Raw genomic sequence first — 56333 nt, forward strand, 5'->3', positions numbered from 1 at the left:
TCAAACCTAACGGGCCCCCGTTCCCGGCACGGAGGCGGGGACGGGGGCCGTGTGAGGCGGAAGGAACGCGGCTCAGTCGCGGGTGAGCTTGCGGTAGGTGACGCGGTGCGGGCGGGCGGCGTCCGCGCCCAGCCGCTCGATCTTGTTCTTCTCGTAGTCGGCGTAGTTGCCCTCGAACCAGAACCAGTTCGAGCCCTCTTCCCACGCCAGGATGTGGGTGGCGATGCGGTCGAGGAACCACCGGTCGTGCGAGGTGATCACGGCGCAGCCCGGGAAGTCGAGCAGCGCGTTCTCCAGGCTGGACAGCGTCTCGGTGTCGAGGTCGTTGGTGGGCTCGTCCAGGAGCAGCACGTTGCCGCCCTGCTTGAGGGTGAGCGCGAGGTTGAGCCGGTTGCGCTCGCCACCGGACAGCACGCCCGCGAGCTTCTGCTGGTCGGGGCCCTTGAAGCCGAACGCCGCGACGTACGCTCGCGAGGGCATCTCGACGTTGCCGACCTTGATGTGGTCGAGCCCGTCGGAGACGACCTGCCAGACGTTCTTGGCGGGGTCGATGCCGGCCCTGCTCTGGTCGACGTACGAGATCTTGACGGTCTCGCCGACGGTGATGGACCCGGTGTCCGGGGTCTCGGACCCGGTGATCATCCGGAAGAGCGTGGTCTTGCCGACGCCGTTCGGGCCGATGACGCCGACGATGCCGTTGCGCGGCAGGTCGAAGGACAGCTCGTCCATGAGCAGCCGGTCGCCGAAGCCCTTGCTCAGCTTCTCGGCCCGGATGACCGTCGTGCCCAGGCGCGGGCCCGGCGGGATCTGGATCTCCTCGAAGTCGAGCTTGCGATACTTGTCGGCCTCGGCGGCCATCTCCTCGTAGCGCTGGAGACGGGCGCGGCTCTTGGTCTGGCGGGCGCGCGCGTTGGAGCGCACCCACTGCAGCTCCTCCTCCAGGCGCTTCTTGCGCTTGGCGTCCTTCTGGCCCTCGACCTTCAGACGCGCGGCCTTGGCCTCAAGGTAGGTGGAGTAGTTGCCCTCGTAGGGGTAGCACCGGCCCCGGTCGAGCTCCAGGATCCAGTTGGCGACGTTGTCGAGGAAGTAGCGGTCGTGGGTGACGGCCAGGACGGTGCCGGGGTACTTTTCCAGGTGCTGCTCCAGCCACTGGACGCTCTCGGCGTCGAGGTGGTTGGTGGGCTCGTCGAGCAGCAGCAGGTCGGGCTGCTCCAGCAGCAGCTTGCACAGCGCGACCCGGCGCCGCTCACCACCGCTGAGCTTGGTCACCTCGGCGTCGGGCGGCGGGCAGCGCAACGCGTCCATGGCCTGTTCGAGCTGGCTGTCGAGGTCCCACGCGTTGCGGTGGTCGAGCGCGTCCTGCAGACGGCCCATCTCCTCCAGCAGCTCGTCGCTGTAGTCGGTGGCCATCTGCTCGGCGATCTCGTTGAACCGGTCGAGCATGGCCTTGGTCTCGGCGACGCCCTCCTCGACGTTTCCGAGCACGGTCTTCGACTCGTTGAGCGCCGGCTCCTGCATCAGGATGCCGACCGTGAAGCCGGGCATCAGCCGGGCCTCGCCGTTGGACGGCTGCTCCAGCCCCGCCATCATCTTGAGCAGCGTCGACTTGCCCGTGCCGTTCGGGCCCAGGACACCGATCTTGGCCCCCGGCAGGAACGACAGGGTGACGTCGTCGAGAACCACCTTGTCACCGTGCGCCTTGCGCACGCGCTGCAACGTATAGATGTACTCCGGCATACCTTCAAGCCTAGGGGATCGCACCGGCAGCGCCGTCCGCGCTGCGCGGAGGTGGGGCCACTGGGGCGGCAGGGAGACAGACCCTGTCCCTGCCGAGCTCCTTCGCGCGATAGAGGGCGAGATCGGCGGCGGCCAGCAGCTCGATCAGGTCCTCACCGTGGACGTTCATGATCGCCACCCCGGCGGAGACCGTGACCGTGACCGTCGCCTGCTCGGCGGGGACGACCATCCGGCCCACCCTGGTGCGCAGCCGTTCGGCCACCCGCCTCGCCTCGTGCACGTCGGCGCCGGGCAGCAGCACGACGAACTCCTCGCCGCCGAACCGCCCCACCACGTCGTACTCACGCAGCTGGGTGCGGAGGGTGGCCGCCACCTGGGCGAGGACCTGGTCGCCCACCAGGTGGCCGTAGGTGTCGTTGACCTTCTTGAAGTGGTCGATGTCCACCAGGACCAGCGCGAGGGCGTCTCCGGTCCGCTGGGCCCTGACGATCTCCGTGTCCGCCTCCCGCTGCCAGGCGGCCGCGTTGAGAAGGCCCGTCTTCGGGTCCGTACGGGCCGCGGCCTGGAGCTGGGCGTGCAGCAGGCTCCGCTGCAGCAGCACGACGGGCGGCAGCACGAGCAGCAGCAGCGCCAGGTTGAGGCCGCAGACGACGGCGACGAGCACGCCGAGGCAGAGCTCGACCGCGTCGAGCAGGACGCGCTCACGGTCCCACAGCACCTCGCCCCAGCGGCCCTCCGGGTCGGACGCGTGCGCCGCGACCGCGATCAGCGCGGTGTTGAGCACCGTGAACAGCACCGCGCAGGCCGCCGCGACCGCGATCGGCCCGCCCTTCCCCGCCGACAGGTCCGCGGCGGAGGGGACCCATCGGTGGAAGACGGCCGAGGCGGAGCCCGCCGCGATCCCGATCGCCGCCGCGCTGAACACGCGGCGATACGGCACGGTCGCCCGGACCCTGAGCTGGAGCAGGATCTGCATCGGAATGGGCGCGAGCAGGGCGTAGACCGGCGGAAGCAGGAACGCCACCGGCAACCACCAGGCGGACAGCAGGTCACGGGAGACACCCGCGGGCATGCCGAGGCGGCGGGTGGCCTCGATGCACACCGCGCCGCACACGGTGAGCGCGCCGAACATGACGAGGTGAGGGGTGTGGAACGCGGTCGACTTCGCCAGCACCGCGATCAGGACCGCGTCGAACGCCACGATCGCGCACACATAGGACACGAGCGCGGGCGGCTGGGCCAGCAGCGGCCATCGATTTCGCGAGCAGATCGCGCTTCGCGGTCTGGCCGAGGTCTGACCGGTTGCCGTCATCCCGCCCCCCAGTAGCCGAAGCCCATCTCACGATGAGTAACACAATAGTTGCGGAGTGTGCGATGCGCGACGGGAACCACTACCTTGGCACGATGGCCATCTGCATCTGAGGGGCTGAAAAGGCATCTGCGGCGGTTTGCGCGACGTACGCTTCGTCTCCTCCTGGGCGGCGGACAGACCGGCTCCGCCCACCGCATGCTACGTGGTGCGGGGAAGCGGCGGCAGCGGCAGAGGAAGCCCCGGCAGGCCGTCGATACTGGTCGCGACGTGCTCCTTCTTGTGGAAGTACGCGCCGAGCGACTCGTCGGTCTCGCGTTCGAACCGCGACCCGTGCAGCGGGCGGTCCCCTTCGTAGGTCATGAACGGGACGGCGTAGCCGCACGTGTCACGGATCTTCTCGGCGGTCACGACGATGATCGCCCGCAGGCCGTGCCGGCTCGGGTCGATAGCCGGGAAGTGGCGCATCAGCCCGGCCCAGCGTGGATCGTCGCGGAAAACCGGCTCGCCCCACCCGCGCGGGGATCTCGCGACGAGGGGTGGTGGTCAGGCGCCTGGCGGGGCGAGCACGATGTCGAAGCGCACCTTGCTCCAGGTGCCTTCGATCACCCGCCCGTCAGGGGTCGGGCTGCCGGGCGGCTGCCGCTCGAACCTCTTGATCAGCGACTCCTTGACTCCGAAGACGGAGTCGTTCCAGCCGATCGGGTCGCCCTCGGGGAAGATGTGCGTCACCAGCGTGCGCCCGTTCTCGTGGCCGACCATGAAGTGCAGGTGCGATGCCCGCAGCGGCGACCGGCCGACCGCGGCCAGCATCCGCCCGACCGGGCCGTCGTCCGGGATCGGGTAGGGCGTCGGGGTCAGCGCCCAGAACCGATAGCCGCCGTCCTCCGCCGAGAACAGGTGACCGCGTGCGGAACGCTTGGCTCCGTCGTACTGCACGTCGTAGAGGCCGGTCTCGTCGGCCTCCCAGACCTCGATGCGCGCGCCCGCGAGCGGGTCGCCATCGGTGTCGGTCACCGTGCCCTCGACCCAGCACGGCTCACCCGGGGCGCCGAAGGCCACGTCGCCGCCGAGCTCGACGCGAGGCGAGTCCTCGACGAAGAACGGGCCGAAGACCGTCGCCTCGGTGGCGTCCTTGTAGGCCGCGTTGTTGACGTTGATGGTCTGCATCGAGGCGCCGAGGGTGTCCGACAGCAGGATGAACTCCTGACGCACGTCGTCGGTGATGTGACCGGCGTTGGTGAGGAAGTCGATCGCGGCGCGCCACTCCTGCTCGGTCAGCCGCACCTCTCGGATGAAGGCGTGCAGGTGCTCGACCAGGGCGACCATCACTTCCTTCAGCCGCGGGTCCGGGCAGCCGGCGAAGGAGGCGACGACGTTCTCGACCAGCTTGGCCTCGACGGCCTGCTGCGCGGGATCGACCTCCCGATGGACGCGCCCCTGGGTGCCGGCCTGGGCCGATCCCGGGTTGCCCTGGTTGCTCATCGGCGCTCTCCTTCCCACGCGGCACGCAGCAGCGCGGTGAGGTTCTCTTCGGTCACGGGGGCCGGGTTGCCGGCCGGCAGGGCGGCCATGATCGGCGCGACCGCCTTGGTGATGCCTTCTTCGGGCATCCCGTAGTCCTTCAGCGCACGCGGCGCGCCGACCTCCGCCCGCAGCGCGGCCAGCCCCTCGACGGCGGTGGCGGTGCCGAAGGCCGCCGCGATGCGCCGCTCGGCCTCGGGCGCGCTCGGAGCGTTGAAAGCCAGCACGTGCGGGAGCACGACGGCGTGGGTCTGCGCGTGGGGCAGGTCGAACATGCCGCCGAGCACGTGGCAGATCTTGTGGTGCAGCCCCGAGCCGGCCGACGCGAACGCGGCCGCGGCGAGGTAGGCGCCGTACAGGGTCTGCTCGATGCCCTCGATCGCGCCGCCGTCCGCGGCGACGACGGGCAGCTCGGCGGCCAGGGCGCGGATGCCCTCGCCCGCCAGCGCCTGATCGATCGGGTCCGCCCGCGGTCCCCACATCGAGTCGACGCAGTGGGCCAGCGCGTTGAGCCCCGACGCCACGCTCATGTCGGCGGGCAGCGAGGTGAGCAGCTCGGCGTCGTAGACGATCGAGCGCGGCAGCACCTTGTCGTCGACGCCGGTGGTCTTGGTCCCGCTCTCGGTCAGGCCCCAGACGTTGGTCGCCTCGGAGCCCGCGTAGGTGGTCGGGACGGCGACGACCGGCAGGCCTGTCGTCAAGGCGACGGCCTTGCCCAGCCCGGTGGCGGACCCGCCGCCCACGGTGACCACGACCTCGGCCTCGGCCGCCGCGGTGGCCGTCCGTGCCCGCCCGGCCACCTCGACCGGGACGTGCATGACGACCTCCTCATGCCGCCGCACGACCGGCAGCCGTGCCGCGATCGGGTCGGCGACGGCGGCCGCGCGCTCGGAGGCGATCAGCATGACCCGCTGGGCGCCGAGGAGGGAGACCTCCTCGGCAACCGCCTCCGGCGAGCCGCCGGAGGCGAAGACGACACGCTGCGGCAGCGTCGCGTGGACGAACCTCATGCCCGCCTCCGAAGCATCGCGTGGACGAACCTCACGCCCGCCTCCGCGGCTTCAGCGCCGGGGCCCGCAGTGCGCCGGGCGGGACGTCGGGCAGGCTCGTCGCACGCCGGGCGATGTGCGTGCCGGGGCGGGCCAGCGGCATGCCGGACTCCTCTGTCTTGCGAAGTTAGCCCGGTCATAGTACAGATCGGCGACCTCATGACCAGGACCCACGGCCACCGTCTCCAGCGGCATCCCAGCCGCGGCCGCCGTCGACGCGATCACTACCCGCGCTGCCGGCCGGCCCGCTGGGCGATCACCGTCGCGGGCACGCATCGGACAGGCCCTGGCCGGTGTCAATTCCGGCACGCCGCACCAACGCTCACCGCACTCCAGATGCTTCTCGCCACCTCCTGGGCCGCCGCTCGCCGGCCTGCTCGCAGCGCCCATCTGAGCACCTGACAAGGCACTGCTACCAAGCCGTCGCCACATAACCGCGCCAGACGACTGACTCACCAGGCTTCGCGACAGGCCCTTAGGCCGCCAGCGCGGGCGGGAGCCAGGCGGCCTCGCCGCCGTCGCCCAGGCCGCGCTCCGGCTCCGTCACCTCGTCCGTCACATCGCCTGTCGCCCTGTCGGTCGTCTCGTCCGATGCGTCCGCCGCGCTTTCCATCGTGCCGTTCGTCGCGGCGTCCGTCGTACCGTTTTCTCCGCTGATCTCCGCCGTGCCGAGTCTCGTGCCGATTCCCCCTGTGCCGATCTCTCCGCTGCTGCTGCTTCGGGGCGCCGCGTCGTGTTGGCCCCGCGCGCCGACGAGGGCGTCGAACGCCTCGTCGTCGTCTCCGTCGGCGATGGACGCCGCGCCGGGCCCGCCGAGGCCGCTGAACCCGCTGGGGCCGCTGCGGCTGGTCAGCTCCCATTCCCGCGTCGCGTCTTCCATCGCGTGGCGCTCGTCGTCGCTCGGCGCGCCCGCCGCGTAGGCCCGGATCGGCTTCTCGAACGTGGCGATGCCCCACTTCAGGTCATGGCCCACCGAGCTCGCCTCGATCTCCGCCCAGAACCGCTGCTCGCCGTCGCGCTCGAACTGCTTGATCCGCAGCTTGCCGTACACCACGACAGGGTGTCCCGTGCGGATCGACTGCTGCACGTTGTCGGCCAGCCCGCGGTAGCAGCGCACGGTGTAGTAGGTGGTGTCCCTGGTCTGCCAGGTGTTGGTCTGCTGGTCGAGGACGCGCCTGTTGACGGCCATCCGCATCGAGGTGACACGCGAGCCGTCGCGGAACTGGTACTGCCGGGGGTCGTCGGTGACGTTCCCGCTCAGCGTGACGTAGATGTCGTTCATCGGAGTGCCTCCCCGGCCCGGTCACTCGCCGGGCTCGGGGGACACACTGGCCGCGCGTCGCACCGCCTCACAGGCCAGAACCGCGTTCTGTGGACGAAGCCACGCCTGTGGACAGCTCTCCCGGCCGGCCTGCCGACGGGTGGGCGGCCGGAGGTCCAGGCCTGGTGGCGGTACGTCTCGGGCGGGAGGTCCAGTGGCGGTGTGTCCGACGGCGTCGTACGGAGCAAGAACGCCGCGCGGGGGGATCCCCGGGGCGCGGCTGTTCCGTTCAGCGGCGGGTGGCCGCCATCGCGCCAAAGAACTCGTTGTAGCGCTGCAGCTCGCGTTCGAGCGGCTGGACGACCATTTCCTGCGCCAGGGCGCCGACCCGGCGTCTCATGTCGCGCTCTAGCCGGTCGCGTTCCTTGCCGGCGGCGAGGACCACGAAGTTTCTGCTCGCCATGGCCGAGAACAGGCCGAGCCCGAGGACGCTGAGGATCATCAGCCCCACCCAGGGCAGCACGGCCACGTCGCCGAGGACCTCGGACGGCGGACGGCCCACCTTGAAGACCCCGTACGCGAAGATCGCGCCCGCCCAGGCGAGGCTCGCGACGAACATGAGCACCAGGAGGTACTGCCAGATCTTCAGCAGCCACCACCAGACGGGCACGCGGTCGAGCGGCGGGGCCACCTCCGACAGCTCGCCCGACAGCGCCTCGGGAAGATCGTCCACCCGCGAGCGGGCCGCCTCGCGCACGCCGTCGCGCCACACCTCCGGCATGCCGGCCGTCAGACCGTCGGCGAGCGCCTGCACCGCGTTGTCCACCTCGGCGGGCTGAGCGGTGACCGAGCTCGCGACGAGGCCGCGGATGTCGTCCTTCACTGCCCCCAGGCGCAGGCTCTTGAGCGGGTCGGGCCGCATCCGGGCCACCCATCGCGCGTACGGCCAGCCGACCCAGTCGTCCGACCGGACGGCGTACACGTTCTCCATGGCCTCGCCGAGAGCGGAGACGCCGATCGCGTCGCACAGCGCCTCGACCAGCCCGGCGCGCCGGGCGCCGTCCACCGTGGGCTCCACCCGCAGCAGCTCGGGCACGTGCTTGACCAGTCGCTGCACCAGCCGGTCGAGGTCGGCCTCCAGGCGCTGGTAGGCCGCGCGCCGGACGGCAACGGACTCGGCCAGGACGGCCTTCAGGCTGTCGACGCCCTTGCCGGTGGTGGCGGACGTCGCGACCACCCGGGGATGGGTGACGCCCTCACGCCGGAGAAGCTCCTCCAGGTCGGCCACGCACTCCGCCTGCTCCTCCGGGGTGAGCCGGTCGGACTGGTTCAGCACGAAGACCGTCACCGCGTCGTGCCGGTTCAGCTCGGTCACGTAGCGCCGGTGCACCGAGGCGTCGGCGTACTTCTGCGGGTCGAGCACCCACACGATGAGATCGGCCACCTGGATCAGGCGGTGGGCCTCGTGGTCGGTGAGCGCGCGGATCGAGTCGTGGTCGGGCAGGTCGAGCAGGATGAGCCCGTGCAACTGGCTCTCGCCCTTGTCGAGGGCGCTGGCGCGGGCGAACCGGTGCCGCCACTGGATCTGCAGCCAGTCGAGCAGCGGGCCCGCGCCGTCGATGCCCCAGACGCAGGCGTGGGTGCGCGCCGTGGTCGGCCTGCGTACGCCGATGGGCGAAAGCTCCAGCCCGGAAACGGCGTTGAACAGGGACGACTTGCCGCTGCCGGTGCCACCGGCGAGCGCGACGACCGTGTGGTCGGACGACAGTTTGAGCCGGTCGCCGGCGCGCAGCAGGAGCTGGGCGGCCTCGGTGACCAGCGCCGGGTCGAGCCGGCCCTGTCCCAGCTCGACGATCTTGGCCAGGGCGGCGAGCCTGGAGCCGAGCCCGTGCCGGGTTTCGGCGGTGCTGAGAGCCGTCATGGATTCCTCACCGTGGTGCCGGAGACGTACCCGCGCGTGATCTGCCGGATCGGCTCCGTCGTCATCGTGCGACCTCGAGGTTGTACGTTGCCTGGTAGAGCCGCGTCGCCGCGGCCTCGTCCGGGATTCCGGCGCTGTCGAGCGCGTCGACGTATCGGAGGGTCTCCTCGTCGAAGAGCAGGCCGACGCGGGCGCGCAGATCGCTGCGGGCCTTGGCGGTGATGTTGCGCAGCGACTCGGCACCGAGCAGGCCGCGCAGCATCCGCTGGGGCAGCGTGCCGGCGCCCGCACCCGCCGGGGCGTCCGTGGCGCCGTAGCCGAGCAGCCCGATCATGAAGATCAGCGAGAGCGACTCCACGTCGAAGGAGATCAGCTTGGCCACCGAGCGCTTGGTCACGCCCTCGGTGCGGATCAGCTCGGTGACGTGGTCCTGCCAGGCCGTGACGGTCCTGGTGGTCCTGCGCGCGATCTCCTCCGACGGGCGGCCGAGCCCAGGCGTCGCGGCCAGGCGGTCGCCCGCGCCCGCCCGCTGCCGCCAGCGCGTCACGACCTCCTCCGCGGCCTGCTGGACGGCCGAGTTGATCAGCGCTTCGAGGCCCGACCGCAGGGCGGTCTTCAGCCCGCGCACCCGCTCCGGGCCCTGCTGGTGGCTCTTGGCGCCGCCGCGGCGCAGGTGAAGGGTGCGCATGAGGTCGCCCGTGCCGGCGAAGTCCTGCCACCGCGCGAGCACCTCCCCGCGCAGCAGCGAGCCGTCCCTGGTCGCCTCGTCGATCCGCGTCAGGGCGCCCATGTAGGCCGCGTCGACGTCGGAGCGCAGATCGGCGCGCAGGGCGACCTGGGTTTCGAGGTGCCGGGCGAGCGCGGGCAGCCGGGTGCGGAAGCTGTTCAGCACGCCGTTCAGCGTCGTCTTGACCGCCGCCTCGCGCCGCTCGTCGTCGGCCGACAGCCCGGACAACCAGATGCGCAGATCCGCGATCTCGATCTCGGGCAGCCGCCCGTCCTGTACGGACGTCTCGTTGATGACGAAGCACTCGACCTCGCCGAGGCCGTACTCGTTCAGCATCCGGCCGAAGTGCTTGACGACGACCTCACGGGATCTCGGCGGCACCCGGGACAGCACGATGACCAGGCGCGCCCCGCGTTCCTTGGCCCGGCGCAGCAGGCCCCAGGACGGCGCGTCGGCGTACCGGGACGCCGTGGTGACGAACACCCACACGTCGGCGGCGTCCAGCATGCGGTGCGCGATCTCGTGGTGTTCCTCCACGACCGAGTCGATGTCGGGCGTGTCGAGCAGGGCGATTCCCCGGGACAGGGACGGGCTCGACGTCAGCACCACGCTGCCGGCCGGGGCGTCCCGCGTGGGCTCCTCAAGCCTCTGCAGGCCGCCCAGAAGGTCGCCCTGCGCGTACCACTCGTGGTCGTCGGGGTGACAGACGATCACGGGCGTCGCCGTGGTGGGGCGGCGCACTCCCGTGGCCGAGACCTTCCCTCCGGCGAGCGAGTTGACGATGGTGGACTTGCCCGCTCCCGTCGAACCGGCGATGGCGATCAGCGCGGGCGCGGTGCTCATGTGCACTCGCGGGATGACGTAGTCGTCGAGCTGCGCCAGGACCGCGGCCTGCGCCTTGCGCGCCTCCTCGGAGCCCGGCACGTCGAGACCGAAGTGCAGGCCCTTCACGGCCGTACGGAGCTGGTTGAGCGCCTCGGTCAGCGCCGCCGAGACCGGCTCCGGCATCGGGAACGAACGGACCCGATCGCCGTCGGAGTCATCAAACTCGTCGGTCTCTTCTGTCTCCTCGGTCTCGCCGGGCTCCCGGGTCTCGCCGGGCTCATCGGCGGCATCCTCGGCGACCTCGGCATGATCGGCGGTGTCCTCGGCATGCTCCGCGTCTTCGGCGCCCTCCGCGTCGTCCGCACGGCTCTGCGGCGCGTCCTCTGCCTCCACCACCGGCTCGCCCTCGGATCCGGGGCCCGCGGGAGGCGAGGCGCTCTGCGCGGCGGGGCGGTCCGCTGTCTCGTCGTCGCGGATGGCGCGGAACGCGACGGTCCGCTCCCCCGGCGACTCCGGGTGCGCCCCGCTGTCCCGCTCCCCGGCGTCCCGCTCCGCGACGTCCCGCTCCTCGGTCACGGCGTCACCGGAACCCGCACCGGTCCCGTGGTCGGGCGTGTTCCTGGCTGCCGATCTCACGGGATCCGCTCCGCTCGCACCATTTCGATCTCCTGGCCGACCTTGACGACCTCGCCGACGATGACGATCGCCGGAGGCCGCACCCCGGCCGCGGTCACCCGTTCCGCCACCGTCGACAGCGTCGCGGTAACGGCTCGTTGCGTCGGAAGAGTACCGTCCTGTACCACCATCACGGGAGTTTCCGGTGAACGTCCGTCTCGAACGAGTGTTTCGGCGATCTCCTTGATCCGTTCGACGGCCATGAGCAGTATCAGAGTTCCGTTCGATCTCGCCAATCCGGGCCAGTCGACGGTGGACCTGGAGTCGCCGGGCGGGACGTGCACGGAGATGACGTGGAACTCCTGGCTCACCCCGCGATGGGTGACCGGAACCCCGGCTGCTCCGGGGACCGCGACCGCGCTGGTGATCCCGGGCACCACGGTCACCGGGATGCCCGCCCGGGCGCAGGCGATCATCTCCTCGCCGCCGCGGCCGAAGACGAAGGGATCGCCGCCCTTCAGCCGCACGACGAACCTGCCCGCGCGGGCGTGCTCGACGAGCAGTTCGTTGATCTTCTCCTGGGACAGCGACCGGCCGTACGGCACCTTCGCCGCGTCGATCAGCTCGACGTCGGGCGACAGCTCGTCCAGGAGCGCGCGCGGCGCGAGGCGGTCGGCCACGACCACGTCGGCCTGGGCCAGGAGCTGGCGTCCGCGCACGGTGATCAGGCCGGGGTCGCCGGGACCGCCGCCCACCAGCGCGACGCCGACGGGCTTGGTGCGGTGCCGCCGGGCGTCGACGGTGCCGTCGCGCAGCGCGCCCACGATCGCGTCGCGGATGCCGGCCGCGCGGCGGGGATCGCCGCCCGCGGTGACCGCCACGCCGACCTCGTCGACCCGCCCGCTGGCGGGGGTCCAGGCCGCGGAGGCGTCCTTGTCGTCGGCGCGCACGCACCAGATGCGCTTGGCCTCGGCCTCGGCGGCGACCGCGGTGTTGACGTCGCGGTGGTCGGTGCAGGCGTGCACCAGCCAGGCGCCGTCGCAGTCGCCGACCTGGTAGGGCCGCCGCTCCCAGGTCACCCGGCCCGTGGCGATGAGGTCGTCCAGCGCCGGGGTGACACTGGGCGAAACGAGGGTGACGGAGGCTCCGGCGTCGAGCAGTGCGGGAACCCGTCGCTGAGCGACGCGTCCCCCGCCGACCACGAGCACCCGCCGCCCGTCAAGGCGGAGGCCGAGCAGGTAGGGCGCCATGACCCCTGTCTCCCTAGAGCGTCAAGTGTGCATTGTTAGGAGGCAAACCTACCCGCTGGGCTCGGGCGACATTCACAGGATGAGACTTGTGAGTCCACAGAGCGATCGGCCGCGGGCCGCGCCGCCTCCACTCGCCCTTGCCGCCTGCGGGCCGCGCCGCCTCACTCCGCCTTGTCGGCCACGCCCGCGGAGTCGAAGGTGGCGACCTCGTGCATGACCCGCGCCGCCGCGCTGACCAGAGGGTGGGCGAGCAGTCCGCCGGTGCCCTCCCCCAGCCGCAGCCGCAGGTCGACGAGCGGGTCGAGACCGAGATGGGCCAGCGCCACCGCGTGGCCGGGCTCGGCCGAGCGGTGCCCGGCCAGGCAGTAGCCGATGGCGTCGGGCGCGAGCCCGCCGGCCGCCAGGGCCGCGGCTCCGGCGATCACGCCGTCGAGGATGACCGGCACCCGGGCCGCCGCGGCGCCGAGCACGAATCCGGCGATGGCCGCGTGCTCCAGGCCGCCGACCGCCGCGAGCACGCGCAGCGCCTCGCCGGGCACCTCGGGTGCGGCTCCCGCCTCGGCGATGCCGTTGACCCGCAGGCCGCGCCGTACGATCTCGATCTTGTGCTCGTAGGTGGCGTCGTCGACGCCGGTCCCCCGGCCGGTGACCTCGGCGGCGGGCCTGCCGGTGAAGGCGCAGATCAGGGCGGCCGACGCGGTGGTGTTCGCGATGCCCATGTCTCCGGTGACCAGGCAACGGGCGCCCGCCTCCACCAGGTCGCGGGCGACCTCGATCCCGGCCGTGAGGGCGGCCGTGGCCTGCTCCTCCGTCATGGCGGGCCCCTGCGACAGGTCGGCCGTGCCGTACGCGACCTTGCGGGCGAGCAGCCGGGGCGCGGGCGGCAGGTCGGCCGCGACGCCGACGTCGACCACGGTCACCGACGCGCCCACCTCGGCGGCGAAGGCGTTGGCGACCGCGCCTCCCGCCGTGAAGTTGGCCACCATCTGCGCGGTGACCTCCTGCGGCCAGGGGCTGACCCCCTGCGCGTGCACGCCGTGGTCGGCGGCGAAGATCGCGAGGGCGGCCGGGGCCGGGAGCGGCGGCGGGCACGTCCCTGCGATGCCGGCGAGCCGCACCGCGACGTCTTCGAGCACCCCGAGCGAGCCGCTCGGCTTGGTGAGCCTGTCCTGGTGGGCCCTGGCCTCCGCCATGGGGCCGGGCTCGACCGGGCGGATCGCGCCGATCGTCTCGCCGAGGGGGGACGTCATGCTCTCTCCTTCTGCGCGGCGGCCACACGGCGCCTGACGTAGCGCGTCGGCTACGGCAGGCCGGTTACACCACGCTGGCGATTCCGGGCTGGGGGAGCGGCCCGTCCGGGGCGTCTCCGCGGGGCTCCTCCCCCGCGTCGCCGCGGCCGGCCACGCCGATCATGCTATCGGCCCCGTCAGCGCCTGCCGTTTCCGGTTCCGGCCTCTCGCCGTCGACTCCCTGGAAGGCGTCCGCGTCGAGCGGCTCGCCGCCGGTCTCCCCGGCCGTGGTCAGCCGCGGGGCGATGGCGGTCACGAGGCCGGCGTCCTTCGCGGCGCCCGGGCCCGCCTCCGGCGTACGCCGCGGGGGGAACGGCGGCCGGGTCACCGGCAGCCCGGGGGACGGGCGGCGGGCGGCGGGCGCCGAGGACTGACCGCCTCCGGCGAGCGCCTCCTCATACCTGTCGATCACCACGTCGGCGAGGCCCTCGCAGTCGCCGATCACCTCGGCGCAGCGGATGTCGAGGCCCTCGTGGTTGGCGCCGTACGCCAGGGCCTGGGCCCAGATGCGTTCGAGGACTCCGCCGGCGAACAGGACGTACGGCAGGACGATCACGCGCTTGGCGCCGAGCCTGCGGCAGCGCTCCAGGCCGCCCGGCACGCCGGGGCGGGTGTGCGACACGTACGCCGTCTCCACGGTCAGCAGGTCGGCGGCGTGGGTCTCCCAGAACAGCCGCGAGACCCGGTGGACCTCGGCGTTGACGGCGGGGTCGGTGGAGCCGTGCCCGACCAGGACGACCGCGGTCTCGCTGGGGGCGATCTCGGCGGGCGGCTCGTCGGTCACGAACCGCGGCATCTCCGCGCGGGCGTCCGCGAGCCGCTCCGCGAGGAGCCTGAGCACGCGCGGGTCGGGCCCGAGGGGGCGGCCGAGGTCGTATTCGAGCGTGGGATGCCGCTCCTGCTCAAGTGCCATGGTGCCCGGGATGTCCCCGAGCGCGCGCCGGTCGCCGGTGAGGCTGAGCGGCACCGCGATCAGGTGGTGGTGTCCGCGGGCCACGAGAGAGGCGATGGAGTCGCCGAGCGGGGGGCGGGCGTTCGTGATGAAGCCGCCGCTCACCTCGGCGGGAAGCCCGTCAAGGCGGCAGCGGAGGCGGTGAACGAACCTGCCGAACTCGGCGACGCCGGTCTCATCATGGGTGCCGTGGCCGATGAGCAGCAGCGGCGGTTTCATCTAGCTGATCTCCCCTGCAGTTGACCTGCGTGTCGTTCACAATCCCCCGCCCCGCCCGGGCCGACGCCACCCCGTTCGCGTGCCGGGACGGATCTCCCGCATCTGGATGCGCGCTCACCGGCCGGCGGGAGGCTCACGGCTGGCGAGGATAGCCTTCCGGCCCCCAATCATGGTGGCCACTTGACCGATGGGCACAGGGGCTAGGGGGATTCTTTACCTATTGCCATGAAATTTCCCCGTTGAGCATGCCGAACAGGACGGCGTCGGCCCAGCCCCCGGGGACCGGCAGCGCCCGGCGCATGATGCCCTCCTCGATGAACCCGGCCTTCCTCGCGACCCCCTGGCTCGCGCGGTTGCCCGTCGCGACCAGCAGGTGGACCCGATGGAAGCCGAGATCGAACAGGTAGGCCGTCGCCAGTCGCGTGGCCTCCACCGCGTACCCCCTGCGGCGGGCCCACGGCGCGATCCAGTAGCCGAGCTCGGCGTCCCCGCGTTCATGGTCCTCACGTTGCACGCCGATGGCTCCGGCGAGCCGTTCCCCGTCCTTCGGCTGGATCGCGAAGTTGCCACCATAGCCGGGGCCGTTCGCGTGCGCGAGCCGGGTGCACCACTCCAGCGCCCGCTCCAGCGTGTAACCCTCGGCCCACGGCATCCATCGGGCGATCTCGGGGTCGCCCTTGACCGCGTCGACCACGTCGAAGGCGTCCTGCCGGGCGAACGGCCGCAGGACCAGCCGCTCGCTCTCGATCCTGCGGCGCGGGACCGACCGCTCGTCGCCGCGCAGCCTGCCGAAGACCACCAGGTCGTGCGGGCCGTCGTCCTCGAATCCCGCGCCGCGGAGCAGTCCCTCACGGATGAAGCCGGCCTTCTCCGCGACCCTGATCGACGCGAGGTTGTCGGCGTTGGCCCGCAGTTCGATCCGCCGCAGCGGACCCTCCCCGAGCAGGCGGCCGACGAGACCGCGGAGCGCCTCGGTCGCGTATCCCCGGCGGCGGTAGCCGGGATGCACGCCGTATCCCACCTCGGCGGTGCCCATGCCCCACTGGGCCTTGAAGACCGTGATCGACCCGACCACGCCGTGCCGCGCGTGCATCGCGAGGTGGATGCCCTGGCCCGAGCGCCACAGCTCGTGCACGCCGTACGACAGCCACTGCGCGATGCCGGACGCGTGCCCGGGTGCGCCCGGGGGCAGCGCGGTGGTGTGCGCGCCGTCCTCGATGATGGCCCGCACCTGGCCCGCGTCCCCGGGACCGAACGGCCGCAGGATCAGCCGTTCCGTGTTGATCGTCAGCCGCTCGTCGAACAATACGTCGCTCCATCCCAGAAGAGGATTTTTCACCCGTCGGGGGTTATGTGGGACACGGCCGCACCGCTCCCGATGTTTGGGGCAGGCGGTCCGGGTACGAGGCACGTCAGTGACCCTAATCGGGAGGTGAGGTCATGAGTATCCAGCGCGGCAGCGACAAACACGGCCGCCGGCTCGACGAGGAGCAGAAGCACGAGACGCAAGGCCTCGTGCAGGGCGCCGGACCCACCCGCGTCGAGGAGTGGCGCGAGCCCGAGCCGACGCAGCAGCCCGAGGACGACATGTCGCCGCCCCGCCGGCACCCGCCCGGGCACGAGCCCGGGACGCCGCTCGGCATCACCCCAGCCGACGTGGAACGCCGCAGTCACCTCGCCACCTGGCTCAGCGACGCCGGGTTCCCCGCCGACCCGGCCAGGCTGATCGCCCACGCCCGGCGCAAGAACGCTCCCGACGCCGTGATCGAGGCCGTACGGCGGCTGCCCGAAATGACGTTCCACAACATCGCGGAGGTCGCGAAGGCCCTTGGACTCGGAGTCGAACGCCAGCGCTGGTAGGGAGGGCCCGTGAGACTGGACTTCATCCGCGGGCTGTACGAGCGCAGTGGCCCGTACGCCTCGGTATACGTCGACACCGACCGGTCCTCCGAGGGCACGGCCAACGTCGTCCAGCGCCGGTGGGCGCAGCTCAGGGAACGGCTCGCCGAGGAGGGAGCGCCCGCCTCCGCGCTCGACCCCATCGGCGAGCTGATGTCCGATCCGGCGTGGGCCGCGCCCGGGCGCGCGGTCTTCGCCGTGGAGGGCGAGGTCGTGTTCACCGAGGCGCTCCGGCACCGTCCGCGCCGGCAGACCGCACGCTGGTCGCCGCTGCCTCACGTGGTGCCGCTGCTCGCGCAGCGCGGCGAGCACGTGCCGCACATCGAGGTGCTGGCCGACCGGGCCGGAGGCGACGTCGCGGTGGTGGCCGACGGGCGGCGGCGCGAGCTGACGGTGGAGGTGGCCGACCCGACCCGGCCGCTCCAGAAGACCGGCCAGGGCGGCTGGTCGCAGGCCAACTTCGACCGGGAGGTCGAGGAGGGCTGGCGCCGCAACGCCGTGGCCCTCGCCGAGGTGGTGGAGAAGGAGGCGCACCGCATCGGCGCGGAGGTCGTGGTGCTCGCCGGCGATCCCAAGGCCCGCGGGCTCGTGACCGACCACCTCGGCAAGGACGTCGTACGGCGGCTGACGGTGGCCGAGCACGGCAGCCGGGCCCCGGGCGCCGACCTGGACCACTTCCGGCGGGAGGTCGAAGAGGCCTGCCGGGCCTGGATCGAGCGGCGCTGCGAGGAGCTGCTGAACACGTACGCGTCGGGCAACGCCGTGGCGGGCCTGGCGGAGACGGCACGCGCGCTGCGCGACCGGCGGGTGGCCGTGCTGCTGATGCACGACGACCCGTCCTCCACGGCCATGATGTGGATCGGCCCAGAGCCCACGCATCTGTCGACCGACCCTGCGGAGCTGGCCGCCTGGGGGGTCGAGGAGCCCATGCGGGAACGCGCGGACGCCGCCCTCGCACGGGCGGTGGCCGCGACCGACGCCGAGCTCTGGTTCGTCCCGAGGCTGGAGTCTCCCGACGGGATCGGCGCGCTGCTGCGCTTCTGACCCCCGGGTTCATGACCCGGAACGGCTAGTGACGTGTAGGCGTGCGACCCAGGGCCTGCGACCGCCGGCTTGCGACCGCCGGCTTGCGATCCGGGGCTTTCACGCCCGGGTCAGCACGCCCTGGCTGTCGCGCCCAGGTCTTCGCGCCCGGGTGCTCGCGCCGGGGTCAGGTCACGATCAGCACTTCGAGCGTGCGGGGGCCGTGCACGCCCTCGACCCGGTTCAGCTCGATGTCGCTGGTCGCCGAGGGGCCGCTGATCCAGGTCAAGGGCCGAGTGGGGGTGAGCCGGGCGACGGCGTCCGGCACGTTGGCGACGATCTCTGCGGCCCGCACCACGCACAGGTGATAGTCGGGCACCAGCGTGAGCGCACGCCGGCCCTGGCCCGGCCCGGCGTCGAGGACGATCGTGCCGGTCTCCGCGATCGCGACCGCGCAGGTGGTGAGCACGCCGTCCACGGCGTCGAGCTCGGCGGCGCTCAGCGGCGGGTCGTCGGCGACCGCCTCCGCGTCCGCGGCGGCGAGCCACGGCGCGGGGAACCCGGCGGGCACGACCACCCGCCGCGCCCCGCGATCGGAGAGAGACCGCGCGACGCGTTCCGCCACGCCCGGCTCGTCCACGAGGTGGACCACGGCGCGGTAGTCGCGGACGCGCTCCTCGAACAGGCGGATGTCACCCGGCTCGTCCGACGGCCCGCGGTAGGCGCGGGTGATCTCGACGTCGGGCACGCCCGCCAGGGCGCGGCGGACCCGGCCGAGGATCAGGTCGCGGGAGCTCATCGGCGTCCTCCGTCCGTGCGGTCCCACCAGTCGCGGAACGACTCCTTCGGCACCTCGGGAAGGTCTCTGGTGTCGGTCCAGCCGCCGAGCGGCCCGGGGAGCCTGCGGGGCACGAGCCGACGCAGCCGTGCCCCGGCCCGCTGCAGGCGCGCGAGCCGTCCCGACCGCTCCAACACCCATCCGGCCGCCGCCATCCCGGCGCGCTCCGGCCAGGGGTGGCGGGCCCGGGAACGCAGGTCCACGAGTACGGACGGGATGTCGATGGCCACCGGGCAGACCTCGTAGCACGCGCCGCACAGCGAGGAGGCGTACGGCAGCGAGCGGTCCAGCTCGGAGCCCATGCCGCGCAGCTGCGGCGTCAGGATCGCCCCGATCGGCCCGGGATAGACCGACCCGTACGAGTGGCCGCCCACCCGCTCGTACACCGGGCAGACGTTGAGGCAGGCCGAACAGCGGATGCAGCGCAGCGCCTGCCGCCCCACCTCGTCGGCGAGCACGCCGGTGCGGCCGTTGTCGAGCAGCACCAGGTGGAACTCCTGGCCCTCGGCCGCGCCGGTCCACATGGAGGTATAGGGGTTCATCCGCTCCCCGGTCGAGCTGCGGGGCAGCAGTTGCAGGAAGACCTCCAGGTCGCGCCAGGTCGGCAGCACCTTCTCTATGCCGACCACGCTGATCAGGGTGCGCGGCAGCGTGAGGCACATGCGGCCGTTGCCCTCGGACTCCAGCACGACCAGCGTGCCGGTCTCGGCGATCGCGAAGTTGGCCCCGGAGATCGCGACCTTGGTCTTGAGGAAGCGCTCGCGCAGGTGGAGCCGGGCCGCCTCGGCCAGCGCGGCGGGCTCGTCGGTCAGGTCCTCGGGGGCGGGCCGCCCCCAGCCGGACATGTGCTCGGCGAAGATCTCGCGGATCTCCGCGCGGTTGCGGTGGATCGCCGGGACGAGGATGTGCGAGGGCCGGTCGTCGCCCAGTTGCACGATGAGCTCGGCCAGGTCGGTCTCGTACGCCGTGATGCCCTGCTCGTGCAGCGCCTCGTTGAGGCCGATCTCCTGGGTGACCATCGACTTGACCTTGACGACCTCGGTCTCGCCCGTGGCCTTCACCAGGTCGGCGACGATCCGGTTGGCCTCGTCCCCGTCGGCGGCCCAGTGCACGTGGCCCCCGGCCGCCGTGACGGACTCCTCCAGCCGCACCAGGTATCTGTCCAGGTCGCGGAGCGTGTGCTCCTTGATCGCGCGGCCGGCCTCGCGCAGCTCGGCCCAGTCGGACGCCTCCGCGACGACGCTCGCCCGCCGTGCTCTGATCGTCCGGGTCGCCTTGCGCAGGTTGAACCGCAGCTGCGAGTCCCGTACGGCTCTCGCGGCGTTGCGGGGGAAGGGACGGTCCGCCGGCATGCCGAGGAAGGTGACGCTCATCGCACCCCCGCCGTCTCGGTCGAGCAGAGGATCTCGGCCAGGTGCGTCACCCGCACGCCGGACTTCTGGCGGCCGAGCATGCCGCCGATGTGCATGAGGCAGGAGTTGTCGGCCGCGCACAGCACCTCGGCGCCGGTGTCGAGGACCGCGCGCACCTTGTCGGCGCACATCGCCGCCGACACGTCGGCGTTCTTCAGCGCGAAGGTGCCGCCGAAGCCGCAGCACTCCTCCGCGCCCGGCAGCGGCACCAGTTCGAGCCCCTTGACCTGGCGCAACAGCGTCAGCGGGCGGTCGCCCAGGTGGATGCCGCGCAGGGAGTGGCACGTCGGGTGATAGGTGACCCGGTGGGGGAAGTAGGCCCCCACGTCGGTCGTCCCCAGCACGTCGATCAGGAACTCGGTCAGCTCGTAGGTCTTCGGCACGACCTGCGCCACCGCATCGGCGAAGGGCCCGGACGACCCGGCCAGTTTGGGGTACTGCTCGCGGATCATGGCCGCGCACGAACCCGAGGGGACGACGACCGCGTCGTAGCCGCGCAGCGCCGCCACGCTGCGCCGGGCCAGCCGTACGGCCTCGTCCCGATAGCCGGTGTTGGCGTGCATCTGGCCGCAGCAGGTCTGGGCGCGGGGGAAGTCCACCTCGACGCCGAGGCGGCGCAGCAGGCGTACGACCGCACGCCCGGTGTCCGGGAAGAGCGTGTCGTTGACGCAGGTGACGAACAGGGCTACCCGCACATGCCCTCCTGACGTGTATGGTCAGACCAAATATGGTCAGACCATACATCCTGGTGCGCATGCGGCGACACCAGGCATCGGAGGAGCAGTGGTGACCCCCGGAGATCGCCGGCGTACGGACGCCCGCCCGCGCGCCTTCGAGGAGGTGCTCGCGCGCATCGAGGAGCGGATCGCGGCCGACGGCCTGACCGTGGGCGACCGGCTGCCGGGCGAACGGCAGCTCGCCGAGCAGCTCGGCGTGGGCCGGTCGTCGGTCAGGGAGGCGCTGCGCGTGCTGGAGACCCTCGGGGTGGTCGCGTCGCAGGCCGGCCGGGGCCCGGACGCCGGGGCGGTGCTCACCTCCCGCCCGGGAGAGGCGCTCACCGACCTGCTCCGGCTGCATCTCGGCCTCGCCACGCTCTCGATGCGCGAGGTGATCGACACCCGGCTGATGATCGAGCAGTGGGCCGCGGCCCGCGCGGCTTCGGCCCGCGCGGCTTCGGCACAGACGGCTCCCGCACAGACGGCTTCCGTGCAGACGGCTTCCGCGCAGGCGGCTTCTGCTCAGGCGGCGACCGGACGGATGGCGGAGGCGATCGCGGCCATGGACGCCGCCCGCGACCCCGCCGAGTTCGTGGAGCACGACATCGCGTTCCACCTCGCCCTCGCGGAGGCGGCGGGCAACCGGCTGATCATGGCGGTCATGCGCGCGCTGCGCGACGCCCTGCGCCGCTACGCCGTGGACGCGGTCGTACGGCTCGGCGACACCGGCGGCCTGCAGGACGACCACCGGCGCATCCATCGGGCGATCGAGGACGGCGACGCCGGGGCCGCCGCGGCCGCCGTCGCCGAGCACCTCGCCCGCGCCTATCCGGAGTCTGGCCGGGATTCATAGAACGTGTTCTAATCACGCGTGTGGCCGATGATCTGAGACTCGGGCTGAACCTCGGGTATTGGCAGCGGAACGCCGACGACGCGACCGAGGTGGTGCTGACCGCCGAACGGCTGGGCTACGAGTCGGTGTGGACCGCCGAGGCGTACGGCAGCGACGCGTTCACCCCGCTGGCCTGGTATGGCGCGCGGACCAGCCGCATCAAGCTCGGCACGAGCGTCGCCCAGTTGTCCGCCCGGCCCCCGGTGACGACCGCGATGACCGCGATGACGCTCGACCACCTCACCGGCGGCCGGCTGGTGCTCGGCGTCGGCGCCTCGGGCCCGCAGGTCGTGGAGGGCTGGTATGGGCAGCCGTTCGCCGCGCCGCTCGCCCGCACCCGCGAGTACGTCGAGATCATGCGGAAGGTCTGGCGGCGGGAGGAGCCGGTGACCAGCCCGGGCCCGCACTATCCGCTGCCGCTGCCCGGCGGCCTCGGCAAGCCGCTCAAGCTGATCACCCACCCGCTGCGGCCCGAGATCCCCGTCTACCTGGGCGCGGAGGGCCCGAAGAACGTCGCGCTCGCCGCCGAGATCGGGCAGGGCTGGCTGCCGCTGTTCGCCTTCCCCGAGAAGATCGAGGCGATGTACGGCGACGCCCTGTCCGGCGCGAAACCGGGGTTCGACATCGCCGCCATGGTCATGGTGGTCGTCACCGGCGACCTGAGGGCCGCGCTCGACGGCGTGAAGATGATGCTGACGCTCTACATCGGCGGCATGGGGGCCAAGACCCGCAACTTCCACGCCGACATCATCGGCCGCATGGGCTACGCGGAGCAGGCCCGCCGCATCCAGGAGCTGTACCTGGCCGGCCGCCGTGACGAGGCGTTCGCGGCCATCCCCGACGAACTGGCCGACGGCATCGCGCTCCTCGGGCCGCTCGGCCGCATCCGGGAGCGGCTGGAACTGTGGCGTCGCAGCCCGGTCACCACGCTGCTCGTCATGGGCCCCCGTGACGAGCCCACGCTCAGAGCCGTACGGGATCTGGTGTTCGGGTGAGCGCGGCCCGGGCGGCGGCAGCGGCGGCGAAGGCCCGCACCAGCGGGTGCGGCTGCCGTTCGGCCAGCTCGGGCTGGAACAGCGTGACGAGATAGAAAGGGTGGCCGGGCAGCTCCGCGACCCGCACCTCGCCCTCGTCGTCGTGCCCGGTGAAGCGCAGGCCGTGCGCCTCCAGCGTTTCGAGATAGGCGGGATCGGGGCCGTAGGAGCAGAAGTAGCGCTCCACGGTCCGGTCGGCGCCGACGATCCGCTCGGCGAGCGAGCCGGGGACGAGCCGGACCGCCGCCTCGTGACCGGCGAGGGAGCAGGCGAGCTGCCTGATCAGCGGGTCGGGGGCGGCCGGGTCGTTCTCCGCGTGGCTCACGCTCAGCCCGCACACGTGGCGGGCATACTCCAGCAGCGCGTGCTGGAAACCGGCGCAGGTGCCGAGCAGCGGGATCGCGTGCTCCCTGGCGGTCCGCGCGGCCGTGATCGCGCCCTGCTCGCTGCGGTAGGGACTGCCGGGCAGGATCCAGACGCCGTCGAAGCCGCTCGGATCGGCGACCTCGTCGGTCCTGATCCAGTAGGCGTCGAGGTCCAGCCCCTCACGCTCGCGCAGCGCGTCGAGGATGAGCGGGATGCGGGTGTGGGAACGGACGGTGGGTGACCGGTCGCCCACCAGCGCGATGCGGGGTCTCATGACCTCCATGCTGGCGACGTGCGAACTTAATGACAAATGATGATTTCCGGTGTTCGTATAAGGGATGCTGATGTCGTGGACCCTCATCTGCTGAGCACCTTCGTGACCGTGGTCGCCGAGGGGTCGTTCTCGGCCGCGGCCGACCGGCTCGGCTACACCCAGCCCGCGGTGTCCCAGCAGATCGCCGCGCTGGAGGCCGACCTCGGGGTGCCGCTGCTGACCCGCCGCCCCGTACGGCCGACCCGGGCGGGCGAGCGCCTGCTGGAGCACGCGGGTCCGCTGCTGCTGCGGCTGCGGGCCGCGCGGGCGGACGTGGCGCGGCTGTCCGCCCAGCCGCGGACCCTCACCGTCGCCGCCGGGCCCCTCGCCCTTACGGCGGACACGGCGGCGGCGCTGGCCGGGGTGACGACGCTGCGCATCGCGGGCGCGGCGGCGGCCGTGGCGCTGGTGGCCTCGGGCGAGGCCGACCTCGCGCTGGCCGACGGCCCGGCCGCGCCCTCCGACCCGCTGAACCTCCCCGACGCGGGGCCGCTCACCACCGTCGGCGTACGGGAGGAGGAGCTGGTGGTCGTGCTGCCGGAAGGACATCCGCTGGCGGGCCGGTCCGGCCTGCGGCTGGACGACCTGGCCGATGCCCTGTGGGTGGACGCCCCCGAGGTGATGCCGCTCGACCGCCTGCGCGCGGTGGCACGGCTGGACGGGCTGCGGCCCGGCATCCGTTATGAGGGTCACGACCCGGCCGTCGCAGCGCGCCTGGCCGCGGCCGGGCACGGACTGACCCTGCTGCCCGCGTCCGCCGCGCCGTGCGGGGTCCGGGTGCCGCTGGCCGCGCCGAGGATCGTCCACCGGGTCGAGCTGGTGCACGCGACCCTTCCGCCAGGCCCCGCCGCCGAGGTCGTCCGCGCGCTCACCTCCTGAGCGACAGGTCACCCACCGCGTCGGCGTAGTAGACCGACCCGCCGAGGTGGAAGGCGACCTGGCGGAGTGTCCAGCCCGCCCCGGGCGAGTGGTCGAGCTGCTCCTGGCTCAGCACCTCCAGACGGGCCGTCCAGATCCGGGCGAGCCGGGTGAGCCTGCTGCGGGCCTCGTCGAGATCCTGCTCGGTGAACGGAGCGAGGTCGGCCGCAGTGGTGATCATCGACGCATGCCAGTGGTCGGGCAGGGGCACGCGGCCGGCCAGCCGGTCCTCGATCTCCGCCAGATGGTCCACGAGATGGTCGGCCACCCGGCGGATCGCCTTATGCGGGGTGTAGATCCGATCTTCCGAGGGCACCGGCAGGCCGTCCCAGGCGGTCCAGGTCGCCGCCAGGCGGGAGCACGTGGTCGATCATCTCGGCCACGACCCGCGCGGGCTCGCGGTCGTCGGTCGGCGGGGCGTCGGTCATGAACGGCCTCCAAGGTGCGAGGGCATGTGCCCGTGCAGGCTAGGGCCGCGTCGTTTCGACGCCCGCCGAAAGGTCCTGCCGACCGTTTTCCGGAAATAGACGACCGAGCCATCCGAGGCGATCGCCCAGCTTCCGGCCCAGCTGGTCCGGAACCAAAGAGGATAAATCCAGGTAGAGGCATTACATTCGCGAGTGGGTGACGGCGTGCCGGCAAAGGGGATGTCACGAAGACGGAGGCGTCGCAGGCCCCTCCGGCCTCGCGCTTGACACGACCGACATATGGGTGATTTATGGATTTATGGGGCATTTGACCGATGCCGATCGCGGAACTGATGATTGGTCCGATTTCTGCCGATCATCGTGGCCCGGTTGGCGCGGTCGCGCCCGCGAGTGGACCATTGTCGCCGGATTGCTGCAGGAGGCCAGGGTAGGCCGGGGTGCGGTCCTACTGGTCGAGGGCCGGTCAGGTGTCGGGAAGAGTCACCTGCTCGGCATCACGACCGCCGCGGCGCCGGAGGCGGGGCTGGGAGTCGCTCAGGGCGCGGCGGACGAACTGACCCAGCTGATTCCCCTCGCCCCGCTCACCTCGGCGCTCGGGGAATCGAGCTATGCGCTTCCCGTGGCCGCTCAGATGAGCGTCTACAGTCACGCCGATCAGCGGCTGCTGCTGGTGGAACACCTGCAGGGACAGCTGGAGCAGCGGGTGGCCCGGGAACCGACGCTCCTGGCGTTGGACGACCTGCACTGGGCTGATCCGATAACTCTGCTGGCGCTGCGGTCGATGACCAGGGATCTCGCCTCCTATCCGCTCGTCTGGGTGCTGAGCCGTACGACCGGCGGCGGCGACTGTCCCCGCCTCAACTGCCTGTTCGACCTGCTGGAACGTGACGGCGCGACCCGGATCACCCTGGAGGCGCTGGACCAGGAAGCGGTGGCGGACGTCGTCGCCGACGTCCTCGGGGCGAAGCCCGACCCGGACGTGCTGGCCCTGGCCGGCATCGTGGACGGCAACCCCTTCCTGCTCGTCGATCTGCTGGAGAAGTCCAAAAGGGAGGGCGTCTTCCAGATCGCCGACGGTCGCGCGCGGATGGCGGCGTCCCCGCCGCGCACTCAGGCGATCATGCAGGAACGCCTGGAAGGGCTGTCCGCGCCGACCAGATATCTGCTTCAGTGCGCCGGAATCCTCGGCCGGTCGTTCTCGGTGAAGGATCTGGCCGAGATGCTCGGCGAATCGACCAATGGTCTGTTGCCGATGCTGGAAGAGGCGATGTCGGCGGGCATCATCGAACCCGCCGGAGATGAACTGTCCTTCCGGCACGACCTGCTGTGGCAGGCGGTGATCGGGACCATCCCCGACTCCGTACGCCGGGCCATGCACCACGATGCGGGAAAGATGCTGCTCAAGCGAAGCGGATCGGCGGTTCCCGCCGCCGCGCACCTTATCCACAGTGCCGGTCGCGGTGATACCTCCGCGCTGCTCGCGCTGGACCGAGCGGCGCAGGAGGTGCTGCGGTCCTCACCGCAGACCGCCGTGGACCTCGCCATGCGGGCGCTGGAACTCAGCGACGCCGCCGACCCTGCCTGGTTCGGCCGCGCCGCCACAGCCGTCGACGCGCTGACGGTCATCGGACGGCTGTCCGAGGCCGCGGATCTCGCCCGTTCCGCGCTTGGCAGGGCCCCGCCTCTTCATGCGCCTCGCCTGCGCTGCGCGCTGGCGCACATCCTGCTGCTGAGCGGCCGGCCGGCGGATGCGGTGTCCGAGACCGAAAACCTGCTCGCCCGCAAAGACCTGCCCGATGACCTTCGCGGCATCGCCGAATGGACGATGTTCTGGGGGCTTACCTGTCTGAACGACTTCCGCAAAGGACGGCACCGGGCGGAAACCGTTCTCGCCGGCCGCGAGCGGCACACCGATGCCGCCGTCGTCGGGGCACTTCTGCTGCTCGCTCGGTTCGCCATGGTGGACGGGCGGATCGCCGACTCGTACGCGCACCTTTGCGAAGCCTTGCGCATCACCGAACGCGGCGCCGCCGAAGCCATTCAGCGCCCGTATACGCGCCTGATACTGAGCCTCTACTACAGGGCCATGCGCGAGTTCGACGCGGCCGAGATCGCCATCCGGGCCGCCGAGGAGGAGATCAACGACCTCGGGCTGACCGTGCTCGCCGCAGAACCCGCGCTGTTCCGCTCCGTTCTGCATCTGGGCGCCGGCCGACTCGACGACGCCGCCGCCGAGGCCCAGGCCGGGAGCATGACCGCCGAAGAACTCGGCACCCACGGGTTCATCCGCGTCGGGCTGTCCATACTCGCTGTCATCGCCCTGCGGCAGGGCGACATCGACGCCGCGGTCCGGCACATCGAACGCTTCCAGTCCATCCCCGCCGCGCCCGAGATGTTGTTCGGATCGGTGTGGGAGAAGTGGGTGATGGCGGCGGTGGCCGAAGCCCAAGGTGATCCCGGGCGCGCGGTCGACATTCTCGACGCCATCTACACCGACGAGGAGAAACGGCGCTGGGCACTCCTCACGACGCCTCTCATGGCCGCCTGGATGACCCGGGCGGCGCTGGCGGCGGGGAACCGCCCGTACGCGCGGGCCGTCCTTGACACGGCCGAGTATCTGGCCCGGAACAACCCGGATTTCCCGATCTTCACCACCACGTTCGTTCACTCCTGGGGACTTTTCCACCAGGACCCCGACGCGCTGGCGGCCGCCGTCGACCAGCCCGAACCGTGGGCACGCGCCTTGGTCACCGAAGACCTCGGCGTCCTGCTGGCCACCGCGTCCGGCCCCGGCACCACCGCGAAGGCCGTCGACGCCTTGGACAAGGCGCTCGACGGCTACGAGCGCATCGGTGCGCTCTGGGACGTGGCCCGCCTGCGAGCGCGGCTGCGGGCGCTCGGAGTGCGGCGCCGCCACTGGGGCCGATCACAGCGGCCGACCGTTGGCTGGGACAGCCTCACCGACACTGAACGGGCGGTCGCCGGCCTGATCGCCAAGGGGATGACCAATCGCCAGATCGCCCAGCGGATGTTCCTCTCCCCGCACACGGTGTCCACCCACCTCCGCCGGATGTTCGGCAAGCTCGACATCGCATCTCGCACCGAGCTGGCCCGCATCGTCGCAGAAAAGTGCCCTGAGCTCATCGAGAGTGATTAGGCGGCGAGGTGGTCCCCGACCGGATTAACGCCATCGCGGACGGGATAAGAGTGAGGCAGGTCACACACCCGGCGCGGGGGAGAACAGATGCGGTCCAGATCGTCAGCGCTGAACCGGGCGGCCGCCGGTGTGTACGCGGCCCTCGCCGCCCAGGTCGTGTCTGTGACCGCGCTCGCCGTGTTCGAGGAGACCAGAGGCAGGCGTCTGGCCGCGCAGATCGCGGCCTTCGGCGGCGATCCCGCCTCTCCCGCCGCCCGGACCGTCAGCGGCGCGGCCACGGCGTTCGCCGTGCTGGTCCTGCTGGCGATCGGCGCCACCGTGGCGTGCGCCGCCGCCTATCTGGGCTGGCTGCGGCTGGTGCGCCCGGGCACTCCGCCCGTCGCGCTCGCGGCGGCGTGCCTCGTGCCCGGCGTCAACCTCGTGGTCCCGCCGTTCCTCGCCGACCTGGCCTGGCGCGAGGGCCCGGCGGGGCGACCCCGGCGAAACGGCGGCATCATGCGAAGCGGCGATCCCGCGCGGGGCGAGCCGTACGGCGCCGGAGACCGGACGCGGTGGCTGGTCGTCCTCGCCTGCTGGTGGATGAGCTGGCTGGCCGCGCTCGGCCTGGTGTTCGCCAGCCCGGCCCGGGACGGTCTGACCGGCCTCGGCACGGCCCAGGCCGCCGCGATCGCCGTAGCGGCGCTCCTGTGCGCCTCGGCCGTCCGCGAGGTCACCCTCCGGCACGCGGGCGCCGGCCGGAAGCGGACGGCACGGCCCGCCGTCCGGCCGCAGGTCCGCCTCGGCAGCACGCTCGACCAGGCCGAACGGCCGTCCGGCAGGCCGGCGGCACCCGCGGGAGGCCGCCCGGAAGGGAGCGGATCGGATGTCCCGCGCTCCGAGCCCGGCCCCACGGCCTCCGGCCGCGCGGGAAACGGCGGCGAGGAGGATCACCGGCCGGGCGGCGGTCCCGAGCTGCCGGAGCTGGCGTGCCAGAGCCGCCGCTGGGGCGCGGACGGGTGGCCGGGGAGCCGCCCCTCGCGTACGGCCGGCGGGGCGCCGTTGTCGGAGTAGGGCGACACCCGGAAGCCGTTGCCGTATTCGATGGGCCGTCCGCCCACCCCGGCACCGGGCACGGGCACCTCGCTGATCAGAGCGCGTACGGCGTCAAGCCCCTCGGTGCGCCACACGCGGTCGAGGTCGGCGAGGTTCCAGCAGTGGACGGCGCGCAGCGAGACCGCCCGGCCCCCGGTGCGCCGCACCACTCCCCTGGCGGCCAGCAGCCACGACCCGAACACGGTCGCGGCCGTGTGCGCCTGCACCGACTCGAAGAACGTCAGGTCGATCGGTCCTGTGGAGTCGTCCAGGGTGGTGAAGATGACCCGCTGCCCCGACCGCACGGCGGGCGTCTGGGTGGCGACCTTCACCCCCGCGACCAGGATCTCCGCGCCGTTGCGCTGCCGGAGCAGATCCCTGGCCCGCGTCACGCCGATCGCGTCGAGCAGGTCGCGGTAGAAGTCCATGACGTGGTGGCTCACGTCCATGCCGAGGATCTCCAGCTCGGCCTCGACGGCCTCGGCCTCGGTCATCTCCGGCAGCTCGCCGGGCGTGACCCGGTCGGTGAACCCCATCGGGAGCTGCCCGGCCACGCCCACGGGTGAGCCCCGGTCGAGCGCGCCGACCTGGGCGATCAGGTCGCGCCTGGTCAGCCGGCCCGGCCGCCAGCGCGGCTCCCCCGGCCGCAGGCCGTGCAGGGCGTCGAACCCGCCGACCTCCACGATCCGCTCGGCCACCGGCCGTGAGGGCCGGGCCCGCTCCCAGAAGTCGGCCAGCGAGGTGTAGGGCCGGCCCGCGACCATGCGCTCCACCTCGGCCTCGCTCACCCCCCGTACGGCCGAGAACGGCACCCGCAGGCCGTATCCACGGCCGAACTCCACCGGCCCGCCCTCCACCGGCCCGCCCTCGGCCGGGCTCGTACGCTCGACCAGCCAGGTCTTCCCCGACCGGTTGACGTCGAGGGGCAGGACGTCCACGCCGCACTGGCGGGCCTCGTCGAGGATGACCCGGCTCGGATACATGCCGGGGTCGTGGGTGAGCACGCCCGCGAGGAACGCCGCCGTGTGGTGCCGTTTCAGCCAGGCCGACTGATAGGTGGGCAGCGCGAACGCCGCCGCGTGCGCCTTGCAGAACCCGAACCCGCCGAACGCGTCGAGCACCTTCCACGCCTGCTCGACGACGTCGTCGGCGTAGCCGTTCTCCTTGGCGAGCGGCACGAACCAGGCGCGTACGGCCTCGCGGCCCTCCGGCGTGCCGAGCGCGCGGCGGGCCCGGTCGGCCTCCGACAGCCCCGCCCCGGTCATGACGTCGATGACCTTCATGACCTGCTCGTGGAAGACGACCACCCCGTTGGTCTCCCTGAGCGCATCGCGCAGCGACTCGTGCGGGTAGCGCGCCTCGCGGAAGCCGTGCCGGGTCTCCAGGTAGGGGGTGACCATGTCGGAGTTGACCGGTCCCGGGCGGAACAGCGAGATGTCCACGATCAGGTCGTGCATCGTGCGCGGCTCCAGCTTGGCGACGAGTTCGCGCTGCCCCGGAGACTCGATCTGGAAGCAGCCGATCGTGCGGCTGAGGCGGATCATGTCGTAGGTCTCCCGGTCGTCGCGCGGGACGGCGTCGAGGTCGATCTTCCGGTTCTCGACCCGTTCGACCTCCTGGAGGGCGTAGGCGAGCGCCGACTGCATGCGTACGCCGAGCACGTCGAGCTTGAGCAGGCCCGCCTCCTCGACGTCGTCCTTGTCGAACTGCGACATCGGGAAGTCCAGCATGCTGCGCTCGACCGGGGTGCGGTCGCGCAACGTGGAGTTGCCGATCAAAACGCCGCAGGGGTGCAGCGCGATGTGCCGGGGCAGCCCGTCGAGCCGCTCCGCCAGGCGGAACACCGTCTCCAGCGACCGGTCGTTCAGCCCGCTGTCGCGCAGCTCCGGCAGGTCGGACAGCGCGGCCCTGATCTGCCTGGCCCGCACCTGCGGGAACGCCTTGGCGATGACGTCGATCTCGTGCGGCGGCAGGCCCATGGCGGCGCCGACGTCCCTGATCGCGCTGCGGGCGCGGTAGGTCTCCATCATCGACACGCAGGCCACCCGATCCTCGCCGTACCGGTCGAGGATCGCGCGGTAGCAGTCGAGGCGGCGGGCCGACTCCACGTCGATGTCGATGTCGGGCAGGCCCTTGCGGCCCTCCGACAGGAAGCGCTCCATCAGCAGGCCGTGTTCGAGCGGGTTCACCTCGCCGATGCCGATCAGGTAGTTGACCAGGCTGCTCGCCCCCGAGCCGCGGATCGCGCAGCGCACGCCCATCGCCCGGATCATGTCCGTGATGCCGGCGACGGACGTGAAGTAGCCCGACAGCCGCTTCTTCTCGATCACGTGGAGCTCGGCGGCGAGCCGGTCGCGCGCCTCGGCCGAGCGCTCCAGGCCCCGCCGGGCCAGCCCTTCCTCGCAGCGCCGCCGCAGCAGGGGCACCGGGTCCTCGCCGACCTCAGGCAGGTGGAGCCGGGGCCGCTCGGGGTCGAGCAGGGGCACGATCTCGACAGGGTCGAGCACGCACAGGTCGGCCACGCGGCGCGTCTCGGCCAGCAGCCGCGCGGCCCGGCCGGTGTCGCCGCCGCAGATCCGCGCGGCCACCCGAGCCATCTCGGCGCCGTCCTTCAGGTACGCGTGGGCCGTGGGGTCGTCGAGGTGCCGCCCGTCGAGGGGCACCAGCTTGCGCGCCGCGTCGAGCACGTTGCCGACCTGGTGGTCGGCGGCGTCCAGATAGCGGACCGCGTTCGTCAGCACGACCGGCACGCCCATCGAGTCGGCCAGCCCGATCATGCGGGCGGCGGTGCTCGCGTCGCGATAGCCGTACAGATCGGACACCTCGACGACCAGGTCGGGGACCACCGCGCGCCAGGCGGCCAGCAGGGTCCTGGCCTGGTCGTCGTGCCGCTCGGCCACCGCGCGGCCGACGCCGGAGCGGGGCCCGAGCAGCACGGTCAGCCGGGGCTCCCCGTCCGGGCCGGTCGCGTGCTCGGCCACCATGCCCGGCGTGACGTACGGCGCGCCGCGCTCCCCCGCGTGGTGGGCGGCCGTGACCAGGCGGCACAGCGCGGCCCAGCCGCCGGTGCGGGCGAGCACGACGACCCGCGCCGACTCGGCCGCCGTCCCCCGGCCATGCCCGTGCCCATGCCCGTGTCCATGCCCGTGTCCATGCCCGTGTCCATGCCCGCGGCTGTGACCGGTGCGGCGGCCGGACGGCAGGCCGCCCTCGAACAGGTCGTCCGGCGCGGAAGAACCGGGCACCGAAGAGCCGGGCAGGGAAGAGACGCCGTCGAGGGCGAGATCGACCCCGACGACCGGGCGGACGCCCTGCTCGTGGCACGCGATGACGTGCTTGATCGCGCCATAGAGGCCGTCGCGGTCGGTCAGCGCGAGCGTGTCCATGCCGTGCTCGGCGGCCCGCCGGACGAGGGCGGCCGGGAACGCGGTGCCGTACCGCAGCGAGAAGGCGGACGCCACGTGCAGGTGGGCGAAGGCGCGCGTCACGGGCACACCCCCGTCCGTCCCCGGTCCGTCCTCCAGCGGCCCGTCCCCCGGTTGGGTGGCTGGAGCGTTCCCATCAGTCCCAGGCCCTCAGCAGGAGCCAGCCGCCGCTGGCGGTGTCGAAGCGCAGTTCATAGGTCCCGACCTCCTTGCCGGCCGCAGCACCCACTCGCCAGAAGCGCCGCTCGCCGGGATCGGCGTCCGAGGTCTTCCACCACTCTCTGGCGACCACCCAGTGGTCCTGGACCTCGCGGACGGTGTAGAGCCGGTCACGCCAGACGAACTGAGCAGGGCGCCCGTCCCGGACCCACACCTCGATCGGATCGCCGTAAAGTCTGCTCAAGACTCCTTCTCCCTGTGGCTTCGTGGCCACCCGGGGGAAGACGGGCGGATGATTCGGGCAGAATCGCCGCTACTTCGAACATACGTTCCCAGGGCGGTGAACGCAAGTCGGCACGGCCCGTTCCCGGGTGCGAAATCCCAGGAAGCACGCCCGCGGGCGGAGCCGTCAGGCACCGGCGACCGCATAAGGTCGCCGGGCGGACGCTTCGCCGCTGCGAGGTGAGTCGTGACCACGATGTCGCTCCTACGACGTTGAGCCTCGCCCCGCACCCGAGACGCGATCTTCAGAGGAGACCGTCTCCATCTGTGATCACAGCAGTACTCTGGCGGGGACTCGCACTGGTCCGCACAGTGACCATTGGAACGCAGACCGGCATGGAAAGTGTGGCTTGATGGAGAAGCGGCTGATCGAGCTCGAGGTGGAGAACTTCCGCAGCCTGCGAAAAGTGGCGCTTCCCCTGGGGCCGCTCAATGTGCTCGTCGGCGCGAACGGCGCAGGAAAAACCAATATCCTCGAAGTGTTCCGATTTCTCGCGGACGTGATCCGGACCGACCTGCAGCCGGCACTCGACCTTCGCGGCGGGTTCGACGAGGTCGCCTTCTGGGGTGGGGACAAGCCACCGACCTCCATCCAGATCAAACTGAAGGCGAACTGGACGACTCACAGCAGCCCGAACGCACCCGACGAGTACTCACTACGGATCGAGCAGCGCAGCGGCAGATCCCTCTCCCGGCGGGAGACATTCCAATTCAAACGGACGCAGGGACGCGGCCGCCGAATCACGATCTCCGGCCAGAAGGTCAATGTCGTTCAAATCGGTAAAGACCGGGCCGAGTCCCCTGCGCACTCCATCGGAATCCAGCGGCTGAGCAGCGGCCTCTCCACGCTTCCACGGCTCACAGATGACGAGGGAGGGACCGAGGTGGCGACGGTGGCGCAGCGGCTCGCGTCCTTCCGGGTCTTCGATGTGAACGTCGGATCCGCCCGCATGCCGAGTCGCTTTCCACACGGGATGGATGCTTTGGAGGACGACGCCGCCAACATGGCCGCGTTTCTTCTGACGCTGCGAAGCCGTGACGAGGAGGCGTTCCAGAGGCTGGAGGCCGACGCGATCGAGGTGCTTCCACAGCTCACCGGAATTGATTTCGAATTTCCCTCTGGTCCCGCGCGCGAGGTCATCGTCATCCTCCACGAGCGAGGACTTCGCAGACGGACGCAGCTCGCCGACGCATCGTACGGAACGATCCGCCTCCTCGGTCTCCTTTCCCTGCTTTACGACCCCAGCCCCCCGGCCCTGACGTGCATCGAGGAGATCGATCACGGCTTGCATCCCCAAGCTCTGGAACTTCTCGTGGAGCGGCTCCGCGAAGCCAGCCTACGGACGCAGTTCCTCATCGCCACGCACTCCCCTGCCCTTGCCGACAGGCTGCACCCGGACGAGCTGGTCGTCTGCGAACGCCGAGACGACGGATCTTCCGCGATACCCGCTATCTCCCATAAGCAGATCCGTAACATCGTCACGCGAAGCGAAGGGCTTCCTCTCGGCGAACTGTGGTTCTCGGGCGCCCTGGGAGGCGATCTGTGACCCCGCGAGGCGGCACTCGTGTGCGTGCCACGAAGAAGCCCGTCGTGGTTCTCGCCGGCGAGGACAGCAACGACCGGCGCTGCCTCCGCATCGTGTTGGAAGCCCTGTGCCCGCAGATGAAAGGGAGGCTCGTGGAGATCAACGAGCCTGTCCGTTTACGGCAGGCCACCGGTCAGAGACTCACCGATCGAGTGAACAAACTCGCCAGACTGGCCCGCGCGCGGGCCGCCAGGGAGAAGGCCGAACTCGCCTGCTTTTTCGTCCATGAGGATCTCGACGCCGTCGACGGCGAAGAGTACGTCCGGATCCGCGACCGGGTGCAGGACGCCCTCGACAGGGAGATGAATTCGGCTCATTACGGGCTGGCCGCGTGGGAGACGGAAGCGTGGATGTTCCTGTTCCCGAAAGCGTTGAAGGCGTTCGTGTCCTCCTGGGAGGTGCCGAGCAAATACCTGGGACGAGACACGGGGAAAATACATGCCCCGAAGAAGGTCCTCATGAACGAGATCGGACCCCCGTCCCGCCGCTACCGGGAGTCGGATGCACCCGGGGTGCTGGAAAAGGCGGTCTCCCTGGGTTCCCTGAGAGAGTTGTCCGGTTCGAACCGATCATGGAGCGATCTCTGCGCCAGCGTGGAGCGCTGCTGCGGGGAACACCTCGGGAACCGATAGTTCCGCTGCTTCCCGCTGTCGGGCAGCACCGCGTCACTCCTGGGGAATTTCACCCTCACCGACTCAGTCGAACCCGCCACCGGTCTCCGCCCGGGACAGGAAGGGCCTGTTTGGCACTCAGGTCAGGAGAGTGCTAACAGTAGTGACGTCGCCGGCGCGGGCGCTGGGACCGAGCACTACGACGCGTACGCGGCGGCGGTGATTCCTACGCCGAAGACCGTGGATGCGTATCGGAGGTGTACTCGTCATGCGTTCAGTGAGCGATCTTCACCCCGCCCGGTCCCGCTCCGGTGGCCTGCGGATCGCGATGGTCGCCCCGCCCTGGTACGAACTGCCGCCCCGGGCGTACGGCGGCATCGAGGCCATGGTGTCCGATCTGACCACCGCCCTCGTGCGCCGTGGTCACACGGTGACGCTCATCGGCGCGGGACGCGCCGACACCCCGGCGGACTACGTCGCCACCTATCCCGAGGCCCCCTCGTCGCGCATCGGAGAGCCGCTGCCCGAGGTGGTGCACGCGGCGGCCGCCGCGGCCACGCTGGCCTCCCTCGACGTCGACATCGTCCACGACCACTCCCTGGCCGGCCCGCTCACCGCGGCCTCCCGTACGGCCCCGACGCTGGTGACCGTGCACGGCGCGATCGACGACGACCTGGGCGAGTTCTACCGCAGGCTGGGCGGCGCGGTCTCGCTGGCCGCCATCTCCGGCTCCCAGCGCGGGTCGGCCTCCGACCTGAACTGGGCCGGTGTGGTGCACAACGCCGTTGACGCCGCGAGCTTCCCCTACCGGGCGGACAAGGAAGACTGGCTCCTGTGGCTGGGCAGGTTCAGCCCGGACAAGGGCGCCCACCTGGCCATCGACGCCGCCCGCGCGGCCGGGCGCAGGATCCTCCTCGCGGGCAAGCTGACCGAGCCGTCCGAGCACGACTACTTCTCCAGGTTCGTCCGTCCCCGTCTGGGCGCGGACGCCGAATACGTGGGCGAGGCCGACGCCGCCCGCAAGCGCGACCTGCTGTCGCGGGCCCGCTGCCTGCTGTTCCCCATCCAGTGGGAGGAGCCGTTCGGGCTGGTGATGATCGAGGCGATGGCGTGCGGCACGCCGGTGGTCACCCTGCGCCGCGGCGCTGCCCCCGAGGTCGTGGTGGACGGCGTCACCGGTTTCGTGCGCACCTCGCCGGACGAGCTGCCGGACGCGGTCGAGCGGGCCGGCGACCTGGATCCCCGCGCCTGCCGCGCCCACGTCGAGCGGCACTTCGACGTCTCGGTGATGGCAGAGGGATATGAGCGCCTCTATCGGCAGGTGATCGCCGGGGCCGCGCTGCGCGACCGCACCGCCGTCCCCGCTTCCGCCCCCGCTCTCGCCGGCTGACCGGCCTGCCGGCCCGCCCGCGCCCTTGCCACGCCCCGCCGGGGACGCCGCGGGCGGGCCGGACCGGCTCCGTGGCTCAGCCCGCGTGATCCGCGTACGCGGCCAGGAGCTGGGCCTCCGCGGTGTCGAAGTACGCGAGCAGCTCCCGTTCGGCCCGTTCTGGATCGCCCTCGATCAGCAGCGTGGCGATGCGCGCGTTGTCTCCCAGGTAGGGCTCGTGGAAGGTCCTGAGCTCGCCCATCACGTGGAAGGCCAGCCGAAGCTCGGCGAGCAGGCGCGCCATGGTCTCGTCCACGCGGGGACTGGCCAGCAGCGCGGTGATCGCGCGGTGGAACCGCATGTTGGCGGTGCCGACGGCCGCCCAGTCGCCGACCTCCGCCGCCGCCTGCCCCTTCTCGACGTGGCGCCGCACCTCCTCCACGGCCTCTCGCGGGGCCGTGACGGACGCCCGTACGCCCGCCGTTTCGAGGATGCGGCGCATGGCGTAGATGTCGGCCACGTCGGCCGCGGCGAGCTTGCGGACGAAGACCCCGCGGTGCAGCTCGTGCACCAGCAGGTTCTCGTGCGACAGCAGCCGGAACGCCTCTCTGAGCGTGTTACGGGAGACGCCGAGGAGGTTGCCGATCGTCTCCTCCGACAGGCGGGTGCCCGGCGGCAGGGAGCCGTCGATGACGTTCTCCCGCAGGACGTCGGCGACCAGCTCCGCGGCACTGGCCCTATCGAGCACCGGCCGAGCCGCGCTCAACCGTGCCGCCCAGTCCGCCATAGCCGTCATCACCGCAACCCCTTTTCGACCGCCGGATCAGTCCCAGCTTAGGCCGCGGCAGGCCCGCCGGATTCGGTGATCACCAATGGATTTCGCATGATCACACGGAGTTGTGGCACAGAAGTAACCTACAAGAGTCTTGATGAATCGTTGAACAATCCTCTAATTTCCAGCGGAGGTGAAGCAAAGGAGTTTCCGTATGAACCCACCCCCCGGCACCCAGACGACCTCGCCCGCGGGCACCACGAGCGGAGGACGGCGCTCGGCGCTGCTCGGCGCGATGTTCCTCATGGCCACGAGCGCCATCGGCCCCGGCTTCATCACCCAGACGACGACGTTCACGGCGCAGCTCGGGGCGGCGTTCGCGTTCGTTATCGTCGCGTCGATCCTCGTCGACATCGCCGTCCAGCTGAACGTGTGGCGGGTGATCGGCGTCTCCGGCATGCGCGCCCAGACGCTGGGCAACCGGGTGCTGCCCGGTTCGGGATACTTCCTGGCCGCCCTCGTGGCGTTCGGCGGCCTGGTGTTCAACATCGGCAACGTCGGCGGCGCGGCGCTCGGCCTGAACGCCCTCGCGGGGATCGACGTCAAGATCGGCGGCACGGTGTCCGCCCTGATCGCCGTCGCCATCTTCCTCAGCAAGAAGGCCGGCGTGGCCGTCGACCGGATCGTCGTCGTCCTCGGCGTCGTGATGGTGGCGCTGCCGCTGTACGTGGCGGTCGTCTCGGACCCGCCGGTGGGCGAGGCCCTGCGGCAGACGGTGCTGCCGGACAAGGTCGACTTCCTCGCCGTCACGACGCTGATCGGCGGCACGGTCGGGGGCTACATCACCTACGCGGGGGCGCACCGGCTGATCGACGCGGGCGTGACCGGACCGCGCAACGCCGGTCAGATCTCCCGCGGCTCGATCACCGGCATCCTCGTCACCGGTGTCATGCGCGTGATCCTCTTCCTCGCCTCGCTCGGCGTGGTGGCCGGGGGCTTCAAGCTCGCCGCCGGCTCCACCAACCCGGCCGCCGACATCTTCGCGAGCGCGGCGGGCGAGGTGGGCCTGCGGCTGTTCGGCGTCGTCCTGTGGGCCGCGGCCATCACCTCGGTCATCGGCGCCTCGTACACGTCGGTGTCGTTCCTCGCCAGCTTCTCGCCCCGTACGGACCGCTACCGCTCGTGGATCACGATGGCCTTCATCGTGGTCTCGACGGCGGTCTTCCTGCTCCTCGGCAAGGCTCCGGCCAACCTGCTGATCCTCGCCGGAGCGCTCAACGGCCTCATCCTGCCCGTCGGCCTGGCCGTGATCCTCTGGGTCGCCGCACGCCGTCGTGATCTCATGGGCGGATACCGCTACCCTGTCTGGCTGCTCGGGATCGGTGTGCTCGCCTGGGCGCTGACCATCTATCTCGGCTGGAACTCCCTCAGCGGGATCAGCGCGCTCTGGAGCTGACGTGTCCTACCCGACCATGCGCATCGACCTCAACTCCGACCTGGGCGAGGGCTTCGGCCGGTGGACCCTCGGCGACGACGACGCGCTGTTGTCGATCGTCACGAGCGCCAACGTCGCCTGCGGGTTCCACGCGGGAGACCCGGTCATCATGCGGCGCACCTGCGAGACCGCGGCCGCGCGCGGCGTGGTGATCGGTGCCCAGGTCGGCTATCGCGACCTGGCGGGCTTCGGGCGGCGCTTCATCGACGTGCCGCCCGTCGAGCTCGCCGACGACGTCATCTACCAGATCGGCGCGCTGGACGCCTTCGCGCGGGTGGCGGGCACCAGGGTCAGGTACGTCAAGCCGCACGGCGCGCTCTACAACGCGATCGTGCACCACGAGGCGCAGGCCGCCGCGGTCGTCGCGGCCGTGCGGGCCTACGACCCCGGCCTGCCGGTGCTCGGCCTGCCCGGCTCGGCGTGGCTGCGCCAGGCGTCCAGGGCAGGCCTCACCACGGTCGCCGAATGCTTCGCCGACCGCGCCTACACCCGCGAGGGCAGGCTGGTGCCGCGCGGCGTGCCCGGCGCCGTCCTGCACGACCCCGCCCAGGTCGCCGCGCGCAGCGTACGCATGGCCAGGGGCGAGCCGATCGAGGCCGTCGACGGGACGCCGCTCACCATCACGGCCGACTCGATCTGCGTGCACGGCGACAGCCCCGGCGCCGTCGCCATGGCGATCGAGGTCCGTGACGCGCTCAAGGCGAACGGCATCGGCCTGGTGCCGTTCGCGGGGCAGCCGTTGGAAGAGCAGCCGCTCATGGACACGAAGGCGTCGTTCGCGGAGGAGCGGGCGTGAACGCACGGCTGCACCGCTGTGGCGAGCACGCGGTCCTGGTCGAGCTCGACCGCCTTGAGGAGGTCGTCGCCCTCTACGATGCCCTCGCGGCCGACCCTCCTCGGGGGATAGTCGACCTCGTCCCCGCGGCGCGTACGCTGCTCGTCCGGTTCGAGCCGCCGGCACGTCACTCCGAGGTGGAGTCCGCCGTTCTGTCCGTACGGCCGGCCGCGGGCCGCCTGGCGACGACCGAGGAGGTGGTGATCCCGGTGGTGTACGACGGCGACGACCTCGCGGACGTGGCCCGGCTGACCGGGCTCACCGAACGCGAGGTCGTGGCGGCGCACACCGGGACGGCGTGGACGGTCGCCTTCTGCGGTTTCGCCCCCGGCTTCGGCTATCTGATCGGCGGCGATCCCCGGCTGGCCGTGCCCCGGCGGCCGGAGTCGCGCGTACGCGTGCCGACCGGCGCCGTGGCGCTCGCCGGGGAGTTCAGCGGGGTCTACCCGCGCGAGTCGCCGGGCGGCTGGCAGCTCATCGGGCGCACCGAGACCGTGGTGTGGGACATCGCCGCCGACCCGCCCGCCCTGCTGCGCCCGGGGGTCCGGGTGCGGTTCGCGGAGGCGTAGCCGTGAGCGAGGCGTCATGAGCACGCCGGAGGCGAGCGGGAAAACGGCGGGCGGGTCGGCGGTGAGCGGTACGGCCGTGAGCGGGGCGGCGATGAGCGGAGGGGCATGAGCGAGCAGGCGGGGAGCGGGCCTCGGCGGGCGCTGGTGGTGCTGGCCCCCGGTCCCCTCACCACGGTGCAGGACCTCGGGCGGCGCCGGCACAGCCATCTCGGCGTCGGGCGCTCCGGCGCGGCCGACCGGGGCGCGCTGCGGCTGGCCAACCGCCTGCTGGCCAATCCCGAGAACGCCGCCTGCCTGGAGATCACCCTGGGCGGGCTGAAGGTCCGCGCCGTCGGCGACCTGCTCGTGACGCTCACCGGCGCCCCGTGCCCCGCCACCGTCACCCTGCCCGACGGACGCACGCGCGGCGCCGGGCACGCGTCGGTCGAGCGCCTGCCCGACGGGGCCACGCTGCGGCTCGGCGTGCCGCCCCGGGGGCTGCGGACCTACCTGGCGGTCCGCGGCGGGATAGACGTGCCCGAGGTGCTGGGGTCGCGGTCCACCGACCTGCTCTCCGGGCTCGGCCCGGAACGCCCGGCGCCCGGATCGGTGCTCCCCGTCGGGCCGGCGCCCGCGGCGTTCCCCGTGACCGACTTCGCCCCGGTGCCCGAGCCGGAGGCGGGCATCCTCGTGCTCGACGTGATCCCGGGGCCACGCCACGACTGGTTCACCCCCGGAGCGCTGGCGGCCCTGTGCGCCGAGCCGTACGAGGTGACCCCGCACAGCGACCGGGTGGGCATGCGGCTGCGCGGGCCGCGCCTCGAACGCGCGCGCGACGGCGAGCTGCCGAGCGAGGGCATGGTGCCCGGCGCGCTGCAGGTGCCGCCGTCGGGACAGCCGACGCTCTTCCTCGCGGATCACCCCGTGACCGGCGGCTATCCGGTCATCGCGGTGGTCCGCGATCACCACGTCGACCGGGCGGCGCAGGCCCGTCCCGGGCAGCACGTCCGTTTCCGGGTGGCCGGCGCCACCCGTTGAGCAGAGGAGGCCCTGAACTCGACGCCGCACGGCGGCGACCGGCGCCTGCTCCGAGGACGGCCGGGATCAGTCGCCGGCGCGGCGGACGAGGGGGTTGGCGGCGGTCGAGTTGCGAATGCTGAAGGTCACGCTGCCGGCGCGGTAGCGGTCGTCGGAGCACTCGACCGGCCTGCCCTCCTGGGTGGTGGTGACGCGGCGCTGGCGCAGCAGGGGGCTGCCCCGCCGCACCTCGAGCAGCCGGGCGTCCTCGCTGCCGGCCGCCACCGCGTCGATCAGGTGCTCGCCGTACGCGAAGACGAGGCCGACCGACTCGTAGAGCTCCTGGGTCACCGACTCGCACTCGGGGTCGAGCCGCTCGACGGCGGGAGCGATCCAGCCGGCGTAGACGGTGCGCTCGACCAGCACCGGCTCGCCGTCGAGCCGCCGCAGCCGCAGCACGTCGAGCACCTCCTCCCCCGGCTCCAGCGACAGCCGTACGGCCTCGGAGGGCGAGCACGGACGGCGGCGGGCGGACAGCACGCTGCCGCTGGCGCGGTAGCCCATCGACCGGGCCCACTGGGCGAAACTGTGCAGCTCGGCGAAGCTCTGGCTGCGCTCGCTGCCGAGCACGATGCGCCGCGCGCCCTGCCGCGACCCCACCAGCCCCTCGGCGGCCAGCAGGGCGACGGCCTGGCGGACGGTGCCGCGCGCCGCCGAGTAACGTATGGCCAGCTCAGCCTCGGAGGGAAGCTGGGCACCTATCGCGTAGTCCCCTCTGACGATGGCGTCCCGCAGGTCACCTGCGATCTGTTCATAGCGCGCCATCGTGATGAGCCCTTCCGTTCACGCGACTGACATCGATATGCGACTTACTAGGTCTGGCTTGTTTGTACAAGTTCGCCTAAGTTCGATCCACGCACCACAGTGGGAGGGACCGTTGTCCACACGTACCGTCGGCCTTGTTGCCGCGCTCACGATAACCACCTCAGTGATCGCGGCATGCGGCGCCGCCCCCACGACCGCCGGCGGCGGCTCGGGGTCGGGTGATTCCAAGGCCGCCTCCGCGACCTCCGTCCAGGACTTCGGCGGGATGGACAAGCTGGTGGAGGCCGCCAAGAAGGAAGGCCGGCTCAACACCATCGCGCTGCCGCCTGACTGGGCCAACTACGGCGAGGTCATCAAGGCGTTCGAGGCCAAGTACGGCATCAAGATCACCAATGACAACCCCGACGGCTCCAGCCAGGACGAGATCAACGCGGTCAAGACCCTGAAGGGCCAGGACCGCGCCCCCGACGTGCTCGACCTCGGCAGCGCCTTCGCGCTCAGCGGCGCCCAGGAGGGCCTGTTCGCCCCCTACAAGGTGCAGAGCTGGGACAAGATCCCCGACGGCCAGAAGGACGCGAGCGGCGCCTGGTACTACGACTACGGCGGCTACATCTCCATCGGCTGCGACGCCAAGCGGGTCAAGACCTGCCCCCAGACCTTCGCCGACCTGCTCAAGCCCGAATACAAGGGCATGGTCGCGCTGAACGGCGACCCGACCAAGGCCGGCGCCGCCTTCGCCGGCGTCTACGCCGCCTCGCTCGCCAACCAGGGCTCGTTCGACGACATCCAGCCGGGCATCGACTTCTTCAAGAAGCTCAAGGAGAACGGCAACTTCAACCCGGTCGAGGCCACCCCCGCCACGGTGGAGAAGGGCGAGACCCCGATCACCCTCGACTGGGACTACCTGCAGGCCAGCTACGCCAAGGAGTTCTCCTCCAAGGGCGTCGACTGGCAGATCGCCATCCCCAGCGACGGCCAGTACGCCAACTTCTGCGCCCAGGCGATCAACAAGGGGGCGCCGCCCCCCGCCGCCGCCCGCCTCTGGCAGGAGTTCCTCTACAGCACCGAGGGCCAGAACCTGTGGCTGAAGGGCTACGCCCGCCCGGTGCTGCTGCCCTCCATGCAGCAGGACGGCAGCGCGGACGCCGCCATGGTCGACCAGCTCCCCAAGGTCGAGGGCACCCCCTCCTTCCCCACTCCGGACCAGGTCAACAAGGCCAAGGAAGTCCTGGCGAGCGGGTGGGGCGCGGCGGTCTCGGGCTGAGATCGTGCGCGACAGCCGTACGAGATCGAAGAGCCGGTGGGCGGCCGCGCCGCTGCTGGTCTTCGTCGTCATCGTCTTCGGCGTGCCGATGCTGGTCCTCCTTGGTGGCACGTTCACCAAGGAGGGCACGTTCAGCACCGCCAACCTCACCGAGTCGCTCCAGGGCGCGTATCTGACCGCCCTGTTCGGCAGCGTCAAGCTCTCGGCGCTGGTGGCGGTGCTGGGCGGGGTGCTCGGCACCTTCCTCGCCCAGGCCGTGGTGACCTCCAGGTTCCGCGCGCTGCGCGAGGCGGTGCTGACCGCCTCCGGCGTGCTGGCCAACTTCGGCGGCGTGCCGCTGGCCTTCGCCTGGATCGCCACGCTCGGCAACTCGGGCGTCGTCACTACCACGCTCGGCCTCGGCGAGCACGGATGGAGCCTGTACAACTTCTGGGGTCTCGCCCTGGTCTACCTGTACTTCTCCATCCCCCTGCAGGTCCTCACGGTCGTGCCCGCGCTCGACGGGCTGCGCCCGCAGTGGCGTGAGGCCGCGCAGAACAACGGCGCGAGCACCTGGCAGTTCTGGCGGTACGTCGGGATTCCGGTGCTGACCCCCTCGCTGCTCGGCGGGGTCGTGCTGCTGTTCGGCGGCGCGTTCTCGGCCTACGCCACGGCGCAGGCCATGGTCGGGTCCACCGTCCCGCTGGTCACGCTGAAGATCGCCGACGCGCTCACCGGCAACGTGCTGATCGGCCACGAGAACGTCGCGCTGGCCCTCAGCCTCGACATGATCGTGGTCGCGGGCCTGGTCATGGCCGTCTATCTCCCGCTGCAGCGAAGGAGCGCCCGATGGCTTCGCTGACTCCGCAGGTGACCCCTCAGGTGACCACGCAGGCCGCCGCCGGAACGGCGCCCGCGCGCGGCGGCCGGCCGCGGCGTCCGCGGGTGTGGCGCGGGGTGGTCCTCGTGCTCGCCGCCGTCTATTTCCTCGTCCCGCTGATCGCGTCGTTCGTCTTCACGGTGAAGGAGCCCGACCAGGGCTTCTCGCTCGACGCGTACGGCCAGATCTTCTCGGCCGAGGGCTTCGGCGGCAGCCTCCTGCTGTCGCTCGGGCTCGGGGTCGCCACGATCGTGCTCGTGCTGCTGCTGACGCTGCCCGCCGCGGTGGCCGTACGGCTCGGCGCGCCGCGGCTGCGCCCGGTGCTCGAAGTGGTCTGCACGCTGCCGCTGGTGGTGCCCCCGATCACGTTCGTGGCCGGGATCAGCACCGTGCTGCGGTGGGGGCCCGACTATCTGGCGACCACGCCCCTCTATCAGACGATCATCGCGGTGCAGAACCCCGACTTCCCGGTGGTGCTGGTGCTCGCCTACGTCGTGCTGGCGCTGCCGTTCGCCTACCGCTCGCTCGACGCGGGCCTGGGCGCGATCGACGTGCGCACGCTGTCGGAGGCGGCCAGGAACCTCGGGGCGTCGTGGCCCCACGTGCTGCTGCGGGTGATCATCCCCAACATGCGGTCGGCGATGGCGAGCGCGTCGTTCCTCACGCTGGCGCTGGTGCTCGGCGAGTTCACAATCGCCCGGCTGCTCAGCTTCGAGACCTTCCCCAACTGGATCTACCGGATCTCCGGCTCTCAGGCGCAGGTGTCGGTGGCCGTCTCGGTGTTCAGCCTGCTGATCACCTGGCTGCTGCTGCTCGCCCTGTCGTCCGCCGGTGCGAGGCAAAGGAGTGGATCATGAACGGCGCCCGGGTCGAGTTCCGCGGCCTGCGGCGGCGGTTCGGCAGCACGGTCGCGCTGGACGGGCTCGATCTCACGGTGGAGCCCGGCGAGCTGATCGCGCTGCTCGGCCCGTCGGGGTGCGGCAAGACCACCGCGCTGCGCTGCCTCGCCGGCTTCGAGCAGCCCGACGAGGGCGAGGTGCTGGTGGACGGCGCCGACATCACGCGCGTGCCGGCCAACCGGCGCGACGCCGGCATGGTCTTCCAGTCCTACAGCCTTTTCCCCAACCTCAACGCCCGCGACAACGTGAGCTTCGGCATGCGGGTGCGCAAGGTGCCCGCCGCCAAGCGGCACGCCCGCGCGCAGGAGCTGCTCGAACTGGTCGGCCTGCCGTCCGTCGGCGACCGCTATCCCCACCAGTTGTCCGGCGGTCAGCAGCAGCGCGTGGCGCTGGCCCGCGCGCTCGCCCTGGAGCCCAGGGTGCTGCTGCTGGACGAGCCGCTGTCGGCGCTCGACGCCAAGGTGCGCGTCACGCTGCGCGAGGAGATCCGCCGCCTGCAGCTCTCCCTCGGCATCACGACGATCTTCGTGACGCACGACCAGGAGGAGGCGCTGTCGATGGCCGACCGGGTCGCCGTGCTGCGCGACGGCCGCCTGGAGCAGGTCGCCGACCCCGCCACCCTGTACGACCGGCCGGCGACCGCGTTCGTCGCCGAGTTCGTCGGCGCGATGAACCACCTGCCCGGCCTGGTGTCGGGCGACCGGGTCACCGTGCTCGGGCAGACGCTGCCCGTGGAGGGCCAGGCTCCGGACGCGGCGCAGGCGGACGTGCTGGTGCGGCCCGAGGCCGTGCTGGTCACTCCGGACGCCGAGGGCGACGGGATCGTCATGGTGTCGTCGTTCCGCGGCTCCACCGCCCGCCTGCGGATCCGCCTGGGCGACGGCACCGAGGTGCTGGCCGATGTCCCCGGCCACGACTCGGCGCGCTTCGCGCCCGGCACCGCCGTACGGATCGGGCTGGTCGAGCGGCCCGTGCTCGTGTCGGCCCGTTCGGAGACCGGAGGAGCCGCGGCGGCGGTCCCCGAACCCGATGTCGTCTAGGGCGTGCCCTGCGGCGGTCCTGTTCGACATGGACGGCACGCTGGTGGACACCGAGGACCTGTGGTGGGACGCCTGCGTGGAGGTGGCGGACGGCCTGGACTCCCCTCTCGGGGAGGCCGACCGTGAGGCGTTGTTCGGCCTGTCGGTCGAGGACGCCGCCGTGCACATCACCGGAGGTCCGGGGGCGGCGGCCGTGGAGACCATGCTGACGGACGCGTTCACCGGCCGGCTGAAGAACGGCGTGACCACGCTTCCCGGCGCGGTCGCGCTGCTGGAGACCCTGCGCGCGGCGGGGATCCCGGCGGGGCTGGTCAGCGCGTCTCCCCGGCCGGTCGTGGACCTGGTGCTCGAAACCGTCGGCGGTCACCACTTCCGGCTGTCGGTGGCCGCAGGGGACAGCCCCAGGAACAAGCCCGCGCCCGATCCCTACCTGGCCGCCGCCGCGCGGCTCGGCTTCGACCCGGCCGCGTGCGTGGCGGTCGAGGACAGCCCGACCGGCGTCGCCTCGGCCCGGTCCGCCGGCTGCGCCGTCATCGTGGTCGGCCCGCCCGGTACGACGAGCGGCCTGAGCGGGGCGGACGGGGTGACGGCGGTGCCGACACTGGAGAGCATCGACCTGCCGCTGCTGCGACGGCTGGTCTCCCGCCAGTGAACGCCGTGAGCCTGGTAACTTCGCGGACCTAAGTTCCCTTTGGGTATCGTCGCAACATGCACGTCATGAACACCTGCGACGATCCCAAGGACGTCTACTCGGCGGCCTGCCCGTGCCGCAACATGCTCGACCTGCTGGCCAACAAGTGGAGCGCGCTGGCCCTGGGCGCGCTGGAGGACGGGCCGCAGCGTTTCGGCGCGCTGCGTGCCCGGCTCCAGGGCGTCAGCCCCAAGGTGCTCACCCAGACCCTGCGCCGCCTGGAGGACCACGGCCTCGTCCACCGCGACGTGTATCCCGAGGTGCCGCTGCGCGTGGAATACAGCCTCACGCCGCTCGGCCGCGACGCCAACGTCCCGCTCGCCCACCTGCGGACGTGGGTGGAGCGCAACATCGACCGCTTCCCCGGCCCCGCGTAACCGGCCCCGCGTAACCGACCCTGGGTAACCGACCCCGCGTAACCGGCCCGGAGCAGCCGGCCGGGAGTAACCGGCCCCGCGTAGCCGGCCCCGCGTAACCGGCCCGGAGCAGCCGGCCCCGCGTAACCGGCCCCGAGTATCCCCCTTACCTGGATGGTTCCCGATGGATACTCGTGTCCCTTGCGGGTAACCACGCACCGGTGGCTACCGTGCAGGTCGTGCCGCCGAGCCGTACGACCGGCTTCGGCGCGTGACCCGTGACGAACGCGCAAGGGACAGACATGACCGAGAACCTGAACGGGACCATGCCCGCCGTCGCCTACCGGCGCAGCCTGCCCATCGACGACCCGGAAAGCCTCCTCGACGTGGAGCTGCCGGTGCCGCGACCCGGGCCGCGCGACCTGCTGGTGCGGGTGGAGGCCGTCGCCGTGAACCCGGTGGACTACAAGGTCAGGCGCAACAGCGACCCGGGCGGCGAGCCCAGGGTGCTCGGCTGGGACGCCGCGGGCACCGTGGTCGCCGTGGGCGACGAGGTGGAGCTGTTCGAGGTCGGCGACGAGGTCTACTACGCCGGCGCGCTCGACCGGCCCGGCGCGAACTCCCGCTTCCACGCGGTGGACGAGCGCATCGTCGGCCGCAAGCCCGCCACGTTGTCCTTCACCGAGGCCGCCGCGCTGCCGCTGACCTCGCTCACGGCGTGGGAGGGCCTGTTCGAGCGGCTGGGCCTGCGCGGCGACGCGCTCGACCAGACCGGAACGCTGCTGATCACCGCGGCCGCGGGCGGCGTCGGTTCCATCGCCGTCCAGCTCGCCCGCGCCCTGACCGGGCTCACCGTGATCGGCACGGCCTCCCGGCCCGAGACCGTGGAGTTCGCCCGCCGGATGGGCGCCCACCACATCGTGGACCACCGGGCACCGCTGGCGAAGCAGCTGGCCGAGGTCGCGCCCGGCGGCGTGGACTACGTCTTCAGCACGATCGGCACCGACCGCAACCTCACGGCCTACGCCGAGGCGCTCGTGCCCTTCGGCGCGATCGTCGCGATCGACGACCACGACTCCCTCGAGATCGGTGTGCTCAAGCCGAAGAGCATCGCGTTCCACTGGGAGCTCATGTTCACCCACTCGCTGTTCAAGACGCCGCATCAGGTGAACCAGCACCGCATCCTCGACCGGGTCGCCCGGCTCGTGGACTCCGGTGTCCTCACCACCACCGCCACCCGCGACCTCGGCCCGGTCAACGCCGCCAACCTGCGTGAGGCCCACCGGATCGTCGAATCGGGCACCGCGATCGGCAAGATCACCCTCACGGGCTTCTGAACAACCCTTCTCCGCCGGGAACAACGGATGCGGCGCGGCCGGTTGGGGACGAGAGGAACCGAGCCCAAGAACACCAGGAGTCGCGCATGCATGCCATCGTCGTCCCCGCTTACGGTGATTCCTCCGTGCTGGAGTACGCCGAACGGCCCGACCCCGTTCCCGGTCCCGGGGAGGTGCTGGTCGACGTCGCGGCGACGGGCGTCAACTTCATCGACGTCTATCACCGCGAGGGCCGCTATCCGCTGCCGCTTCCGCTGATCCCGGGCTCGGAGACGGCCGGGACCGTCACGGCCGTCGGGCCCGGCGTGACCGACATCGTGCCCGGCGACCGGGTCGGCTCCGCCGCCGCGGTCGGCGCGTACGCGAGCAAGGCGATCATCCCGGCGGAGAAGGTGGTCCGGCTGCCCGACGGGCTGTCGCCCGATCTGGCGGCGGCGGTGCTGCTCCAGGGGCTGACCGCCCACTACCTGACCCACTCCACGTACGCGATCAGGTCGGGCGACGACGTGCTCGTGCACGCGGCGGCCGGGGGCATGGGCCTGCTGCTCGTCCAGATGGCCAAGCTCCGCGGCGCCCGCGTGATCGGCACGGTCTCCAGCGCCGAGAAGGAGAAGCTGGCCCGGCAGGCGGGGGCCGACGAGGTCGTCGACTACGAGGGCTTCTCCGAGGCCGTCAAGGAGATCACCGACGGCGCCGGGGTGCACGTCGTCTATGACGGGGTCGGCGCCGCCACGTTCGACGGGTCGCTCGCGTCGCTGCGGCCGCGCGGCATGATGGCGCTGTACGGCGCGGCCAGCGGTCCCGTCCCGCCGTTCGACCCGCAGCGGCTCAACGCGGGCGGCTCGCTGTTCCTCACCCGGCCCACGCTGGCGCATTACACGGCCACCCGCGAGGAGCTGCTGTCGCGGGCGAACGACGTGCTCGGCTGGGTCGCCTCCGGCGCCGTGAAGGTGCACATCTCGCAGCGTTACCCGCTCGCCGAGGCCCGGCGCGCCCACGACGACCTGGAAGGCAGGCGGACGACCGGCAAGCTGCTGCTCATCCCCTGACCTGCCGGTGAGCCGTCCTCAGGCGGCCATGTGGTCGATCAGGCGCTGCGCGGCCACCACGGCGCCGTCGGTGCGCATCTCGCCCGCGAGGGACGCGGCGCGGGCCGCCACGCCGGGGTGGAGAGCCTGGCCGAGGGCCTCGGCCAGCGACCCGGCGGTCGGCGCGGCGGGCGGGTGGGCGATCCAGATCCCGAGATCGGCGGCCCGCCGCGCCCAGTAGTGCTGGTCGTAGAGCTGCGGCACGACGACCTGGGGCGTCCCGGCCAGCGCCGCGGCGGTCGTGGTGCCCGCGCCGCCGTGGTGGACGACGGCGGCGACCCGGGGAAACAGTGCCCGCTGATCGGCCTCGTCGATCATCAGGCAGTCGGGGCCGTCGTCCGCCGGGGACAGCCCGGCCCAGCCGCGCAGCACGATCACCCGGCGGCCGAGCGCGCGGGCCGCGCCGATCGTCGCCCGCGCGACGTCCCGGGGAGCGCGGACGCTGCCGAATCCGACGCAGACGGGCGGCTCGCCGTCGTCGAGGAACTTCTCCAGGTCCGGCGGCAGCGGACGCGGGTCCGGCAGGATCCAGGCACCCGTCTGCACGACGCGTCGGGCCCGGGCCAGGGCCCCAGCGCGGGATCGGCGGCCGGCCAGGGCCGGTCGGTGAACATGTGCCCTCGGGTGTCCGCCACGGGGGCCAGGCCGGCCGCGGCCCGGTGGGCGTTGAGCGCGGCGCCGACCGTCTCGTTCCAGCGCCGCGCGTCCTCGGCCCACAGCGCGCGGTTGCCGGCCGCCTCGTCCACCGGCGCCCGCCCCCAGCCCGAGCTCCCGCAGCGCCACGGCCAGCGCCGCCATCGGCTGGACGTCGCCCCGCGTCCCGATCGTGGACAGCAGCACGCGCATATGTACCCCCTGGTCATGGTGTGGCTCACTGTGTGGCGGGTCGCGGGGTGGCGGGTCGCGGTGTGGCGGGTCGCGGTGTGGCGGGTCGCGGTGTGGCGGGTCGGTGAACTGCCCGGCTCGCAGCGTGGCGGGTCGCGGGCCTGCCCGGCTCACGGCCCCCGATTGTCCGCCGTGACCGGGGTCTTGCCGGAAGCCCCCCTGCCGCCTGTACGGTGAAAGTGGCGGGGTCCCCGTACGGATCAGGTGAGCGGGTGGGCCGGCCACTCCAGGAGGCGGGCCCCGAGCACGGCCGTCTCCAGCGTGAACCGCTGGGTGGGATCGCTCGGCGAGAAGCCGGTCAGCCTCCTGATCCGCTCCAGCCGGTAGGTGATCGCCCGGGTGCTGACGCCGAGCCTGCGCGCCGCCGCCGTGTGGTTGCCCTGCGAGGCGAAGATCGCCTCCAGCGTCTCCAGCAGCGGCTCGGGGCCGCCGCGGGCGGAGGTCAGCGGCCCGAGCACCGTCGAGACGAGGTCCACGATCGCGTCCCTGTCCCGCAGCAGCACCGGGAAGACCAGCAGGTCTGCGGCCTTGAGCACCTGGGCCCGCAGGCCGAGCCGCCCGCCGAGGTCGATCGCGTTGACCGCTTCCCGATAGGACGTGACGATCCCGCCGGGACCCTTGTGGGGGCGGCCCACCCCCCCCCGCCAGTCCGTGAGCGCGGAGCGTACGTGGTGGGTGAACTCGCCGCTCGCGGCGGTCAGCGCGCCCGGGGCCACGCACACCAGCAGGCCGTCGCGGACGGCGACCAGGATGTTGTGCGAGCCGAACCTCGCCACCAGCGCCTGCTCGATCCTCCCGGCCAGCGGGTCGCCCGCCGCCATCGGGGTGCCGGGCCTGGCCACGGTCACGACGTACGCCCCGGCGAGCCGCAGGCCGAAGTGCTCGGCCCGTTCGGCGTCCGCTCTGCCCTGCAGCAGATCGTCGACGAACAGGCGGCGGGCCTCCTCCTCCTGCCGGAGCGCGGCGCGCTGGGCCTCCTCGTATCCCTCGATGTAGGCGGCCATCCCGCGGCGTACGGCGCCGAAGGCCCCGCCGGCGGTGATCTCGGCGGCGTGCAGGCAGGCGTCGGCGAGCACCCGCAGCGGGATGCCGCGTTCGGCGGCGAGGGCGCCGCACTCGCGCAGGGCGTCCATGTCGGCGCGGGCGGGCAGCCTGCCGGTGGCGGCCGACGCGGCCAGAACCGACAGGAACCCGCCGAGTAAGTCGGCGGGCACTCCGGTCGCCTCGCTCACGCGAGCGAGAACGCTGTCCATCAGACTCCTACGTCACGCCGTTCGAAGGCGAGCAGCGCCGTCATGAGGAGCACGGCCGTCGCACCCAGCAGCACAAGGTAGTCACCGTACGGCCAGCCCTCATAGAGCGGCCTGCCGTCGAGGTAATAGTGGCTGGGCGAGATCCAGCGCAGCCAGGAGATCGCGTCGACGTTCCGGCCCATCGTCTCCACGATGTATCCGGCGACGCCCCACACGCCGGTCACGGCGAGCGCGACCTGCCTGCGCCCGGACGCCGCGCCCACGCACAGCGTCAGCGTCCCGAAGAACAGCACGAGCAGGAACAGCCCGGTGTGGGCGGCGAGGATCTTGCCGAACGGCACGTTCATGTCGGCGGCGGACGCGGCCACGGTGGCGACGGCCAGCGTCACGACCGCCACGATGAGCAGGCCGAGCGCCAGCGCGGCCCAGCGCTCCAGGAGCAGCCGCCTGCGGTCGATCGGCAGCGTCAGCGTGAGCTCCAGCGTCTTGTTCTCCTCGGGGCCGGCGATGGCCCGGTTGCCGAGGATCGCGGCGCACATGGTGAACAGCAGTGGGCCGAGGAGCTGATAGGCGACCGCCTGCAGATAGCCGCGCCCGGTCGCGATGTCGGACATGCCGCCCATCAGGTCTCGGAACGCGCCCGGATATTTGGCGACGGCCTGCGCGCTGAACGTCTCGGGGTCGTCCATGAAGCCCGCGTAGATCGAGATGTACATCGTGAGGAACGCGCACAGCCCGACCGTCCACCCGATGAGGGCACGGCGATACTCCCCCAGGCTCTTACGCACCAGCGTGGGCATGACGGCCCTCCTCCTCGCTGTAGTAGGTCAGGAAGATCTCCTCCAGGTCCGGCTCCGCGCTGACCATGTGGACCACGGTGTAGCGGGCCGCCGCCTTGATCAGCGCGTCGGGCCTGCCGTCGATCGTGCAGCGCAGGCTCGCCCCCTGCACGACCACGTCGCGTACGCCCGGGAGGCCCTGGAACGACTCTGCCGGGACCGGCGCGTCGAAGTGGAGCTCCACGTGACGTACGGCCCGCTCGCGCAGCGCGGCGATGTCCTCCACCGCGACGAGGCGGCCCGCCCGCACGATGCCCACCCGGTCGGCCACGTGCTCCACCTCGGCGAGCACGTGCGACGACATGAGGATCGTGCGACCGGCCGTGCGCGCCTCCCTGACCATGGCCAGGAACTCCTGCTGCACCAGCGGGTCGAGCCCGCCCGTCGGCTCGTCCAGGATGAGCAGGTCGGGCTCGTGCATGAACGCCTGGATGAGCCCGACCTTCTGCTTGTTGCCCTTCGACAGCTCCCCCATCCTGGCGGACAGGTCGGCGTCGAGCCGCTCGGCCAGGTCGTCGATCCTGCCGCGGCTCACCCCGCCGCGCACGTCGGCGAGGAACTGCAGGTAGTCGCGGGCCCGCTCCCTGCCCTCCAGGGCCAGCTCGCCCGGGAGGTAGCCGATCCGGGCGCGTACGCGCGGATCACGCGTGTCCGCGCCGAAGACGGTCGCCCGGCCGGACGTCGGCCGGATCACGTCGAGAAGCAGCCGGATCGTCGTCGTCTTGCCCGCGCCGTTGGGGCCCAGATAGCCGAAGACCTCGCCCGGCCGGATTTCGAGGGTGAGGTCTTCGAGACCTCGTCTCGCACCGTAGAACTTCGTCAGCCCTTCGGTCTCCACCACTGCTGTCATGCCGCAATGGTGGCGCTCCCGTCAGGCGCGGGGTATGCCCGCTTCCGGACACTTGCCGATCGTGTTCGTTCGCACCTTCGGCAAAGCGCGGATCAAGACACATCACGGCGTGCCGCAGTCGGCGGAGCCGGGCAGCAGGTGGCGGTAGCGCGACACCAGCCGGTAGCCCGCCTCCGCCAGCCAGCTCACCGGCGGCGTCAGCAGCACCCGGCCGGCCGCGCGCCAGGCCGCGTGCGGCTGCAGGGCGAGGAGCAGCGCCACGGCACGCGCGCCGTGGGCGCGCAGCCCGCCCGGCCCGAGGAGCCGCACGGACGTCTCGGCCTCGTCGCGCGACAGGCCCGCCGCCTGGAGGTCGAGGCCCTGCCACGCCCGCACCAAGGGCATGTACGGCAGGAACCGGTGCCCGGCGTCCACACACGCCTGGCAGAAGGCGCAGTCACCGTCGAAGACCAGCAGGACCCGGTTCTCTGCGTTTTCTTGGCCCATGCTGCCGAACCTACCGATCCTGGGACGGATCACTCCGGTCGCGTGGTGGTGGCGCGGGCCGCCGTGACGCGCGCGCGGCCAGGACGACGACCAGGATCACGGCGACCGCGAAACTGAAGACGACCGCGACCACCAGCAACAGGATGAGCGCGCTCATCGCCGATCCGTCCAGCGTGCCCGTCCTTGGAGCAGGAGTGCTGGACCACGGGCCAGGCGTGCCCGTCCTTGGAGCAGGAGTGCTGGACCACGGGCCAGGCGTGCGGCGACCGCCAGGCGTGTGGCGACGGCCAGGCCCACCGAGGCGTACGACACCGCACGCGCGAGCCGTACGGACCTGGGGATGTCGGCGACGGCCGGGCGAGGGCCGTCGCCCAGCTCCGGGCGGTGCTCGACCCTGCCGCCGTAGTCGTTGGCCCCGCCGAGCCGTACGCCGAGGGCGCCGGCGAAGGCCGCCTCGCAGCGTCCGGAGTTGGGGCTGGGGTGGCGGTGCCCGTCCCTGATCCACACGGCGGCCGCGCGGCGGGGAGAGCCGCCCGCCAGACCGGCCAGGCCCGCCGTGAGCAGGGCCGTCAGCCGGGCCGGCACATAGTTGGCCACGTCGTCCAGCCGGGCCGAGGCCCAGCCGAACCTCGCGTAGCGCGGCGACCGGTGGCCCACCATCGCGTCGAGCGTGTTCACCGCGCGATAGCCGAGCAGGCCGGGCACGCCGAAGATCGCGCCCCACACGAGCGGGGCCACGACGGCGTCCGAGGTGTTCTCCGCGATGGACTCGACCGTGCCCCGCGCCAGCTCCGCGGCGTCCAGCCCGGACGGGTCGCGTCCGCACAGGTGCGGCAGGCGGGCGCGGGCGGCGGCCAGATCGCCCTCCTCCAGCGAACGGGCCATCAGCATGCCCTCCCTGCCCAGCGTCGTGCCGCCGAGCACCGCCCATGTGGCGGCGGCGGTGACCGCGGCGCGGGCGATCGGGCTCGACCGGGTCACCCGCTCGGCGAGCAGCCCCGCCGCCGTCGCCGCGCCGACGCAGATGGTGGTGTAGGCCACGCCCGCTAACCGCGAATCGCGATATATGCGCTTTTCGAGGGCGGCGGCCCGGCTGCCGAACACCGCGACGGGATGGCCGCGTCTGGGATCTCCCACCGCCGCGTCGATCACGGCCCCGGCGAGCAGCCCCGCCGCCGTGGCACCGTCCAGGATCCGGGTCACGCAGGCATTCTGCCGTACGTGCCCCTTTGTCATGAGATGGGCTCGTAGCCGATGAGGCGACTGTGGATCGCGTCCTCGTTGGCGTCGAGCCAGACTGCGGCGCGCCTGATCCGTCCGCCCGCGCCGTCGTCCCACATGCGCGCCCAGCCGCCGCCGAGCGTCCTGGCCCGGTCGCGCATCAGCGCGTAGGAGCGGCCGAACCGCGTCCTGGCCGTCTCCACCAGCCGGAGCCGGTCACGCAGCGGCAGGCCGTACGCGTCGCAGAACGCCCGCACGCGGGCCGCCGCGTCCAGTGAGCGCTGCGCAGGGTCGCGGTCAAGGGGATCGGCCAGCGGGGCCCAGTGCCGCAACGTGGTGACCACATCGAACAGCCGCGTCGTCGGCCTGGCCATGTCGAAGTCGATCAGCGCGTACGGCAGGAGATCCCGCCCTGTCTTCCGGAAGACGACATTGGCCGGAGTGACGTCGCAGTGGCCCACGAGCTCGGCGGGGCCCTCCGGCGCCGAGCCGTTCTCCCAGACGGCGCCGGGAGGCGGGACGAACGAGGCCGCCGCGTCGTGGAAGCGCCGCAGCAGCCGGGCAAGGGCGGTCAGCGCCTCGTCGCTCACCGCGTACGCCGGCAGGGGATGCGTGGGCACCACGCCCTCGACGTACGTGAGGATGGCCCTGCCCCGCTCGTCTGTGCCGAGAACCCGCGGCGCCCGGTCGAACCCGGCGTCCTCCAGGTGCCGCAGCAGCGCGTGGACCGACGGCGACGTGGCACGCATCGGCCGCCGTACCGTCGCCCCCACCCGTACGACCCCTTCGGAGACGTCTCCGAGGAGCGGGATCTCGCGTACGGACATGGCGCTGGAGTTTAGCCCCGCAGGCGATCACATTTCCGCCGGAAAGCACGAAGAACAGGAAAACGTCTCGCCACGCGGACGAATGTCCACCTGGCGAGAAGCCGGGCGGCATCGTGACCCTCCTGCGCGTGAGCAGTGCTGGATCGACCTTCCCTGCAGGAGGCCCGAGCACGTGCCTGAGCGGCATCGACGCAGGCCGAGCGGCCCCGGTGACCGGGCTCACAGGCCCACACGAGGCATGCGCCGGCCCATGTCCGGGAAACCGGGTGTGTACCCGGTCCCCGGATCATGCAGAATTAGGCACGAGCGCCCTTAGCTCAGCTGGATAGAGCATCGGACTTCTAATCCGACGGTCGGGGGTTCGAATCCCTCAGGGCGCGCTCCTCTCCTCAGCCTCTTTGGCCCCTGACCTGGGCTTCTACTTGATCGTGCCGTGATCGCGTGCGCAGCCGTACGCCGTCGAGAGCCGCCGCTTGTCGCCAGTCACGGGATATACGCGGGATGATGTTGGAAAGCGGACGGTCGGGCCGTCGTGATCGTGGATCATCGGTGACATGAACGGGAACGACGGAGAATCGGGCGTCGACCTTCTCCGTTTGGCGATCGCCCCCTCGTCCTGCAGGCCAGGCAGCGAAGCATTCCAGCTGCAGGTCTACGTCAACGGAGCGGAGATGACCTCCGCCGGGGCGGGGCTGGGGATGGATCCGTACAACGTCCTGCTCCCAGCTAATCGACTGCTGGCCGATTCCCAGCCGCGCACTGTCGCGAT

52 protein-coding genes and 1 tRNA gene are annotated in these 56333 nt (G+C 71.9%); 23 read left to right on the forward strand and 30 right to left on the reverse strand.

Annotation, left to right across the window (positions count from 1 at the left end; all coding sequences use genetic code 11):
- Positions 1-72 precede the first annotated feature (72 nt).
- The 12 genes from ettA to FLV34_RS18545 form a co-directional block, all read right to left on the reverse strand.
- Positions 73-1737 carry an energy-dependent translational throttle protein EttA gene (gene ettA / locus FLV34_RS18490; protein WP_142650128.1) on the reverse strand — a complete coding sequence of 555 codons (1665 nt, stop codon included), beginning with the start codon at positions 1735-1737 and terminating at the stop codon, positions 73-75.
- Between the two features lie 10 nt (positions 1738-1747).
- Positions 1748-3049 carry a GGDEF domain-containing protein gene (locus FLV34_RS18495; RefSeq protein WP_147943662.1) on the reverse strand — a complete coding sequence of 434 codons (1302 nt, stop codon included), beginning with the start codon at positions 3047-3049 and terminating at the stop codon, positions 1748-1750.
- Positions 3050-3247: 198 nt separating this feature from the next.
- Positions 3248-3514: a hypothetical protein gene (locus FLV34_RS18500; RefSeq protein WP_205830736.1), complete on the reverse strand. Its 267-nt coding sequence runs from the start codon at positions 3512-3514 to the stop codon at positions 3248-3250.
- Positions 3515-3592: 78 nt separating this feature from the next.
- Positions 3593-4531 carry a dioxygenase gene (locus FLV34_RS18505; protein WP_142650126.1) on the reverse strand — a complete coding sequence of 313 codons (939 nt, stop codon included), beginning with the start codon at positions 4529-4531 and terminating at the stop codon, positions 3593-3595.
- Entirely contained in the window at positions 4528-5580 is a 1053-nt protein-coding gene (locus FLV34_RS18510) for a maleylacetate reductase (protein WP_147943663.1), read from the reverse strand. Before FLV34_RS18510 ends, FLV34_RS18505 begins: the two co-directional genes overlap by 4 nt.
- Before the next feature lie 514 nt (positions 5581-6094).
- Positions 6095-6901, reverse strand: a complete 807-nt coding sequence (locus FLV34_RS18515) for a single-stranded DNA-binding protein (RefSeq protein WP_147943664.1) — start codon at positions 6899-6901, stop codon at positions 6095-6097.
- 268 nt (positions 6902-7169) lie between these two features.
- A complete protein-coding gene (locus tag FLV34_RS18520; protein ID WP_142650123.1) occupies positions 7170-8801 on the reverse strand; it encodes a GTPase in 1632 nt (543 codons plus the stop codon).
- 61 nt (positions 8802-8862) lie between these two features.
- Positions 8863-10929, reverse strand: coding sequence for a dynamin family protein (locus FLV34_RS18525; RefSeq protein ID WP_261985823.1), 2067 nt, complete (start codon positions 10927-10929; stop codon positions 8863-8865).
- A 56-nt stretch (positions 10930-10985) separates the two neighbouring features.
- Positions 10986-12218: a uroporphyrinogen-III C-methyltransferase gene (cobA, locus tag FLV34_RS18530; protein ID WP_147943665.1), complete on the reverse strand. Its 1233-nt coding sequence runs from the start codon at positions 12216-12218 to the stop codon at positions 10986-10988.
- Positions 12219-12379: 161 nt separating this feature from the next.
- Positions 12380-13468 (reverse strand): nicotinate-nucleotide--dimethylbenzimidazole phosphoribosyltransferase, encoded by a 1089-nt coding sequence (cobT, locus tag FLV34_RS18535; protein WP_147943666.1) that lies wholly within the window; start codon positions 13466-13468, stop codon positions 12380-12382.
- A 64-nt stretch (positions 13469-13532) separates the two neighbouring features.
- Complete coding sequence (locus FLV34_RS18540) at positions 13533-14678, reverse strand: sirohydrochlorin chelatase (protein WP_205830735.1); 1146 nt, start codon at positions 14676-14678, stop codon at positions 13533-13535.
- A 217-nt stretch (positions 14679-14895) separates the two neighbouring features.
- Positions 14896-16017 carry a GNAT family N-acetyltransferase gene (locus FLV34_RS18545; protein ID WP_142650120.1) on the reverse strand — a complete coding sequence of 374 codons (1122 nt, stop codon included), beginning with the start codon at positions 16015-16017 and terminating at the stop codon, positions 14896-14898.
- Positions 16018-16118: 101 nt separating this feature from the next.
- Here FLV34_RS18545 and FLV34_RS18550 point away from each other — a divergent pair, with 101 nt between their 5' ends.
- Together FLV34_RS18550 and FLV34_RS18555 are read left to right on the forward strand one after the other, a co-directional pair.
- A complete protein-coding gene (locus tag FLV34_RS18550; RefSeq protein ID WP_142650119.1) occupies positions 16119-16538 on the forward strand; it encodes a DUF2795 domain-containing protein in 420 nt (139 codons plus the stop codon).
- 9 nt (positions 16539-16547) lie between these two features.
- The gene (locus FLV34_RS18555; RefSeq protein ID WP_142650118.1) at positions 16548-17621 is read left to right on the forward strand and encodes a Vms1/Ankzf1 family peptidyl-tRNA hydrolase; all 1074 of its coding nucleotides are present in this window, start codon (positions 16548-16550) and stop codon (positions 17619-17621) included.
- Positions 17622-17787: 166 nt separating this feature from the next.
- On the opposite strand, the gene FLV34_RS18560 is transcribed toward FLV34_RS18555, so the two are convergent.
- From FLV34_RS18560 to FLV34_RS18570, 3 genes are read right to left on the reverse strand one after another with little or no spacing between them, the layout of a single operon-like run.
- Complete coding sequence (locus tag FLV34_RS18560; RefSeq protein ID WP_147943667.1) at positions 17788-18399, reverse strand: LUD domain-containing protein; 612 nt, start codon at positions 18397-18399, stop codon at positions 17788-17790.
- Positions 18396-19811: a lactate utilization protein B gene (locus tag FLV34_RS18565; protein ID WP_147943668.1), complete on the reverse strand. Its 1416-nt coding sequence runs from the start codon at positions 19809-19811 to the stop codon at positions 18396-18398. The genes FLV34_RS18560 and FLV34_RS18565 overlap by 4 nt, the downstream gene beginning before the upstream one ends.
- Complete coding sequence (locus FLV34_RS18570; RefSeq protein WP_147943669.1) at positions 19808-20545, reverse strand: (Fe-S)-binding protein; 738 nt, start codon at positions 20543-20545, stop codon at positions 19808-19810. The genes FLV34_RS18565 and FLV34_RS18570 overlap by 4 nt, the downstream gene beginning before the upstream one ends.
- A 91-nt stretch (positions 20546-20636) precedes the next feature.
- On the opposite strand from FLV34_RS18570, the gene FLV34_RS18575 reads away from it, so the two are divergent.
- Both FLV34_RS18575 and FLV34_RS18580 read left to right on the forward strand, forming a co-directional pair.
- Positions 20637-21419, forward strand: a complete 783-nt coding sequence (locus tag FLV34_RS18575; RefSeq protein ID WP_147943670.1) for a FadR/GntR family transcriptional regulator — start codon at positions 20637-20639, stop codon at positions 21417-21419.
- Positions 21420-21439: 20 nt separating this feature from the next.
- Positions 21440-22453: an LLM class F420-dependent oxidoreductase gene (locus FLV34_RS18580; RefSeq protein ID WP_142650113.1), complete on the forward strand. Its 1014-nt coding sequence runs from the start codon at positions 21440-21442 to the stop codon at positions 22451-22453.
- On the opposite strand, the gene FLV34_RS18585 is transcribed toward FLV34_RS18580, so the two are convergent.
- Positions 22422-23132, reverse strand: coding sequence for a hypothetical protein (locus FLV34_RS18585; RefSeq protein WP_261985824.1), 711 nt, complete (start codon positions 23130-23132; stop codon positions 22422-22424). The two genes, FLV34_RS18580 and FLV34_RS18585, sit on opposite strands and share 32 nt — an antisense overlap.
- 75 nt (positions 23133-23207) lie before the next feature.
- Here FLV34_RS18585 and FLV34_RS18590 point away from each other — a divergent pair, with 75 nt between their 5' ends.
- Positions 23208-24050: a LysR family transcriptional regulator gene (locus FLV34_RS18590; RefSeq protein ID WP_147943672.1), complete on the forward strand. Its 843-nt coding sequence runs from the start codon at positions 23208-23210 to the stop codon at positions 24048-24050.
- Here the strand turns inward: FLV34_RS18590 and FLV34_RS18595 are convergent.
- Together FLV34_RS18595 and FLV34_RS41665 are read right to left on the reverse strand one after the other, a co-directional pair.
- A complete protein-coding gene (locus FLV34_RS18595) occupies positions 24040-24357 on the reverse strand; it encodes a hypothetical protein (protein WP_222709553.1) in 318 nt (105 codons plus the stop codon). The genes FLV34_RS18590 and FLV34_RS18595 overlap by 11 nt on opposite strands.
- Positions 24358-24370: 13 nt before the next feature.
- On the reverse strand, positions 24371-24517 hold the full coding sequence (locus tag FLV34_RS41665; RefSeq protein ID WP_205830732.1) for a hypothetical protein: 147 nt from the start codon (positions 24515-24517) through the stop codon (positions 24371-24373).
- A 307-nt stretch (positions 24518-24824) separates the two neighbouring features.
- Here FLV34_RS41665 and FLV34_RS18600 point away from each other — a divergent pair, with 307 nt between their 5' ends.
- Positions 24825-27674: an AAA family ATPase gene (locus FLV34_RS18600; protein ID WP_187280661.1), complete on the forward strand. Its 2850-nt coding sequence runs from the start codon at positions 24825-24827 to the stop codon at positions 27672-27674.
- 926 nt (positions 27675-28600) lie between these two features.
- On the opposite strand, the gene FLV34_RS18610 is transcribed toward FLV34_RS18600, so the two are convergent.
- Entirely contained in the window at positions 28601-32233 is a 3633-nt protein-coding gene (locus FLV34_RS18610) for a DNA polymerase III subunit alpha (protein WP_147943675.1), read from the reverse strand.
- A gap of 73 nt (positions 32234-32306) precedes the next feature.
- Positions 32307-32573: a DUF6504 family protein gene (locus FLV34_RS18615; RefSeq protein WP_142650107.1), complete on the reverse strand. Its 267-nt coding sequence runs from the start codon at positions 32571-32573 to the stop codon at positions 32307-32309.
- 391 nt (positions 32574-32964) lie between these two features.
- On the opposite strand from FLV34_RS18615, the gene FLV34_RS18620 reads away from it, so the two are divergent.
- The 3 genes from FLV34_RS18620 to FLV34_RS18630 all read left to right on the forward strand — a co-directional run bounded on the left by FLV34_RS18620 (position 32965) and on the right by FLV34_RS18630 (position 36198).
- Entirely contained in the window at positions 32965-34158 is a 1194-nt protein-coding gene (locus tag FLV34_RS18620) for an AAA family ATPase (protein ID WP_147943676.1), read from the forward strand.
- Between the two features lie 20 nt (positions 34159-34178).
- Entirely contained in the window at positions 34179-34829 is a 651-nt protein-coding gene (locus FLV34_RS18625) for a hypothetical protein (RefSeq protein ID WP_261985825.1), read from the forward strand.
- Positions 34830-35076: 247 nt separating this feature from the next.
- Entirely contained in the window at positions 35077-36198 is a 1122-nt protein-coding gene (locus tag FLV34_RS18630; RefSeq protein ID WP_147943678.1) for a glycosyltransferase family 4 protein, read from the forward strand.
- A gap of 76 nt (positions 36199-36274) precedes the next feature.
- Here FLV34_RS18630 and FLV34_RS18635 read toward each other — a convergent pair whose 3' ends face one another.
- A complete protein-coding gene (locus FLV34_RS18635) occupies positions 36275-36973 on the reverse strand; it encodes a GntR family transcriptional regulator (RefSeq protein WP_142650103.1) in 699 nt (232 codons plus the stop codon).
- A gap of 271 nt (positions 36974-37244) precedes the next feature.
- Between FLV34_RS18635 and FLV34_RS18640 the strand changes: the two genes are divergently transcribed.
- The 4 genes from FLV34_RS18640 (at position 37245) to FLV34_RS18655 (ending at position 40865) form a co-directional block, all read left to right on the forward strand.
- Positions 37245-38405 carry an NRAMP family divalent metal transporter gene (locus tag FLV34_RS18640; RefSeq protein WP_261985827.1) on the forward strand — a complete coding sequence of 387 codons (1161 nt, stop codon included), beginning with the start codon at positions 37245-37247 and terminating at the stop codon, positions 38403-38405.
- 16 nt (positions 38406-38421) lie between these two features.
- A complete protein-coding gene (locus tag FLV34_RS18645; RefSeq protein ID WP_147943688.1) occupies positions 38422-39240 on the forward strand; it encodes a LamB/YcsF family protein in 819 nt (272 codons plus the stop codon).
- On the forward strand, positions 39237-39848 hold the full coding sequence (locus FLV34_RS18650) for an allophanate hydrolase subunit 1 (protein ID WP_142650101.1): 612 nt from the start codon (positions 39237-39239) through the stop codon (positions 39846-39848). Before FLV34_RS18645 ends, FLV34_RS18650 begins: the two co-directional genes overlap by 4 nt.
- A gap of 105 nt (positions 39849-39953) precedes the next feature.
- Positions 39954-40865: a biotin-dependent carboxyltransferase family protein gene (locus FLV34_RS18655; RefSeq protein WP_147943680.1), complete on the forward strand. Its 912-nt coding sequence runs from the start codon at positions 39954-39956 to the stop codon at positions 40863-40865.
- Between the two features lie 66 nt (positions 40866-40931).
- Here FLV34_RS18655 and FLV34_RS18660 read toward each other — a convergent pair whose 3' ends face one another.
- The gene (locus tag FLV34_RS18660; RefSeq protein ID WP_142650099.1) at positions 40932-41669 is read right to left on the reverse strand and encodes a GntR family transcriptional regulator; all 738 of its coding nucleotides are present in this window, start codon (positions 41667-41669) and stop codon (positions 40932-40934) included.
- Between the two features lie 112 nt (positions 41670-41781).
- On the opposite strand from FLV34_RS18660, the gene FLV34_RS18665 reads away from it, so the two are divergent.
- The 8 genes from FLV34_RS18665 to FLV34_RS18700 all read left to right on the forward strand — a co-directional run bounded on the left by FLV34_RS18665 (position 41782) and on the right by FLV34_RS18700 (position 49164).
- Entirely contained in the window at positions 41782-42933 is a 1152-nt protein-coding gene (locus FLV34_RS18665) for an ABC transporter substrate-binding protein (RefSeq protein ID WP_261985826.1), read from the forward strand.
- Positions 42934-42937: 4 nt separating this feature from the next.
- Positions 42938-43774 carry an ABC transporter permease subunit gene (locus FLV34_RS18670; protein WP_260617405.1) on the forward strand — a complete coding sequence of 279 codons (837 nt, stop codon included), beginning with the start codon at positions 42938-42940 and terminating at the stop codon, positions 43772-43774.
- Entirely contained in the window at positions 43762-44649 is an 888-nt protein-coding gene (locus tag FLV34_RS18675) for an ABC transporter permease (RefSeq protein WP_142650097.1), read from the forward strand. Before FLV34_RS18670 ends, FLV34_RS18675 begins: the two co-directional genes overlap by 13 nt.
- Entirely contained in the window at positions 44646-45731 is a 1086-nt protein-coding gene (locus tag FLV34_RS18680) for an ABC transporter ATP-binding protein (RefSeq protein ID WP_142650096.1), read from the forward strand. Before FLV34_RS18675 ends, FLV34_RS18680 begins: the two co-directional genes overlap by 4 nt.
- Positions 45721-46383: an HAD family phosphatase gene (locus tag FLV34_RS18685; protein ID WP_142650095.1), complete on the forward strand. Its 663-nt coding sequence runs from the start codon at positions 45721-45723 to the stop codon at positions 46381-46383. The genes FLV34_RS18680 and FLV34_RS18685 overlap by 11 nt, the downstream gene beginning before the upstream one ends.
- A 56-nt stretch (positions 46384-46439) precedes the next feature.
- Positions 46440-46799: a helix-turn-helix domain-containing protein gene (locus FLV34_RS18690; RefSeq protein WP_142650094.1), complete on the forward strand. Its 360-nt coding sequence runs from the start codon at positions 46440-46442 to the stop codon at positions 46797-46799.
- A 281-nt stretch (positions 46800-47080) separates the two neighbouring features.
- Positions 47081-48115: a zinc-binding alcohol dehydrogenase family protein gene (locus FLV34_RS18695; RefSeq protein ID WP_142650093.1), complete on the forward strand. Its 1035-nt coding sequence runs from the start codon at positions 47081-47083 to the stop codon at positions 48113-48115.
- A gap of 86 nt (positions 48116-48201) precedes the next feature.
- The gene (locus FLV34_RS18700; protein WP_147943681.1) at positions 48202-49164 is read left to right on the forward strand and encodes a quinone oxidoreductase; all 963 of its coding nucleotides are present in this window, start codon (positions 48202-48204) and stop codon (positions 49162-49164) included.
- A gap of 18 nt (positions 49165-49182) precedes the next feature.
- On the opposite strand, the gene FLV34_RS18705 is transcribed toward FLV34_RS18700, so the two are convergent.
- Positions 49183-49749: a glycosyltransferase gene (locus tag FLV34_RS18705; protein WP_147943682.1), complete on the reverse strand. Its 567-nt coding sequence runs from the start codon at positions 49747-49749 to the stop codon at positions 49183-49185.
- A 78-nt stretch (positions 49750-49827) separates the two neighbouring features.
- On the opposite strand from FLV34_RS18705, the gene FLV34_RS40530 reads away from it, so the two are divergent.
- Positions 49828-50265 carry a hypothetical protein gene (locus FLV34_RS40530; RefSeq protein WP_187280662.1) on the forward strand — a complete coding sequence of 146 codons (438 nt, stop codon included), beginning with the start codon at positions 49828-49830 and terminating at the stop codon, positions 50263-50265.
- Between the two features lie 23 nt (positions 50266-50288).
- On the opposite strand, the gene FLV34_RS18715 is transcribed toward FLV34_RS40530, so the two are convergent.
- The 7 genes from FLV34_RS18715 to FLV34_RS18740 form a co-directional block, all read right to left on the reverse strand.
- On the reverse strand, positions 50289-51341 hold the full coding sequence (locus tag FLV34_RS18715; RefSeq protein WP_147943683.1) for a CdaR family transcriptional regulator: 1053 nt from the start codon (positions 51339-51341) through the stop codon (positions 50289-50291).
- Entirely contained in the window at positions 51341-52141 is an 801-nt protein-coding gene (locus tag FLV34_RS18720) for an ABC transporter permease subunit (RefSeq protein WP_147943684.1), read from the reverse strand. Before FLV34_RS18720 ends, FLV34_RS18715 begins: the two co-directional genes overlap by 1 nt.
- Entirely contained in the window at positions 52122-53030 is a 909-nt protein-coding gene (locus FLV34_RS18725) for an ABC transporter ATP-binding protein (protein ID WP_142650089.1), read from the reverse strand. Before FLV34_RS18725 ends, FLV34_RS18720 begins: the two co-directional genes overlap by 20 nt.
- Before the next feature lie 102 nt (positions 53031-53132).
- A complete protein-coding gene (locus tag FLV34_RS18730; RefSeq protein ID WP_147943685.1) occupies positions 53133-53516 on the reverse strand; it encodes a thiol-disulfide oxidoreductase DCC family protein in 384 nt (127 codons plus the stop codon).
- Between the two features lie 10 nt (positions 53517-53526).
- Positions 53527-53673, reverse strand: coding sequence for a hypothetical protein (locus tag FLV34_RS40535; protein WP_187280663.1), 147 nt, complete (start codon positions 53671-53673; stop codon positions 53527-53529).
- A complete protein-coding gene (locus tag FLV34_RS18735; protein ID WP_261985828.1) occupies positions 53670-54710 on the reverse strand; it encodes a cobalamin biosynthesis protein in 1041 nt (346 codons plus the stop codon). The genes FLV34_RS40535 and FLV34_RS18735 overlap by 4 nt, the downstream gene beginning before the upstream one ends.
- A gap of 38 nt (positions 54711-54748) precedes the next feature.
- Positions 54749-55564: an aminoglycoside phosphotransferase family protein gene (locus tag FLV34_RS18740; protein ID WP_142650087.1), complete on the reverse strand. Its 816-nt coding sequence runs from the start codon at positions 55562-55564 to the stop codon at positions 54749-54751.
- A gap of 306 nt (positions 55565-55870) precedes the next feature.
- Here FLV34_RS18740 and FLV34_RS18745 point away from each other — a divergent pair.
- Positions 55871-55944, forward strand: a tRNA-Arg gene (locus FLV34_RS18745).
- Positions 55945-56333: the final 389 nt, after the last annotated feature.

This window comes from Microbispora sp. CSR-4, from assembly GCF_008033685.1.
GTDB lineage: Bacteria > Actinomycetota > Actinomycetes > Streptosporangiales > Streptosporangiaceae > Microbispora.

Coding starts and splice junctions, on each gene's coding strand:
- ettA (WP_142650128.1), bottom strand. CDS start 1,737: ATGCCGGAGTACATCTATACGTTGCAGCGCGTGCGCAAGGCGCACGGT.
- FLV34_RS18495 (WP_147943662.1), bottom strand. CDS start 3,049: ATGACGGCAACCGGTCAGACCTCGGCCAGACCGCGAAGCGCGATCTGC.
- FLV34_RS18500 (WP_205830736.1), bottom strand. CDS start 3,514: ATGCGCCACTTCCCGGCTATCGACCCGAGCCGGCACGGCCTGCGGGCG.
- FLV34_RS18505 (WP_142650126.1), bottom strand. CDS start 4,531: ATGAGCAACCAGGGCAACCCGGGATCGGCCCAGGCCGGCACCCAGGGG.
- FLV34_RS18510 (WP_147943663.1), bottom strand. CDS start 5,580: ATGAGGTTCGTCCACGCGACGCTGCCGCAGCGTGTCGTCTTCGCCTCC.
- FLV34_RS18515 (WP_147943664.1), bottom strand. CDS start 6,901: ATGAACGACATCTACGTCACGCTGAGCGGGAACGTCACCGACGACCCC.
- FLV34_RS18520 (WP_142650123.1), bottom strand. CDS start 8,801: ATGACGGCTCTCAGCACCGCCGAAACCCGGCACGGGCTCGGCTCCAGG.
- cobA (WP_147943665.1), bottom strand. CDS start 12,218: ATGGCGCCCTACCTGCTCGGCCTCCGCCTTGACGGGCGGCGGGTGCTC.
- cobT (WP_147943666.1), bottom strand. CDS start 13,468: ATGACGTCCCCCCTCGGCGAGACGATCGGCGCGATCCGCCCGGTCGAG.
- FLV34_RS18540 (WP_205830735.1), bottom strand. CDS start 14,678: ATGAAACCGCCGCTGCTGCTCATCGGCCACGGCACCCATGATGAGACC.
- FLV34_RS18550 (WP_142650119.1), top strand. CDS start 16,119: ATGAGTATCCAGCGCGGCAGCGACAAACACGGCCGCCGGCTCGACGAG.
- FLV34_RS18560 (WP_147943667.1), bottom strand. CDS start 18,399: ATGAGCTCCCGCGACCTGATCCTCGGCCGGGTCCGCCGCGCCCTGGCG.
- FLV34_RS18565 (WP_147943668.1), bottom strand. CDS start 19,811: ATGAGCGTCACCTTCCTCGGCATGCCGGCGGACCGTCCCTTCCCCCGC.
- FLV34_RS18585 (WP_261985824.1), bottom strand. CDS start 23,132: ATGAGACCCCGCATCGCGCTGGTGGGCGACCGGTCACCCACCGTCCGT.
- FLV34_RS41665 (WP_205830732.1), bottom strand. CDS start 24,517: ATGACCGACGCCCCGCCGACCGACGACCGCGAGCCCGCGCGGGTCGTG.
- FLV34_RS18620 (WP_147943676.1), top strand. CDS start 32,965: ATGGAGAAGCGGCTGATCGAGCTCGAGGTGGAGAACTTCCGCAGCCTG.
- FLV34_RS18630 (WP_147943678.1), top strand. CDS start 35,077: ATGCGTTCAGTGAGCGATCTTCACCCCGCCCGGTCCCGCTCCGGTGGC.
- FLV34_RS18635 (WP_142650103.1), bottom strand. CDS start 36,973: ATGACGGCTATGGCGGACTGGGCGGCACGGTTGAGCGCGGCTCGGCCG.
- FLV34_RS18640 (WP_261985827.1), top strand. CDS start 37,245: ATGTTCCTCATGGCCACGAGCGCCATCGGCCCCGGCTTCATCACCCAG.
- FLV34_RS18645 (WP_147943688.1), top strand. CDS start 38,422: ATGCGCATCGACCTCAACTCCGACCTGGGCGAGGGCTTCGGCCGGTGG.
- FLV34_RS18655 (WP_147943680.1), top strand. CDS start 39,954: ATGAGCGAGCAGGCGGGGAGCGGGCCTCGGCGGGCGCTGGTGGTGCTG.
- FLV34_RS18660 (WP_142650099.1), bottom strand. CDS start 41,669: ATGGCGCGCTATGAACAGATCGCAGGTGACCTGCGGGACGCCATCGTC.
- FLV34_RS18675 (WP_142650097.1), top strand. CDS start 43,762: ATGGCTTCGCTGACTCCGCAGGTGACCCCTCAGGTGACCACGCAGGCC.
- FLV34_RS18680 (WP_142650096.1), top strand. CDS start 44,646: ATGAACGGCGCCCGGGTCGAGTTCCGCGGCCTGCGGCGGCGGTTCGGC.
- FLV34_RS18685 (WP_142650095.1), top strand. CDS start 45,721: ATGTCGTCTAGGGCGTGCCCTGCGGCGGTCCTGTTCGACATGGACGGC.
- FLV34_RS18690 (WP_142650094.1), top strand. CDS start 46,440: ATGCACGTCATGAACACCTGCGACGATCCCAAGGACGTCTACTCGGCG.
- FLV34_RS18695 (WP_142650093.1), top strand. CDS start 47,081: ATGACCGAGAACCTGAACGGGACCATGCCCGCCGTCGCCTACCGGCGC.
- FLV34_RS18700 (WP_147943681.1), top strand. CDS start 48,202: ATGCATGCCATCGTCGTCCCCGCTTACGGTGATTCCTCCGTGCTGGAG.
- FLV34_RS18715 (WP_147943683.1), bottom strand. CDS start 51,341: ATGGACAGCGTTCTCGCTCGCGTGAGCGAGGCGACCGGAGTGCCCGCC.
- FLV34_RS18720 (WP_147943684.1), bottom strand. CDS start 52,141: ATGCCCACGCTGGTGCGTAAGAGCCTGGGGGAGTATCGCCGTGCCCTC.
- FLV34_RS18725 (WP_142650089.1), bottom strand. CDS start 53,030: ATGACAGCAGTGGTGGAGACCGAAGGGCTGACGAAGTTCTACGGTGCG.
- FLV34_RS18730 (WP_147943685.1), bottom strand. CDS start 53,516: ATGGGCCAAGAAAACGCAGAGAACCGGGTCCTGCTGGTCTTCGACGGT.
- FLV34_RS40535 (WP_187280663.1), bottom strand. CDS start 53,673: ATGAGCGCGCTCATCCTGTTGCTGGTGGTCGCGGTCGTCTTCAGTTTC.
- FLV34_RS18740 (WP_142650087.1), bottom strand. CDS start 55,564: ATGTCCGTACGCGAGATCCCGCTCCTCGGAGACGTCTCCGAAGGGGTC.